General features: G+C 72.3%; 48 protein-coding genes (1 of these 48 running past the window's edge). 18 read left to right on the forward strand and 30 right to left on the reverse strand.

What is annotated here, in order from left to right; all coding sequences use genetic code 11:
* Window positions 1–69 precede the first annotated feature (69 nt).
* The 5 genes from nudC to ABT170_RS25660 form a co-directional block, all read right to left on the reverse strand.
* Window positions 70–1026, reverse strand: coding sequence for an NAD(+) diphosphatase (gene nudC, locus ABT170_RS25640; protein ID WP_329946196.1), 957 nt, complete (start codon window positions 1024–1026; stop codon window positions 70–72).
* A 44-nt stretch (window positions 1027–1070) separates the two neighbouring features.
* Window positions 1071–2477, reverse strand: coding sequence for a dipeptidase (locus ABT170_RS25645; RefSeq protein WP_329946197.1), 1407 nt, complete (start codon window positions 2475–2477; stop codon window positions 1071–1073).
* Between the two features lie 10 nt (window positions 2478–2487).
* Complete coding sequence (locus ABT170_RS25650; RefSeq protein ID WP_351871082.1) at window positions 2488–5955, reverse strand: ATP-dependent helicase; 3468 nt, start codon at window positions 5953–5955, stop codon at window positions 2488–2490.
* A 152-nt stretch (window positions 5956–6107) separates the two neighbouring features.
* Window positions 6108–9605, reverse strand: a complete 3498-nt coding sequence (locus ABT170_RS25655; RefSeq protein ID WP_351871085.1) for an ATP-dependent helicase — start codon at window positions 9603–9605, stop codon at window positions 6108–6110.
* 249 nt (window positions 9606–9854) lie between these two features.
* Window positions 9855–10361, reverse strand: a complete 507-nt coding sequence (locus ABT170_RS25660; RefSeq protein WP_329946200.1) for an MGMT family protein — start codon at window positions 10359–10361, stop codon at window positions 9855–9857.
* A gap of 221 nt (window positions 10362–10582) precedes the next feature.
* Here ABT170_RS25660 and ABT170_RS25665 point away from each other — a divergent pair, with 221 nt between their 5' ends.
* The 3 genes from ABT170_RS25665 (at window position 10583) to ABT170_RS25675 (ending at window position 16915) form a co-directional block, all read left to right on the forward strand.
* Entirely contained in the window at window positions 10583–13390 is a 2808-nt protein-coding gene (locus tag ABT170_RS25665; protein WP_329946201.1) for a lysylphosphatidylglycerol synthase domain-containing protein, read from the forward strand.
* A 235-nt stretch (window positions 13391–13625) separates the two neighbouring features.
* Window positions 13626–15224 carry an alpha/beta hydrolase gene (locus ABT170_RS25670; RefSeq protein ID WP_351871090.1) on the forward strand — a complete coding sequence of 533 codons (1599 nt, stop codon included), beginning with the start codon at window positions 13626–13628 and terminating at the stop codon, window positions 15222–15224.
* A 101-nt stretch (window positions 15225–15325) separates the two neighbouring features.
* Window positions 15326–16915, forward strand: coding sequence for an alpha/beta hydrolase (locus ABT170_RS25675; protein ID WP_351871093.1), 1590 nt, complete (start codon window positions 15326–15328; stop codon window positions 16913–16915).
* Window positions 16916–16989: 74 nt separating this feature from the next.
* On the opposite strand, the gene moeZ is transcribed toward ABT170_RS25675, so the two are convergent.
* The 12 genes from moeZ to ABT170_RS25735 form a co-directional block, all read right to left on the reverse strand.
* Window positions 16990–18168 carry an adenylyltransferase/sulfurtransferase MoeZ gene (gene moeZ, locus ABT170_RS25680; protein WP_329946204.1) on the reverse strand — a complete coding sequence of 393 codons (1179 nt, stop codon included), beginning with the start codon at window positions 18166–18168 and terminating at the stop codon, window positions 16990–16992.
* An 85-nt stretch (window positions 18169–18253) separates the two neighbouring features.
* Entirely contained in the window at window positions 18254–19078 is an 825-nt protein-coding gene (locus ABT170_RS25685; protein WP_329946205.1) for a spherulation-specific family 4 protein, read from the reverse strand.
* Entirely contained in the window at window positions 19066–20031 is a 966-nt protein-coding gene (locus ABT170_RS25690; RefSeq protein ID WP_266923582.1) for an NAD-dependent epimerase/dehydratase family protein, read from the reverse strand. Before ABT170_RS25690 ends, ABT170_RS25685 begins: the two co-directional genes overlap by 13 nt.
* Window positions 20032–20175: 144 nt before the next feature.
* Window positions 20176–21549: a hypothetical protein gene (locus ABT170_RS25695; protein ID WP_351871098.1), complete on the reverse strand. Its 1374-nt coding sequence runs from the start codon at window positions 21547–21549 to the stop codon at window positions 20176–20178.
* Window positions 21550–21583: 34 nt separating this feature from the next.
* A complete protein-coding gene (locus tag ABT170_RS25700) occupies window positions 21584–23494 on the reverse strand; it encodes a glycosyltransferase (protein ID WP_351871166.1) in 1911 nt (636 codons plus the stop codon).
* A 190-nt stretch (window positions 23495–23684) separates the two neighbouring features.
* Entirely contained in the window at window positions 23685–25391 is a 1707-nt protein-coding gene (locus ABT170_RS25705; RefSeq protein WP_351871101.1) for a dipeptide ABC transporter ATP-binding protein, read from the reverse strand.
* Window positions 25388–26377, reverse strand: a complete 990-nt coding sequence (locus ABT170_RS25710) for an ABC transporter permease (protein WP_329946208.1) — start codon at window positions 26375–26377, stop codon at window positions 25388–25390. The genes ABT170_RS25705 and ABT170_RS25710 overlap by 4 nt, the downstream gene beginning before the upstream one ends.
* Window positions 26374–27471: an ABC transporter permease gene (locus ABT170_RS25715; RefSeq protein WP_351871105.1), complete on the reverse strand. Its 1098-nt coding sequence runs from the start codon at window positions 27469–27471 to the stop codon at window positions 26374–26376. Before ABT170_RS25715 ends, ABT170_RS25710 begins: the two co-directional genes overlap by 4 nt.
* Before the next feature lie 2 nt (window positions 27472–27473).
* Entirely contained in the window at window positions 27474–29198 is a 1725-nt protein-coding gene (locus tag ABT170_RS25720; RefSeq protein WP_351871108.1) for an ABC transporter substrate-binding protein, read from the reverse strand.
* A gap of 248 nt (window positions 29199–29446) precedes the next feature.
* Window positions 29447–29542, reverse strand: a complete 96-nt coding sequence (locus tag ABT170_RS25725) for an Ms4533A family Cys-rich leader peptide (RefSeq protein WP_323179525.1) — start codon at window positions 29540–29542, stop codon at window positions 29447–29449.
* A 78-nt stretch (window positions 29543–29620) separates the two neighbouring features.
* Window positions 29621–31063 carry a DUF3152 domain-containing protein gene (locus ABT170_RS25730; protein WP_502970568.1) on the reverse strand — a complete coding sequence of 481 codons (1443 nt, stop codon included), beginning with the start codon at window positions 31061–31063 and terminating at the stop codon, window positions 29621–29623.
* An 8-nt stretch (window positions 31064–31071) separates the two neighbouring features.
* Window positions 31072–32037, reverse strand: coding sequence for an alpha/beta fold hydrolase (locus ABT170_RS25735; RefSeq protein ID WP_329946212.1), 966 nt, complete (start codon window positions 32035–32037; stop codon window positions 31072–31074).
* Between the two features lie 111 nt (window positions 32038–32148).
* Between ABT170_RS25735 and ABT170_RS25740 the strand changes: the two genes are divergently transcribed.
* The 4 genes from ABT170_RS25740 (at window position 32149) to ABT170_RS25755 (ending at window position 34062) form a co-directional block, all read left to right on the forward strand.
* Window positions 32149–32364, forward strand: a complete 216-nt coding sequence (locus ABT170_RS25740; RefSeq protein ID WP_329946213.1) for a hypothetical protein — start codon at window positions 32149–32151, stop codon at window positions 32362–32364.
* Between the two features lie 169 nt (window positions 32365–32533).
* A complete protein-coding gene (locus tag ABT170_RS25745) occupies window positions 32534–33175 on the forward strand; it encodes a TetR/AcrR family transcriptional regulator (protein WP_329946214.1) in 642 nt (213 codons plus the stop codon).
* 132 nt (window positions 33176–33307) lie between these two features.
* Window positions 33308–33535 carry a DUF3107 domain-containing protein gene (locus ABT170_RS25750; RefSeq protein ID WP_073717986.1) on the forward strand — a complete coding sequence of 76 codons (228 nt, stop codon included), beginning with the start codon at window positions 33308–33310 and terminating at the stop codon, window positions 33533–33535.
* 254 nt (window positions 33536–33789) lie between these two features.
* Window positions 33790–34062 (forward strand): hypothetical protein, encoded by a 273-nt coding sequence (locus ABT170_RS25755; RefSeq protein ID WP_329946215.1) that lies wholly within the window; start codon window positions 33790–33792, stop codon window positions 34060–34062.
* A gap of 65 nt (window positions 34063–34127) precedes the next feature.
* Here ABT170_RS25755 and ABT170_RS25760 read toward each other — a convergent pair whose 3' ends face one another.
* Window positions 34128–34883, reverse strand: a complete 756-nt coding sequence (locus ABT170_RS25760; protein WP_266923563.1) for a ferritin-like fold-containing protein — start codon at window positions 34881–34883, stop codon at window positions 34128–34130.
* Window positions 34884–35333: 450 nt separating this feature from the next.
* Between ABT170_RS25760 and ABT170_RS25765 the strand changes: the two genes are divergently transcribed.
* Together ABT170_RS25765 and ABT170_RS25770 are read left to right on the forward strand one after the other, a co-directional pair.
* Complete coding sequence (locus ABT170_RS25765) at window positions 35334–37493, forward strand: DEAD/DEAH box helicase (protein ID WP_351871122.1); 2160 nt, start codon at window positions 35334–35336, stop codon at window positions 37491–37493.
* 150 nt (window positions 37494–37643) lie between these two features.
* A complete protein-coding gene (locus ABT170_RS25770; protein WP_329946217.1) occupies window positions 37644–38507 on the forward strand; it encodes an alpha/beta fold hydrolase in 864 nt (287 codons plus the stop codon).
* Between the two features lie 59 nt (window positions 38508–38566).
* Here the strand turns inward: ABT170_RS25770 and ABT170_RS25775 are convergent, their stop codons facing one another.
* Entirely contained in the window at window positions 38567–39478 is a 912-nt protein-coding gene (locus ABT170_RS25775) for an NYN domain-containing protein (protein ID WP_329946218.1), read from the reverse strand.
* 212 nt (window positions 39479–39690) lie between these two features.
* Between ABT170_RS25775 and ABT170_RS25780 the strand changes: the two genes are divergently transcribed.
* Window positions 39691–39843 (forward strand): DUF8834 family protein, encoded by a 153-nt coding sequence (locus tag ABT170_RS25780; protein ID WP_219572777.1) that lies wholly within the window; start codon window positions 39691–39693, stop codon window positions 39841–39843.
* Between the two features lie 119 nt (window positions 39844–39962).
* Here ABT170_RS25780 and ABT170_RS25785 read toward each other — a convergent pair whose 3' ends face one another.
* From ABT170_RS25785 to ABT170_RS25795, 3 genes are all read right to left on the reverse strand, one after another.
* Window positions 39963–40568: a MarC family protein gene (locus tag ABT170_RS25785; RefSeq protein WP_266923553.1), complete on the reverse strand. Its 606-nt coding sequence runs from the start codon at window positions 40566–40568 to the stop codon at window positions 39963–39965.
* Between the two features lie 175 nt (window positions 40569–40743).
* Window positions 40744–41610 (reverse strand): PHP domain-containing protein, encoded by an 867-nt coding sequence (locus tag ABT170_RS25790; RefSeq protein WP_329946220.1) that lies wholly within the window; start codon window positions 41608–41610, stop codon window positions 40744–40746.
* Between the two features lie 87 nt (window positions 41611–41697).
* A complete protein-coding gene (locus ABT170_RS25795; RefSeq protein ID WP_351871127.1) occupies window positions 41698–42375 on the reverse strand; it encodes a DUF6758 family protein in 678 nt (225 codons plus the stop codon).
* Between the two features lie 157 nt (window positions 42376–42532).
* Between ABT170_RS25795 and ABT170_RS25800 the strand changes: the two genes are divergently transcribed.
* The gene (locus ABT170_RS25800; protein ID WP_351871130.1) at window positions 42533–43765 is read left to right on the forward strand and encodes an MFS transporter; all 1233 of its coding nucleotides are present in this window, start codon (window positions 42533–42535) and stop codon (window positions 43763–43765) included.
* Window positions 43766–43825: 60 nt separating this feature from the next.
* Here ABT170_RS25800 and ABT170_RS25805 read toward each other — a convergent pair whose 3' ends face one another.
* The gene (locus ABT170_RS25805) at window positions 43826–44410 is read right to left on the reverse strand and encodes a suppressor of fused domain protein (protein WP_329946223.1); all 585 of its coding nucleotides are present in this window, start codon (window positions 44408–44410) and stop codon (window positions 43826–43828) included.
* A gap of 412 nt (window positions 44411–44822) precedes the next feature.
* Here ABT170_RS25805 and ABT170_RS25810 point away from each other — a divergent pair, with 412 nt between their 5' ends.
* Together ABT170_RS25810 and ABT170_RS25815 are read left to right on the forward strand one after the other, a co-directional pair.
* Window positions 44823–45953: a magnesium and cobalt transport protein CorA gene (locus tag ABT170_RS25810; RefSeq protein ID WP_266923519.1), complete on the forward strand. Its 1131-nt coding sequence runs from the start codon at window positions 44823–44825 to the stop codon at window positions 45951–45953.
* A gap of 31 nt (window positions 45954–45984) precedes the next feature.
* Complete coding sequence (locus ABT170_RS25815; RefSeq protein WP_329946224.1) at window positions 45985–46506, forward strand: hypothetical protein; 522 nt, start codon at window positions 45985–45987, stop codon at window positions 46504–46506.
* A gap of 24 nt (window positions 46507–46530) precedes the next feature.
* Here the strand turns inward: ABT170_RS25815 and ABT170_RS25820 are convergent, their stop codons facing one another.
* Window positions 46531–47292: a hypothetical protein gene (locus ABT170_RS25820; protein WP_329946225.1), complete on the reverse strand. Its 762-nt coding sequence runs from the start codon at window positions 47290–47292 to the stop codon at window positions 46531–46533.
* Window positions 47293–47518: 226 nt separating this feature from the next.
* Here ABT170_RS25820 and ABT170_RS25825 point away from each other — a divergent pair, with 226 nt between their 5' ends.
* From ABT170_RS25825 to ABT170_RS25835, 3 genes are read left to right on the forward strand one after another with little or no spacing between them, the layout of a single operon-like run.
* Window positions 47519–48793 (forward strand): magnesium transporter MgtE N-terminal domain-containing protein, encoded by a 1275-nt coding sequence (locus ABT170_RS25825; protein ID WP_329946226.1) that lies wholly within the window; start codon window positions 47519–47521, stop codon window positions 48791–48793.
* The gene (locus ABT170_RS25830) at window positions 48783–49343 is read left to right on the forward strand and encodes a DUF1003 domain-containing protein (protein WP_351871135.1); all 561 of its coding nucleotides are present in this window, start codon (window positions 48783–48785) and stop codon (window positions 49341–49343) included. Before ABT170_RS25825 ends, ABT170_RS25830 begins: the two co-directional genes overlap by 11 nt.
* Before the next feature lie 43 nt (window positions 49344–49386).
* A complete protein-coding gene (locus tag ABT170_RS25835) occupies window positions 49387–50520 on the forward strand; it encodes an Mrp/NBP35 family ATP-binding protein (RefSeq protein ID WP_329946228.1) in 1134 nt (377 codons plus the stop codon).
* A gap of 72 nt (window positions 50521–50592) precedes the next feature.
* On the opposite strand, the gene ABT170_RS25840 is transcribed toward ABT170_RS25835, so the two are convergent.
* The 5 genes from ABT170_RS25840 to sigE form a co-directional block, all read right to left on the reverse strand.
* On the reverse strand, window positions 50593–51252 hold the full coding sequence (locus ABT170_RS25840; RefSeq protein WP_329946229.1) for a hypothetical protein: 660 nt from the start codon (window positions 51250–51252) through the stop codon (window positions 50593–50595).
* Between the two features lie 124 nt (window positions 51253–51376).
* Window positions 51377–51865 (reverse strand): sec-independent translocase, encoded by a 489-nt coding sequence (locus ABT170_RS25845; protein WP_329946230.1) that lies wholly within the window; start codon window positions 51863–51865, stop codon window positions 51377–51379.
* Between the two features lie 118 nt (window positions 51866–51983).
* Entirely contained in the window at window positions 51984–53795 is a 1812-nt protein-coding gene (locus ABT170_RS25850) for a S1C family serine protease (RefSeq protein ID WP_351871139.1), read from the reverse strand.
* Between the two features lie 89 nt (window positions 53796–53884).
* Entirely contained in the window at window positions 53885–54874 is a 990-nt protein-coding gene (locus tag ABT170_RS25855; RefSeq protein ID WP_351871142.1) for an anti-sigma factor family protein, read from the reverse strand.
* Window positions 54871–55632 (reverse strand): RNA polymerase sigma factor SigE, encoded by a 762-nt coding sequence (sigE, locus tag ABT170_RS25860; protein ID WP_266923502.1) that lies wholly within the window; start codon window positions 55630–55632, stop codon window positions 54871–54873. Before sigE ends, ABT170_RS25855 begins: the two co-directional genes overlap by 4 nt.
* A gap of 179 nt (window positions 55633–55811) precedes the next feature.
* On the opposite strand from sigE, the gene ABT170_RS25865 reads away from it, so the two are divergent.
* Window positions 55812–56477, forward strand: a complete 666-nt coding sequence (locus ABT170_RS25865; protein WP_266923500.1) for an O-methyltransferase — start codon at window positions 55812–55814, stop codon at window positions 56475–56477.
* Window positions 56478–56571: 94 nt separating this feature from the next.
* Here ABT170_RS25865 and ABT170_RS25870 read toward each other — a convergent pair whose 3' ends face one another.
* Window positions 56572–56739, reverse strand: a complete 168-nt coding sequence (locus ABT170_RS25870; RefSeq protein ID WP_003966491.1) for a DUF3117 domain-containing protein — start codon at window positions 56737–56739, stop codon at window positions 56572–56574.
* A 315-nt stretch (window positions 56740–57054) separates the two neighbouring features.
* On the opposite strand from ABT170_RS25870, the gene chcB reads away from it, so the two are divergent.
* Window positions 57055–57671 carry the 5' portion of a 2-cyclohexenylcarbonyl CoA isomerase gene (chcB, locus tag ABT170_RS25875; protein ID WP_329946233.1) on the forward strand. The gene runs 196 nt beyond the window's last position, so the window shows 617 of its 813 coding nt (coding positions 1–617); it begins with the start codon at window positions 57055–57057; its stop codon lies off the right edge, out of view.

Raw genomic sequence — 57671 nt, forward strand, 5'->3', positions numbered from 1 at the left:
GGGGGCGGTCGGGTTCCGGGCGGGGCGTGCTCCGCCGCGTCGGCCGGGAGAGAACCGGCCCGGCCCGGCTCAGTCCTTCCGGGTCGCGGCTCCCGGCCTGGGCAGCGGCTTGCCGTACCAGAGCTCGATCAGGCGGGCCGCGATCGAGATGCCGAACGGGGGCAGGATCTCGCCCGACTCGAAGGCGGCCGTGAGGTCCTCGCGGGAGAACCAGCGGGCCTCCTCGATCTCCTCGCCGTCCACATTGATCTCCGACGAGGTCGCCCGCGCCATGAAACCGAGCATCAGGCTGGACGGGAAGGGCCAGGGCTGGCTGGCGATGTACTCGACCTCGCCGACCGTGACGCCCGCCTCCTCGTACACCTCGCGCGCCACGGACTGCTCGATCGACTCCCCCGGCTCCACAAAACCGGCGAGCGTCGAGAAGCGGCCCTCCGGCCAGTGCACCTGGCGGCCGAGCAGGGCACGGTCCTGGTCGTCCGTGACCAGCATGATCACGGCCGGGTCGGTACGCGGGTAGTGCTCCGCGCCGCAGGCCTGGCAGCGGCGGATGTGCCCGGCCGCCGCGATCACGGTGCGCTCTCCGCAGCGGGAGCAGAAGCGGTGCAGACGCTGCCAGTTCTCCAGGGCGACCGCGTGCACCATCAGGCCCGCGTCGCGGGGGCCGAGGAGCAGTCCCGCCTCGCGCAGACCCGCCGGGCGCGCCGACTGGTCCATGCGGCCGGGCAGGGAGTCCTTCTGCAGCGCGAAGTAGCTGACGCCGTCCTCGTCGGTGCCGAGGAAGTAGCGGTGGGTCTCGGTGACCGGGGCCTCGAAGGCCGGAGTCATGACGATCTCGGTGCCGCCGTCGGCGGTGTCGTCGATCAGCACCTGCCCGCCCGAGACGACGAAGACCCTCGTCGTCGGGTGGCTCCAGGCGACGGACAGCCAGGCCTCGTCGAGGCGGTGATGTGCCGCGCGGTCGATGCCGCTGGGCGCGGTGAGACCGATCGGGCGGTCTGCGGTGGCGTTGTCGAAGGTGCTCACAGGTGCTTCCTACTCCCCCGGGATGGATCGGGTGTTCAGAGGATTCAGCGGAGTGCCGCGGGCAGCGAGCCCCTCAGCTCGTCCCACAGATGGGCGGTCGTCTCCACACCCTTGAGCAGAAGATCCAGTTCGACCTTCTCGTTGGGGGCGTGCCAGCCGTCGGACGGCACGGAGATGCCGAGGAAGAGGACGGGAGCGCCGAGGACGTCCTGGAGGTCCGCGGCCGGGCCCGAGCCTCCTTCACGGGTGAAGAGGATCTTCTTGTCGAAGGCCTTGCCCATCGCGCGGGCCACGGCCTGGAGGGCCGGGTGGTCCAGCGGGGTCAGACAGGGACGGGTCGCGGGCGAGAACGTGATGCGGTGCCGGACGCCCTCCGGGATCCGCGCCTCCGCCCAGGCCCGCACCGCCTGCTGGACGTGCTCCGGCTCCTGGCCCGCGACCAGCCGGAAGCTGATCTTCACCATGGCCGAGGAAGGGATGATCGTCTTGCTGCCCGCGCCCTGGTAGCCGCCGCCGATGCCGTTGACCTCGGCGGTGGGGCGGGCCCAGACGCGCTCCAGGGTGGAGTAGCCGGCCTCGCCGTGCGCGGCCCGCGACCCTGCCGTGCGCAGCCAGGTGGCCTCGTCGAACGGCAGCTCGGCGAAGAGGGCCCGCTCGGTGTCGGTGAGCTCCGCCACACCGTCGTAGAAGCCGGGGACGGCGACGCGTCCCTGATCGTCGTGGAGGGCCGCCACGAGGCGGGCGACGGCGGTCGCCGGGTTGGGGACGGCACCGCCGAACGAACCGGAGTGGATGTCCTGCGCGGGGCCGTGCAGCTCGATCTCGCACTCGGCCAGGCCGCGCATCCCGGTGCAGACGGTCGGGGTCGTCTCGTCCCACATGCCGGTGTCGGAGACGATCACCGCGTCGGCGGCGAGGCGGGCGGCCCGCTGTTCGGCCAGGGCGCGGAAGTGCGGCGACCCCGACTCCTCCTCGCCCTCGATCAGGAACTTGAGGTGGACGGCGGGGCTGGTCCGGCCGGTGACGGCGAGGTGGGCCCGGACACCCAGGGTGTGGAAGAACACCTGGCCCTTGTCGTCGGCCGCGCCGCGCCCGTACATCCGGCCGTCGCGGATCACCGGCTCGAACGGGTCGGTGTCCCAGCCGTCCTCGCGGGCCGCGGGCTGCACATCGTGATGGCCGTAGACGAGGACGGTCGGCGCGTCCGGGTCGTCGGAGGGCCATTCGGCGAAGACCGCCGGGGCGCCGGGGGTCTCCCAGATCTCGGCGACCGGGAAGCCGGTCTCCTTGAACGTGGCGGCCAGCCACTCGGCGCTGCGCCGTACGTCCCCGTCGTGCTCCGGCTGCGCGGATACGGACGGGATGCGCAGCCACGCGGCGAGGTCGTCGAGGAAGGCTGTGCGGTGCTGCTCGATGTACGTACGGACGGCGCTGTCCGGGGTGTCGCTCATGCTGTTGAGCCTATCGGCCCTGCGGGGGTGGCTCGTCCAGGAGGAGCCGCTCCAGCTCGGCCCGGCCCGGCAGCCCGGTGGGGCGGACCTTCTCCCCGCTGCGTACGTAGAGGAACGTCGCGGTGACCGAGTCGAGCGGCAGACCGTGCAGCTCCGCCCAGGCGAGGCGGTAGACGGCGAGCTGGAGCGGGTCGGCCGTGCGGTGGCGGCCGGTCTTCCAGTCGACGATCTCGTACGTGTCATCCGTGCGGTAGACCGCGTCGATACGGCCCCGGATCACCCGGCCCGCCAGCGTGATCTGGAACGGGGTCTCCACTCGGTACGGGGTGCGGCGGGCGTACTCCGTGCGACCGAACGCCTCCTTGAGCGCGGCGAGGTCCCGTTCGTCGGCGATCTCCGTGTCGCGCCCGTCACCGCCGGGCAGTTCGTCCGGGCCGAGCATGGGCAGCGGCAGCTCCTCGAACCGGGACTCGACCCAGGCGTGGAAGCGGGTGCCGCGGCGGGCCGCGGGCTGCGGCGGGCGCGGCATCGGCCGGGCCAGCTCCTGGGCGAAGGCGTCGGGGTCCTCGGCCAGGCGCAGCAGCTGGGTGGCGGAGAGCGACGCCGGTACGAGGACATCGCGCACGGTGGCGCGGGCGCGGCGCAGTTCGCCCGCCAGGGCGTCCAGGTCCCGGTCCCAGGAGGCGAGGGTTCGCGACTCCTCCGGGGTGAGCGTGGCCGGGCGGACCGGGTCCCCGTCGTCACCGTGGCGCGCGGCGGGGACGTGCGGGGCTTGAGGGCGCTCGGCCGGAAGGTCGTCCCAGTCCAGGTCCACGTCCCAGTCCACGTCCACGTCCACGTCCACGTCCGCGTCCACAGCCGCGTTCTCCCCTGCGAACGGGTCGTCGTACGGGTCCGGGAACGGGTCGTCGAAGGACGGCTCGGAGGGGATGTCGTCGGCCGGGGGTACGGAGCCGCCGGCAGCGGTCAGGGACTCCAGGTGGGCCAGCACCGTGTCCCGGGCGGCGCGGCGGCGGGCCAGCGCGACGCCGTCCAGCGGGAGCGGCCAGGCCTGATCGGTGTCCCGCTCCGCCAGCGCCGGGTTCTCCTCGTCGTCGGCCGGTTCGTCCGCCCAGGCCTCGATCTCGCCGTATCCGGCGGCGCAGTGCTCGTACAGGGCGTGGAGGAAGGCGGACGGGCCGCGCGTCCTCTTCTGGGTCGGCCCCCACCAGTGGCCGGAGCCGAGAAGCAGTTTGCGGGGGCGGGTGAAGGTGACATAGCCGAGGCGGAGCTCCTCGGTGTGCTGGTGCTCCTTCATCTCCTCCTTGAACGCCTTGAGGCCCTTGGCGTCGAAGGAGGGAATCTCCGGAAGGGTGGCCGCGTCTCCGCGCAGGGCGTGCGGCAGGACCTTGGACTGCGAGGTCCAGGCGTCCCGCGACTGGGTGCTGGGGAACTGTCCGGTGACCAGTCCGGGCACGGCGACGACATCCCACTCCAGGCCCTTGGACTTGTGGGCGGTGAGGACCTTGACGGTGTTCTCACCGCCGGGCAGGGCGTTGTCCAGGCCCTTCTCGTACTGCGCGGCGGTGCGCAGGAAGCCGAGGAAGGCCAGCAGGGTGGCCTCGCCGTCGAGGGCCGCGAAGCCCGCCGCCGTGTCGAGGAAGTTGGCGAGGGTCTCGCGGCGGCGGGCGGCGAGGGCCTGCGGGGAGGCGGAGAGCTCGACTTCGAGGCCCGTGGCGGCGAGGACCCGGTGCAGTACGTCCATGAGGGGATCCGCCAGCGAACGCCGCAGATCGCGCAGCTCCCGGGCGAGGTGGGCGAAGCGGACGCGGGCCTCCGCGGAGAACGGCAGTCCGTCGTCCTGGCCGTCGCCCGTGACCAGGAAGGTGTCCAGGGCGTCGGCGAGCGAGATCACCTCGGCCGGGTCGACGCCTTCGACGGCCTCCGCGAGGCGGCGGTCGGGGTCGAAGTCCTCGTCGTCGGCGTGGGCGGCGTGGTGGACGAGCAGGCGGGCCCGACGGCCGAGCAGCGCGAGGTCACGGGGCCCGATCCGCCAGCGCGGTCCGGTGAGCAGCCGGACCAGGGCGGCGTTGGCCCCCGGGTCCTGGAGGACTTCGCAGACGGCGACGAGGTCCGCGACCTCCGGCAGGTGCAGGAGTCCGGAGAGGCCGACGACCTCGACCGGGATGTCGCGGGCGACGAGCGCGGCCTGGATCTGCGGGAAGTCCCCGGCGGTGCGGCACAGGACGGCGATCTCGCCGGGTGGTGTGCCCGTCCTGACGAGATGGGCGAGCGAGTCGGCGAGCCAGTCGATCTCTTCGGTGTGGGTGGGCAGCAGGGCGCAGCGCACCGTGCCGTCGCGCTCGGCCCCGGGGGCGGGGCGCAGTGCCTCGACGCCTTCGTGCATGGCCCGCAGCGGGTCGGCGAGGCCGTTGGCGAGGTGCAGGAGACGGCCGCCGCTGCGGCGGTTCTCGCTGAGGCTGTATCGGGTGGCGGGGGTGCCGTCGCGGTGCGGGAAGTGGAGGGGGAAGTCGTCGAGGTTGGCGACGGAGGCGCCTCGCCAGCCGTAGATCGCCTGGCAGGGGTCGCCGACCGCCGTCACCGCGTGGCCGGTCGCCCCTTCGGGGCCGTTGCCGAAGAGCGCGGAGAGCAGCAGGCGCTGGGCGACGGAGGTGTCCTGGTACTCGTCGAGCAGGACGACCCGGAACTCCTCGCGGAGGAGGGCGCCGGTCTCGGGCCGGGTGAGGGCCAGCTCGGCGGAGAGGGCGATCTGGTCGCCGAAGTCGAGGAGGTCGCGGCCTCGCTTGGCGGTGCGGTACCGCTCGGTCAGTCCGAGGAGCTCGCGGCGGGCCTCGGCCGTCTCGGGGATCTTGCGCAGCTCGGCGTTGGTGAGCCTGGCCGTCTCCAGCGTACGGAGGAGGCCGGTGTCGTAGTGCGCGAGCTCCTCGGGGCGTACGAGGTGTTCGGCCAGCTCGGCATCGAGGGCCAGCAGGTCGCTGACCAGGGTGGGGAACGACCTGGTCAGCGCCGGATACGGGCCGGGGGCCTCGCGCAGCACCCGGGCGGCGAGCTGGTAGCGGGTGGCGTCGGCCAGGAGGCGGGTGGTGGGTTCGAGCCCGATGCGCAGACCGTGTTCGGTCAGGAGACGGCCGGCGAAGGCGTGATACGTGGAGATGCTGGGCTCGCCCGGCGGATGGTCGGGGTCGATGGTCTCCGGGTCGGTGACCCCGGCGGCGACCAGGGCCTTGCGGACCCGTTCGGACAGCTCGCCCGCCGCCTTGTTGGTGAAGGTCAGGCCGAGGACGTGCTCGGGGGCGACCTGCCCGGTCCCGACCAGCCAGACCACGCGGGCCGCCATCACCGTGGTCTTCCCCGACCCTGCTCCGGCCACGATCACCTGCGGGGCGGGCGGCGCCGTGACGCAGGCCATCTGCTCCGGGGTGAAGGGAATCCCCAGCAGCTCCTTGAGCTGCTCGGGATCGGTGAGACGTGAGGACACCCCAGAACCGTAACCGGACACACTGACAACGTCCGGACACAACTGACGACCTGCGGGTCCTCCCGCGCGCCCGATCCCCTGCTCCCGCTGATCCCGCTGCTCCCCTGCGCCCCCGCTCCCCTGCCCCCTGCTCCCTGCTCCCTGCTCCGCGACTACTCCACGACCTGGCGGCCCTCCGGCTGCGCGCCGCACGAGGCCCGGAAGGCGCAGTGGGCGCAGTGCGTGCCGGTCGTGGGCGTGAACCGTTCGTCCAGGACCCGGCCCGCGGCCGTCGCCAGCAGGTCGGAGACCCACTCGCCCGACAGCGGTTCCTGGGCCTGGACCTTGGGCTGGGCGTCGCCGCCCTCCTTCTTGGGGGCGGGCTGGCGCAGCTGGACGAGTTCGGCGCCGCCGGAGTCCGGCCGCCGCCCGTCGAAGACATCGTCGAGGGCGCCTTCCCGGACGGCCAGCTGATACACGGCCAGCTGGGGGTGGGCGGCCACCTCGTCCTTCGTGGGTGACTGTTTGCCGGTCTTGAAGTCGACGACGTACGCCCGGCCCTCGGCATCCTGCTCGACCAGGTCCATGGAGCCCCGGATGCGGACCGCGTACTCACCCGCTTCGAGCGTCACGTCGAAGCCGTGTTCGCTGGCCGCGGGGGTGCGGCCGGCCCGGTCCAGGACGTGCCAGCGCAGGAAGCGTTCGAGGGCGGCGCGGGCCTGGCCCTTCTCCTGCTCGGACTTCCACGGCGCGTCGAAGACCAGCCCGTTCCAGACGGAGTCGAGGCGTTCCATGAGGACGTCCAGGTCGGCGGGGGTACGGCCGGAGGCCACTTCGTCCGCGAGTACGTGGACGACGTTGCCGAAGCCCTGCGCGGCGGTCGCCGGGGCGTCCGCCTTCACCTCGCGCCCCAGGAACCACTGGAGGGAACAGGTGTTGGCGAGCTGGTCGAGCGCGCTGCCGGAGAGCGCGACGGGCTGGTCGCGGTCGCGCAGCGGGACGGCGGAGCGGGTCGGCTCGTACAGGCCCCACCACCGGTACGGATGGGCCGCGGGGACGAGCGGCTGGCCCTCGTCGTCCGTGAGCGCGGCGAGCCGCGCGAGCCGGTGGGCGGCGGCGTCGCGCAGGGCCTCGGAGGCATCGGGGTCGACCGTCGTGGCGCGGAGTTCGGCGACGAGCGCGGCGACGGCGAGAGGGCGGCGGGGCCGGCCGGTGACATCGCGGGGCTCGACCCCCAGCTCGGTGAGGAAGCGGGACGGCTGGTCGCCGTCGTCGGCGGGCGCCTTGACGGCGGTGACGACGAGGCGCTCGCGGGCACGGGTCGCCGCGACGTAGAAGAGGCGGCGTTCCTCGGCGAGAAGGGCACCGGGCGTGAGGGGTTCGGCGAGGCCGTCGCGGCCGATCCGGTCCGCCTCCAGCAGGGAACCCCGGCGGCGCAGGTCGGGCCAGAGCCCCTCCTGCACCCCGGCGATGACGACCAGCCGCCATTCCAGGCCCTTGGAGCGGTGCGCGGTCATCAGGCGTACGGCGTCGGGGCGCACCGTACGCCCCGACAGGGTGTCCGCGGCGATGTCCTGGGCGTCGACCTCCTCCAGGAAGTTGAGCGCCCCCCGTCCGCCGGTGCGCTCCTCGGCGCGCGCCGCGGTGTCGAAGAGGCCGCAGACGGCATCGAGGTCACGGTCGGCGTTGCGGCCGGCCGCGCCGCCGCGCAGCGCGGCCCGCTCCAGCCTGCCCGGCCAGGGGGTGCCGTTCCACAGGGTCCACAGGGCCTCCTCCGCGGTGCCGCCGCCTTCGAGGAGCTCCCGGGCCTTGCGCAGGAGCGCGCCGAGGCGCTGGGCTCCGCGGGCGTACGCGGGGTCGTGCGTGACGAGGCGTTCGGGCTCGGCGAGTGCGCGGGCGAGCAGTTCCCCGGAGGGCGCGGGCACCCGGTTCCCGGCGGCCCGTTCCTCGTCGCGCAGGGCCCGGCCGAGCCGGCGCAGATCGGCGGCGTCCATGGAGCCGAGGGGGGAGGTGAGGAGGGTGAGGGCCGTCTCGGTGTCCAGCCAGGGCGCCCGTCCCCGGGGGGCGGCGGCACCGACGGCCCGCGCGTCACCCAGGCCGGGAGCCACGTGGGTGCCGGTGCCCGTGCCGGTGTGGGTGTCGGTCGCGGTGTCGGCGTCGGTCGCGGCGTCGCCACCGGCATCCCCGCCACCGGCCTCCCGGCCACCGGTCTCCTCCGCCTCCGTGCCCCCGTCCTCGGCCGGGCTCTGGAGCGCGGCCGTGGCCACGGCGCGCAGCGCGGTCAGGAGCGGGGCGAGCGCGGGTTCATGGCGCAGCGCCACGTCGTCGCCGTCCACCTCCAGGGGCACCCCGGCGGAGGTGAGGGCGCGGCGGACGGCGGGGATCGAGCGGCCTCCGGCCCGTACCAGCACGGCCATCTCGTGCCACGGCACCCCGTCCTCCAGGTGCGCGCGGCGCAGCAGGTCCGCGATGTTGTCGAGCTCCGTGGACGCGGTCGGGTAGGTGTACGTCTCGACGCGTCCGCCCTCGCGGACGGCGGCGAGCTCACGGTGGGCGCGCACCTTCCCCGACGGGAGCCGGGTCAGCGGCATCCGGCGGGTGAGCAGCCGGGTCGCGGCGAGGAGTCCGGCACCCGAGCGCCGCGACGTGGTGAGGACGCCGACGGGGGCGGGCTCCCCGTCCGCGCGCCGGAAGGCTTCGGGGAAGTCGAGGATGCCGTTCACATCGGCGCCCCGGAAGGTGTAGATCGACTGGTCCGGATCGCCGAAGGCGACCAGGGTCCGGCCGCCGCCCCGGCCGGGACCGCGGCCCCGGTTGCCGGCCAGCGCGTGCAGCAGCCGTACCTGCGCCGGGTCCGTGTCCTGGTACTCGTCGACGAACACCGCGTCGTATTGCCCCGCCAGCAGCGCCGACACCTCGGGGCGCTCGGCGAGCAGCACCGCGCGGTGCACCAGCTCCGCGTAGTCCAGGACGCCCTGGGCGTCGAGCACGTCCAGGTACTCCGCGAGGAACTGCGCCGCCGCGCTCCAGTCCGGGCGGCCGGTACGGCGCGCGAAGGCGGCCAGCGCGTCCGGGCCGAGGCCCAGCTCGCGGCTGCGGGCCAGCACCGCGCGCACCTCGTCGGCGAACCCGCGGGTGGTCAGACAGGCCCGCAGCTCGTCCGGCCAGCGGACGTGGGCGAGGCCCGCCTTCTCCAGGTCGAGCTGACCGGCCAGCAGCTCGCGGACGGTGACGTCCTGTTCCGGGCCGGACAGCAGACGCAGCGGATCGGCGAAGAGATCGGCGTCCTGATGGGCCCGTACCAGGGCGTAGCAGTACGAGTGGAACGTGGTGGCCTGCGGGCCCCGGGCGGCGCCGAGCCGGGCCGCCATCCGGTCGCGCAGTTCCACGGCCGCCTTGCGGCTGAAGGTGAGGACCAGGATGCGGGCCGGGTCGGCGCCCGCGGTCACCCGCGCCGCCACCGCCTCGACGAGCGTGGTGGTCTTGCCCGTCCCCGGTCCGGCGAGGACCAGCAGCGGGCCGCCCCGGTGGTCAACCACCGCGCGTTGACTCGCGTCCAGGAGGGGGGGAGCCACGGAGCCCGGCGGGGTACGCACCAGTCGGTACGCGCCCGGGGTCCGCTGCCGTGGTTCACGGTGCGGACTGTGCCGGGTGGAGAAGGAGGAGCTCACGTGGGTCGCCGGTCCTGGTGGGTGTACTGGTGAGGAGAGGGGCGGAGCGTGCCGCGCGTTGACGACGCTACGCCAGCGGTGGCGCGGGAGGCAGCGAGTCCGCTGCGTCTCTCGTCACGTATCGGACGGGCCGTGTCCGAACGGCCGGTGGAGCCGTCCGGGTCCACGGGACCGGCCGGCTCCGTGACGGCGACGCGTTTCCCGTACGGGCCCGGCACCGCCGCTGAGGGGGCCGGATGGCGGAAGCTGTCAGGTGTGAGCTTCTTCGCCCCTGCCCGCACCGCGGGCCTCGTCGCCCCTGCCGGTGACGTCGCCCGTACCGGTGACGCCGGCCGCACCGGTCACGCCGTCCCATCGCGCGTGTCCCATGTCGAGGCGCGGCACATGCCCGGCGGCGCCTCGCGACGCCTCGCGGAGCGGGGTCCCCTCCTCGCGGTAGTGGTCCAGCGCCCGCAGCTCGTGGCCGGGGAGCAGCGCCCCGTCGGCCCGCACCACACGCCACCACGGCACCGCGGAGCCGTACAGCGCCATGACCCGGCCGACCTGCCGCGGGCCGCCGTCACCCAGCCACTCCGCGATATCGCCGTACGTCATGACGCGGCCGGGCGGGATCAGGTCGGCGACGTCGAGGACCCGCTCCGCGTACTCCGGCAGCTCGGCACCGGCCGGTGCGGCGCCGGAGGCGCGCCCGCCCTCCCGGTCCCCGGCCGTCCCGTCCTCGCCCGCCCCGTCTTCGCTCATCCGGTTCTGGCTCATCCGCTCCATCCTGCCGTACGCCACCGACAGTGCCGCCGGATCCGTGTCCGGCCGGACACGGAGCGTGCGAGCAGGCACAAAGGGGCGTATCTTGCGCATCTCACACCTGTGCGATGCACCCTGATGCCCCCCTCTGTCTGCGTGCCGTGCCACCATCATGCGGGCGGTGACCGGTGATACGAGAACACGAAGATCATTCAGAGGCGACGAAGGAGCAGGGCGTGCAGCCACCGAAGGCGGCGGACGCCTCTGATGCCGAGCCGCGCCCCGACGCCCCGGGAACCACCGGGGAAACTCCCCGTGACACCGCCCCGGACGCGACTGCGGCACCGTCACCGGCATCCGACCCCGCGCGCGGGCCGGAGCGGGAGCACCTCGCCGGTTCGACCCTCGCCGGCGCCGGGACGGAGCTGACCGACCGGGTCTCCGGCGACGAGCCGCTGCTGCCCGCCCGGGTGCACCGCCCCTCCGACCTCCTGCGGCTCCTCGTCGGGATCCTCGCGATCGTCGTCCTGTTCACCGTCTCCGCCTTCGCCCAGGGCACCACCACCGGCCTTGAGGACGACATCTCCAAGGGCACGGAGCAGGCCCCCGATCTGCTGATCAAGATCGCCGGGCTGGTGTCCAGCATCGCCGTGCTGCTCGTCCCGGTCGCCTTCGCCATCGAACGCCTGGTCAAACGTGACGGCCTGCGCATCGCGGACGGGGTGCTCGCCGCCGTGCTCGCCCACGGCGTCACCCTCGCCACCGACCTCTGGGTCTCCGGTTCGGCCCCCGGCACCATCCAGGACGCGCTGACCCAGCCACAGCCGGGCGACGGCCTCACCGATCCCGTGCACGGCTACCTCGCCCCCGTCATCGCCTATATGACCGCGGTCGGAATGGCGAGACGGCCGCGCTGGCGGGTCGTGCTGTGGGTGGTGCTGCTCCTGGACGCGTTCGCGATGCTGGTCGGCGGCTACACCACCCCGTTCTCGATCATCCTCACCGTGCTGATCGGCTGGACCGTCGCGTACGGCACGCTGTACGCGGTCGGCTCGCCCAATGTGCGGCCGACCGGGCAGCACCTGATGGCGGGTCTGCGCCACGTCGGCTTCCGGCCGGTCGCCGCGATGCGCGCCGAGGACACCCCCGACAACGCCGACCAGAACGACCGGGGGCGGCGCTATCTGGTCACCCTGGAGGACGGGCCGCCGCTCGATGTGACGGTCGTCGACCGTGAGCAGCAGGCCCAGGGATTCTTCTACCGGGTGTGGCGCAGGCTCACACTGCGCGGCATCACCCAGCGCCGGTCCATCCAGTCGCTGCGTCAGGCCCTGGAGCAGGAGGCGCTGCTCGCCTACGCGGCGATCGCCGCCGGGGCCAACGCGCCCAAGCTGATCGCCACCTCCGAGCTGGGGCCCGACGCGGTGATGCTCGTGTACGAGCACATCGGCGGCCGTTCCCTGGACGCGATGGAGGACGAGGAGATCACCGACGACCTGGTGCGCAGCGCCTGGCGTCAGGTGGAGGCCCTCCAGTCCCGCCGGATCGCCCACCGCAGGCTCACCGGCGACGCGATCCTGGTGGACCGTCACGGCAAGGCGTTCGTCACCGATCTGCGCGGCGGTGAGATCGCGGCCGGGGACCTCGTCCTGCGCATGGACGTCGCCCAGCTGCTCACCACCCTCGGGCTGCGGGTGGGCGCCGAGCGGTCCGTCGCCGGGGCACTCGCCGTGCTCGGGCCGGACGCCGTCGCCGACTCGCTGCCCCTGCTCCAGCCGATCGCCCTGAGCCGCTCCACCCGGGCGGCGCTGCGCAGGATCGCCCGGGAGCGTTCGCAGCGCGAGCGCGACGCGGTGCTGGAGGCCTCCCACGCGGCCAGGCAGCTGCGTACGGGCGACGCCCCGGCCGCCGCGGCGGACGGCGGGGCGGCGGCGTCCGGCGGTGAGCGCAAGGCGGACCGCAAGTCGCTGCGCAACGAGAAGCAGGCCGAGAAGCGGGCCATCGACGATGCGCTGGAGGAGGCCCGAGAGGAGGATCTGCTCACCCAGATCCGCCGTGAGGTGCTGCTGATCCGGCCGCAGGCACCGGTCGAACCGGTCCGCCTCGAACGCATCAAGCCCCGTACGCTCCTCAGCTTCATCGCCGGTTCCATCGCCGCGTACTTCCTGATCTCCCAGGTCACCCAGGCCGACTTCGGCACGGTCGTCGAGGAGGCGGAGTGGGGCTGGGTGGCGGCCGCTCTGGGCTTCTCGGCCCTCAGCTATGTCGCGGCGGCGATGAGCCTGCTGGGCTTCGTGCCGGAACGGGTGCCGTTCGGCAAGACCGTGCTGGCGCAGGTGGCCGGCTCGTTCGTGAAGATCGTCGCTCCGGCGGCGGTCGGCGGTGTGGCACTGAACACCCGCTTCCTGCAACGGTCCGGGGTGCGTCCCGGACTGGCCGTCGCGAGTGTCGGCGCCTCCCAGTTGTTCGGCCTCGGCTGCCACATCCTGCTGCTGGCGCTGTTCGGCTATCTGACCGGTACAGAGAAGACCCCGGACTCGCTCACGCCGTCCCGTACGGTCATCGCCGGACTGCTCACCGTCGCGGTGCTGGTGCTGGTGGTGACCGCGATCCCGTTCCTGCGGAAGTTCGTGGTGACGCGGGTGCGGTCGCTGTTCGCCGGAGTCGTCCCGCGCATGCTGGATGTCGTGCAGCGCCCGCAGAAGCTGCTCACCGGCATCGGCGGCATGCTGCTGCTGACCGGCCTGTTCGTGCTCTGCCTGGACGCTTCGATCCGGGCCTTCAGCGGCCCCGACGTGCCCCAGCTCAGTTACGCGAGCATCGCGGTGGTCTTCCTCGCCGGAAACGCCCTGGGGTCGGCGGCGCCCACCCCGGGAGGCATGGGCGCGGTCGAGGGTGCGCTGACGCTGGGCCTGATCGCGGTCGGCCTGCCGAAGGAGGTCGCGGCGCCCGCGGTGCTGCTGTACCGCGTGATGACGCTGTGGCTGCCGGTGCTGCCCGGCTGGATCTGCTTCAACCAGCTGACCCGCAAGGGCGAGCTCTAGACACACCCCGCCCCGCGCGGCCCGCGCGCCACCCGTCGGCCCGCACCACGCGCCGGAGCACGACCGGCCCGTGCCATCCGCGCCCACGCCATCCTCAGCGCACCACCCGCGCACCACCCGCCGGAGCACGACCGGCCCGCGCCCCGCACACCACCCGCCGGAGCACGACCGGCCCGCACCACCCGCATGGACCGCGCCCCGCGCGCTCCCCCGTGCCCCGCCGCACGATGGGCTCATGAGGACTTCCCCCGCCCTGCGTGCCGCCGCCCTCGCTGCCACCGCCACCGTGCTGCTGCCCCTGGCCGCCTGCTCGGACAGCGACGACAGCGGCGGTACGGACCGGTCCGGGCCCTCGACGGCATCGACCGCCTCACCGTCCTCGACGGCGGAGAAGCTGTCGTCCCAGCAGCTCGACTGGCAGCCCTGCCCGCCCCCGAACGAGGCTCAGGGCGGCGGTGGCTCGCCCTCCCCGCTGCCCGGCGGCGCCCTGTGGGAGTGCGCGTTCATGGACGCGCCGCGCGACTACGCGAAGCCCGACGGCGAGACGCTGGAGCTGGCGCTGGTCCGGGGCAGGGCCAGGAACCAGGAGCGACGGATCGGCTCCCTTCTGTTCAACTTCGGCGGCCCCGGCGCCTCCGGCGTCGCCACGCTCCCCTCCTTCGGCACCGAGTACGAGAAGCTCCGCACCCGCTACGACCTGGTGAGCTTCGACCCGCGCGGGGTCGGCCGCAGCGAGGGCGTCGAATGCGCGGACAACGCGACGCTCGACGCCAGCAACCAGAAGGACGCCACCCCCGACGACGCCGCCGAGGAGAAGGCGCTGCTCGACGACCAGAAGGCGTACATCGAGGACTGCGAGAAGAACTCGGGCGCCGAACTCCCCTTCGTCGGTACGACGAACGCCGCCCGTGACATGGATCTGATGCGCCAGGTGCTCGGCGACGACAGGCTGTACTACTTCGGCATCTCCTACGGCACCGAGCTGGGCGGCGTCTACGCCCATCTTTTCCCCGACCGCGTCGGCCGGGCGGTCCTGGACGCGGTGGTCGACCCCACCCAGGACTCCGCGCAGTCCTCCCTCGCCCAGGCCAAGGGCTTCCAGCTCGCCTTCGACAGCTTCACGGCGGACTGCGCCGGCCGCGACGACTGCGCGCTCCCCGGTTCCACCGGCAAGGAGGTCGAGCAGTGGATCGCCGATCTGCTCGGCCAGTTGGAGAAGGAGCCGGCCGACGGCCTCGGCGACCGGCAGCTGACCCAGACCCAGGCCACCACCGCCATCGCCTCCGCCCTCTACTCCCAGGAGACCTGGCCCCTGCTCGAACAGGGCCTCGACGAGGCGGACGGCGGTGACGGCGCGCTGCTCCTCGCGCTGGCCGACTCGTACAACGGCCGCTCCCAGGAAGGCCATTACGACAACTCGGGCGCCGCCAACATCGCCATCAGCTGCGCGGACTCCAAGCAGCGGTTCTCCCTGGAGCAGACGAAGGCCGCGCTCCCCGAATACCGCAAGGTCTCCCCCGTGTTCGGCGACTATCTGGGCTGGGGGCTGCTGGGCTGCACGGGCTGGCCGGTCGCGGGCGTCTGGGACACCCCGGACGTCAGCGCCCCGGGCGCGCGGCCCGTCCTGGTCATCGGCAACACCGGCGACCCGGCGACCCCGTACAAGGGGGCGAAGGCGATGGCCGAGGAACTGGGCAAGGGCGTCGGCATCCAGATGACGTACGAGGGCGAGGGGCACGGCGCCTACAACAGCGGTGACGTCTGCGTGCAGAGGGCGGTCGACGGATACCTGCTGAACGGCAGGGTCCCGGCGGCGGGGACGGTGTGCGGCTGAGGCCCGAACCGCCGTGCCGACGGGGCGATTAGCATGGCCGCACATCTGTTCCGCCCGGCGCGTCCCCCACGCCTTCGGGCCTCGGGGAGGGATTCCAGCACATGCGCGTACATGGACGGACTCATCGGGCGGTGGCCCTGACCGGGGCGGCCCTGCTGGCGGCGGGAGCCCTCGCCGGCTGCTCCGCGAGCCCGGAGCCGGCCGGTTCCGCCAAGCCGTCCGAACGGCCCGGATCACCGTCCGCCACCGCCGCCGCTCCCCCGGCGCAGACGCCCAAGTCGCCCCCGCTGCCCGCCTCCCTCACCTCCCAGCGCCCGGACTGGAAGCGCTGCAAGGCACCCGCGGGAGGCACCGCCCCCGGCTCCGGCTGGCGGTGCGCGACGGTGGACGTACCGCTGGACTACGCACAGCCGGCCGGTGAGACGATCGGCATCGCGCTGATCCGCAAGCAGGCCCGGAACGAGAGCCGGCGGCTCGGCTCGATGCTCTTCAACTTCGGCGGCCCCGGCGGTTCCGGCGTCGACATACTCCCGCGCGCCGCGGGTGCGTACGACAACCTCAACTCCCGCTACGACCTGGTGAGTTTCGACCCGCGCGGGGTCGCGGCCAGCGCCGGGGTGAACTGCCGCACCGACAAGGAGCAGGAACAGGCCTACCGGAGCGTCGACATGACCCCGGACACGGCGGCGGAGGAAGCGGCGTTCATCAAGGACGGCGCGGACTTCGGCGCGGGCTGCGAGCGCCGCTCCGCCAAGGTGCTGCCCCATGTGGGGACGACGAACGCCGCCCGCGACCTGGACGTGATCCGGCAGGTGCTCGGCGACAAGAAGCTCTCCTACTTCGGCATGTCGTACGGCACGGAGCTCGGCGGGACGTACGCGCACCTCTTCCCCCAGCAGGTGGGACGCACCGTGCTGGACGCGGTCGTCGACCCGACGGCCGACGGGGTCGGACATGCCCGCAACCAGGCGACGGGCTTCCAGCGGGCCCTGGAGAACTATCTGAAGGACCGGGGCCAGGACCCGAAGGCTGGCACCGAGCGCATCGCCCGGCTGCTGGAGCGGATCGACAAGAACCCGCTGCCGACCAGCACGGGCCGCATGCTCAACGAGTCGCTCGCCATCACCGGCATCGTGACCCCGCTCTACTCCCGCAGCAGCTGGCCGAATCTGACGGAGGCGCTCGACGAGGCCGAGAACGGCCGTACGGGCAACGGGCTGCTCCAGCTGGCCGACTCGTACAACGGCCGTGACGAGAACGGGCACTACGACACCCAGAACCATTCGCAGCGGGCCATCTCCTGTGCCGACTCCAAGGCACGGCCCACGGCGGACGAGGCTCGGGCACTGCTGCCCGAGTTCAGCGAACTGTCCCCCGTCTTCGGCCCGTTCCTCGCCTGGGACACCGCCGGCTGGTGCGCCTCGTGGCCGGTCGAGGGTGAGCACGAGACCCCGGAGGCGAGTGCCCCGGGCGCGGGTCCGGTCCTGGTGATCGGCACGACGGGTGACCCGGCGACGCCGTACGAGGGTGCGCGGAAGATGGCCGACGAGCTGGGTGCCGGCGTCGGCATCATGATCACCAACAAGGGCGAGGGGCACGGCGCGTACGGCGAGAGCGAGTGCGTGACCTCCGTCGTGGACAGGTACTTCCTGGAGGGGAAGGTCCCGGCGGACGGCAAGACCTGCTCCTGACGGCGTGCAGACGGCCGAAGGGGCCCGGTCCGCATCGTGCGGACCGGGCCCCTTCGGCAGTTCGGAGCCGTGTTCTAGTAGACCGGCTTCTCGGGCTCGACCTGGTGGACCCAGCCGATCACGCCGCCGCCCACGTGCACCGCGTCGGCGAAGCCCGCCGACTTGAGGACCGCGAGGACCTCCGCGCTGCGGACACCGGTCTTGCAGTGCAGGACGATGCGCCTGTCCTGCGGGAGGCCGGTCAGGGCGCTGCCCATCAGGAACTCGTTCTTCGGGATCAGCTTGGCGCCCGGGATCGAGACGATCTCGTACTCGTTCGGCTCGCGGACGTCGATGATCTCGATCTTCTCGTCGGCGTCGATCCACTCCTTGAGCTGCTGGGGAGTGATCGTGGAGCCGAGCGCCGCCTCCTGGGCCTCCTCGGACACGACGCCGCAGAAGGCCTCGTAGTCGATGAGTTCGGTGACGGTGGGGTTCTCGCCGCAGACCGCGCAGTCGGGGTCCTTGCGGACCTTCACCTGGCGGTACTGCATCTCCAGGGCGTCGTAGATCATCAGGCGGCCGACCAGCGGGTCGCCGATGCCGGCGAGGAGCTTGATGGCCTCGTTGACCTGGATGGAGCCGATGGACGCGCAGAGCACGCCCAGCACGCCGCCCTCGGCGCAGGAGGGGACCATGCCGGGGGGCGGGGGCTCCGGGTAGAGGCAGCGGTAGCAGGGGCCGTGCTCGGACCAGAACACGGACGCCTGGCCGTCGAAGCGGTAGATCGAGCCCCACACGTACGGCTTGTTCAGCAGCACGGCCGCGTCGTTGACGAGATAGCGGGTGGCGAAGTTGTCCGTGCCGTCCACGATCAGGTCGTACTGGGCGAAGATCTCCATCACGTTCTCGGCTTCGAGCCGCTCCTCGTGAAGGACGACGTTCACATACGGGTTGATCCCCAGCACCGAGTCCTTGGCGGACTGCGCCTTGGACCGGCCGATGTCGGCCTGGCTGTGGATGATCTGGCGCTGCAGGTTCGACTCGTCGACCTCGTCGAACTCCACGATGCCGAGCGTCCCGACGCCCGCCGCGGCCAGATACATCAGGGCCGGTGAGCCGAGACCGCCGGCGCCCACACAGAGCACCTTCGCGTTCTTCAGGCGCTTCTGTCCGTCCATCCCGACATCCGGGATGATCAGGTGGCGGGAGTACCTGCGGACCTCGTCGACGGTGAGCTCAGCAGCTGGCTCGACCAGGGGTGGCAGCGACACAGGAACCTCAACAATGCAGGTGGTCGGATTCTACGTACTTCATCTACGTACGGTTGTTCTCTCCGTAACACTGCCACGCCCCCTCTCATTCCGAGATACCGGGTCCGATCCGCGAGACGATTTCGTCCCAGTAACTGGGCAGCGCCGCAAATGGATCGCTTTGTCCGGTCCGGCCGTCCCGATCGGTGAAAAAGATCGTCCCGGCCCCCTGCCAGCGGGCGATGCGCATGGCCTCCTCCAGATGGGTGCGCGGAACGCCGTGGACGAAGTGCGCGAAACGGTCCGGCGGGTAGTCGGCGGTCCACTGGGCCACCTGCGACCAGCGGTAGTCGGCCCACCGGCCGCGGAAGGTGACGAGCTGGTCGGCGGTCTCGGCGTACCCGGGATACGGGTGGGTGCCATGCCCCAGGACGAGGTGTCCGCCCTCGTCCACGCTGTCGCTCTCCTCCAGCAGCGCGTGCAGGGTGCTGGTGAGCCGCCGGACCGCCGGGAGGCCGGCGCGCTCGGCCGGACACCGGTCGAGATAGAAGCCGCCGACCCGGTACCAGTCGAGGAAGGACCGCGCGTCGGCGATCAGCTCGTCGAACGGGCGGTCGCCGAAGGCCAGGTCGAGGTGGCCGAGCAGCCTGCCGCCCGAAGCCCGGACGTAGTCCTCCGGGGCCTCGCCGTGCAGCGCCCGCTCCCTGGCGTTGCGGAGCCGGCCCGCGGCCTCCAGACAGTGCGGGTCCGGCCGGGCGCCGGGTCCGTCGGCGATGTTGAGGACCGCCCAGTGCAGCGGGGTGCCCGGCCGGACCAGCTCGGCCCATTCGGTGGGCGCGAGCAGCGGATGGGCGTATCCGGGGACACCGAAGCCGAGCTGTTCGCCGCCGCACGTCCGCCGGGCCGCGCCGGTGCTGGTCAGATGCGGCATGCCGCCTCCATCCAGATGTCGGCGAGGGACTCCTCCAGATTGATCCGCGGCCGCCAGCCGAGCCGGTCCCGGGCGGTGCGGACATCGGCCTGCTGCCAGGCTCCGCAGCCGTCCGGGTAGGGGGACGGGGTGGCCGAGAGATGCTCGACGACGGATTCGGTGGAGGCGCGGGGGGCGCCGATGGGGATGCGGGCCGGGGGCGTGTCCAGCTCGTGGAGCGCGCCGGCGTACCCGGCGACCCTGGCGAGCACGGCCGCCGCGTCGCGCAGCCGGACGGCCCGCCCGGTGCCGATGTTGACGACGCCCTGGGCGGCGGAGAGCGAGGCGGCGTGCACGGCGCGCGCCACGTCCCGTACGTCGACGAAGTCGCGCTGCACACCGAGGCCGCTGAGCTTGAGCTCACCGTCGCCGGACTGCATGGCCCGGCGCATGGCCTCGGCGAGCCGGCCGAGCGGGGAGCCCGCCGGGGTGCCGGGGCCGACCGGTGAGAACACTCTGAGTACCACGGCGTCCAGACCGGAACCGAGGACGAGTTCGGTGGCGGCGAGTTTGCTGACGCCGTACGGGCCGCCGGGGCGCGGGATGGCGTCCTCGGCCGTGGAGGAGCCGGGCTGCGAGGGCCCGTACTCGGAGGCGCAGCCGACCTGGACGAGCCTGGCCCCGCAGCCGCTGCGGCGCAGGGCCTCGCAGACGGTGGCGACGGCGACGGTGTTGTGCCTGGTCAGGTCGCGGGCGCCGCCGCGGGTGGCGCCCGCGCAGTTGACGACGACCCCGGGGTGGACGGCGTCCAGGAAGCGGGTGAGCGCTCCCGGGCTGCCTCCCGCGAGGTCGAACCGGACGTCCGCGTCGTCGCCCCGGCCGAGTGCCGTGAGGTGGACGGCGGGGTCGGCGAGCAGGCGGTCGGCGACGAATCGGCCGAGGAATCCGTTGGCTCCGAGCAGCAGCACCCTCATCATGCACCCCTTCGGTGCCGACGGCTGGCTGCCGGTGCGGGGTATTGGGCGGTCATGTCCGGTGTCTCCTTGGGGCAGTTGCATGCGATGCGGGGTGGGCCCGCGGCGTCGGCTCCGCGGGAAGGTGCGGTGGTGCGGTGGGGGTCAGGCCCTCGCGTGGGCGGACGCCCCGGAGAGGGCGACCACGGCGTGGATCAGCAGCCCCAGGGCGGCGGCTCCACAGGCGAGGGCGGGTACGGCTCCGGTTCCGGCGGCCGTGACCAGGGCGTTCACGGGCCGGGCGAGGAGGTCGAGGCCGGGCAGCCGCCCGGCGAGGATCAGGGCGGGGGCCGCCGCTTCGACGGCGCAGGCGGCGGCGAGCCCGGTGGTGGCGGATTCCGGGCAGCCGTGCGCGCTGAGGAGCCGGGCCAGGAAGAACAGCAGGCCGAGCGCGGTCACGGCGACGGGGGTGCCACCGCCCCCGTACCCGAGATCGGCGAGGAGCAGCAGGGGCACGAGCGCGCACAGGAAGAGCGCGACGGCACCGAGGAGCAGGGGGCGCACCCCCGCGCGGAACTCCTCCAGTACGCGGCTGCCGGTCAGTTCGCGGTGCGCGTGTACGGAGAAGAGGTGCGCGCACCACGCGGCGGGGGCCACCGCGAGCGCGAGCCCGAGCAGCGGGGCGGGGCTTCCGGTCCGGAGACCGTCGGGTCCACCGCTGATGACCTGGGCGAGCAACTCCTCGCCGTACACGGCGTAGCCGAGCAGCCAGCAGCCGTACAGCGCGCTGCGGCCGGTGCCCTCGGGGGCGCGCAACGGTCCGTGCCGCAGACACGTCCGCAGGGCCAGCAGTGCGAGGAGCACGCCGAGGGCGGTCACCGCGCCTCGCGCTCCCCCGCCGAGGACGCCTTCCGTGGCCCGCAGCACGCCCGCGGTGGCCAGGCAGGCGGCGCCCGGCAGCAGTGCGAGCAGTGTCCAGGCAGCCCGCGCCTCGGTGTCCGGTCCCCTCCGCGGGCCGGACGGGGCGACGGGTTCCACCGGTATGCCCGGGACCCGGGCGTACAGCTCCTCGGCGAGCGCGAAGACATCGCGGTGCCGGTAGCGGGCGGCGGTACGGTCGGTGAGCCCGTCGGCCTCCAGACCGGCGGCGATCTCCAGGGCGTCGACAGCGCGTTCGCACAGATCGCGGTGCCGGCGCATGAGCGGCTTCACCGGGTCGGCGGGTCCCCGGCGGACGTCGGCAGGATCGGCGGGTCCCCGGCGGACGTCCGCGGGGCGGCGGGGGGAGGGGCGGTGCGGGGCGGGCCCGGGGCCTTCGGCCGCTCCGGACCCCTTCGCCGCAGGGTCCTTGGACAGGGACGGGCCCGACGGGGGGACCTGCGGTGCGGGCTGCCCCCCGTCCGGCGGGTTCGTGGCGGCCGACAGGCCCCATGGGGGTTCGGAGACATCGGAGAGTGCGGTGACCGAGGTCGCCGAAGTGACGGAGCCGGTCGCTGCCGTCGAGGCACGGACGCCGTGCCCTTCGATCGGTCGGCCCATCGGGAAACCTCCGTGGTCATGGCCCGTCAGGTGGTCACGCATCGCCGTCCCCCCGTCCTGCGGCACCCGCACCCGCGGCGCAGGCCGCCTTCGCCACCCCCGTGCACACGCCCCCGGGGCCGGGCTCAGCCTCGGGACCGGCTTCGGCGGCCCGCAGCGACACCCCCGGGACGGGCTGTGTCCAGCGGCCGGGCACCTGGGCCTCCGGGGGTGTGGCGAAGGGGCGGGGTCCGCCGTCCGCGCCCAACTCGTCCGCCTCCCTGAGAACCGGGGAGCGCGAGACCAGCTCCAGATAGATGCCGCGAAATGCCGCGAGATTCTGTTCGACGGTGAAGAGTTCGAGCGCTCTCGCCCGTGCGGCCGCGCCCAGGCGTGCCCGGCGTACGGGGTCGCGCAGCAGGGTGACGCAGGCATCGGCGAGCGCCCGCGGATTGCGCGGGGGCACCAGGAGTCCCGTACCGCCGATGACCTCGGCGACCGCGCCCACGTCCGTGGAGACGGTGGCCCGGCCGCAGAACATCGCCTCGACCAGGCCGGACGGGAAGTCCTCGACCGCACTGGACAGCACGACGACGCCGCCCGCCGCGTACGCCTCGGCGGCACCGGGGGCCTCGGGGCCGCCGGTCTCCTCGAAGGAGACCGGGTGGTCGCCCTCGGCGGGGGCACCGGTGGCGCCGGGGAAGAGCCGGGCGGCCAGGGCCCGGCAGTGCGCGAGGTACGTGATGCTCCTGGTGTCCTCGGCCGGGGTCCCGAAGATCCGCAGCCGGGCGCCCGGTTCGGCGCGGCGGACCTCGGCGAACGCGTGGAGCAGGGAGATCAGGTCCTTGGCGGGCTCGATCCGGCCGACCCAGACCAGCGTGTGCGGGCCGCCGCGGTCGTCGCTCCCGCCGACGTCCGTGAAGCGGTCGGCCGCCGTTCCGGGGTGGACCGTGCGCAGCTTGGCGCTGTCGGCTCCGCACCGCTCCTGCCAGCGGCGTACATCGGTGCTGCCCGGGGTGATGATCTCGGCCTGCCGGTAGACCTCGGCGGCCAGCCGCCGGTGGAAGTTCGCGAGCAGGGCGTGTACCGGCGCGCTGAAGGGCGCGTCGGGAGCGGCCAGATAGTGCGCCCGTAGCGGCACGCTGTACTCCGTCACCAGCAGCGGCACTCCGAAGAAGCGTTTGCCCAGGAGCCCCGGCAGAGCGACCTCACCGCCCGAGGCAGCGTGGCAGACATCGACCGCGCCGAGGCTCTCCCGGCCGTACCGGTCGAGGGAGAGCGGGCGCAGGATCCGCTCCAGCTCGGCCGCGAAGGCGAGGTGGTCGCGGACGGTGGCGCTCTGGACGGTCCGGCCGGTGCCGGGGGCCCGGCACGCCGATTCCAGGATGCGTACGGTCGTCTCCGAACGCAGGGCGCGGGTCAGCCCGCCGTGTTCCCTCGCCAGTTCGGCCAGACCGTAGAGGCCGTGCGCGAAGAGCGCGGCGGTGGTGGGCGCGGCCGGCTCCTCCCGGCACGCGCCGGACACCGCCGTGCCCGTACCGGAGCCGCCGCTGCCGGACGTGCCGGAGCCGCTCGTGCCGGAGCCCGACGTGCCGGGACCGGACGCGCCCGTAGCGGAGCCGGACGCGCAGACCGCCGTGGCGAGCGCCGTCAGGCACGCCGTGAAGCGCCGTCGCTCGCGCCTGCCGTACGAGCCCCGGCCCCCCGTCACGAGCCGGGCCAGGAGCCCGCGTTCGCCGCCGCCGCGCGGGCTGCCGTCCTCGGGCGCCCGCAGCGGCACGGTGCGCACCCGGCCCACCCCGTGCGGGAGCCGGACCGGGCCCCGCTCCTCCTGGTGGGCGGAGCGGCTCGGCGCGAAGAGGTCGAACTCGTGCTGGGGCAGACCGCGCACCAACCGGTCGCACCAGAGCCCGGACTCACCCGTCGCATACGGATGACCACCGTCGGTGAGCAGTCCGATCCGCACGAGCACACCCCCGATCTCCCTTGTGGGCGGCCGCCGTTGGAATGGCGACTCGCAGCGGGACGACCGTAAGCGGATACGCCGGTGGCGCGACGGACGGTTGTCCGTCGCGCCACCGAAAGGGGTGAACCGTCGTAACTTTCCCGGCCCGGCCGCGTTCGGTCGCGCTATGGGGCCGCTTCACTACACAGGGTCAGGCGGCGGCCAACTCCCTGCGGGCCGCCCGGCGCACCGCCGCGAGCCCCGGATCGAGGGCCGGCACGGCCGCCAGCAGCTGCTTCGTGTACGGGTGCCGGGGCGAGCCGTAGACCTCGTCGACGGATCCCTGTTCGACGACGGCCCCCCGGCGCATCACCGCGACCTCGTCGCTGACCTGCCGGACGACCGCGAGGTCGTGCGCGATGAAGACCATGCCGATGCCCAGCTCGCGCTGGAGCTCGGCCAGGAGCGCGATGACCTGCGCCTGGGTGGTGACATCGAGCGCGGAGACCGGTTCGTCGCAGACGATCAGCCGGGGTTCGGCGGCCAGCGCGCGGGCGATCCCGACACGCTGGCGCTGTCCGCCGCTGAACTCGTGCGGATAGCGTTCGTACCGGCCGGGGTCCAGGCCCACGCGCTCCAGCAGCTCGCCCACCCGGTCCCGGATGCGGGCCTCGTCACGCTCCCCCGCCGCCCGCAGCGGGTCGGCGACGGATTCACCGATCGAGCGGCGCGGATTGAGCGAGGCGACGGGGTCCTGGAAGACCATCTGGAGCTCGCGGCGCAGCGGTCGCAGGCCCTTCTCCGGGAGCGAGCCTATCTCCGTACCCCCGTAACGGAGCCGGCCCGCCGTCGGATCGAGCAGCCGCACCAGCATCCGCCCCAGCGTCGTCTTGCCGCTGCCGCTCTCACCGACGATGCCGAGCGTGCGCCCGGCGTGCACGGTGAGCGAGACCCCGTCCACGGCGGTGACCCGGGCGCGCCCGCGGCCGAACTCGCGCCGCAGATCCACCGCTTCGAGCAGCGGCGGCGCGTCGGCGACGGCGTCGGCCGCCCCGTCGCGCGGCACGGGCACGGCGACGGGCACGGTCGCCGCGGAACCGGGCACGGGCACCGCGGCGGACACCGCCCGCCTCACGTCGATCCTCGGGACCGCCGCGAGCAGTTCCCTGGTGTACGGCTCGCGCGGGGCGCCCAGCACCTCGGCGACCGGGCCGCGTTCGACCTCGCGGCCCGCCCGCATGACGAGCACCTCCTCGACGCTCTCCGCCGCCACCCCCACGTCATGGGTGACCAGCAGCAGGCCCATGCCCGTCTCGTGCCGCAGCCCGTGCAGCAGGTCCAGGATCTGGGCCTGCACGGTCACGTCCAGGGCGGTGGTCGGCTCGTCCGCGATCAGCAGCCGCGGTTCGCAGGCCAGCGCCATCGCGATGAGCGCCCGCTGCCGCATACCGCCGGAGAACTCGTGCGGCCGGGAGCGGGCCCGGCGTGCCGCGTCCGGGATGCCGACCCGGTCCAGCACCTCGACGGCGCGGGCGCGGGCGGCGCGCCCGGAGACGGAGTTGTGCACCCGGTACACCTCGGCGATCTGGTCACCGACCGTGTAGTACGGGTCGAGCGAGGACAGCGGGTCCTGGAAGACCATGGCGGCCTTCGCGCCCCGCAGCGCCCGCAGCGCGGCATCGTCCGCGGCACCCACGTCCGTACCGGCGACACGGATCGAACCGCCGACCCGCGCGCCCGTGCCCCGGTGCAGTCCGAGCAGGGCGTACGCGGACGCGCTCTTGCCGGAGCCGGATTCGCCGACGACGCCCAGCGCGCCGCCCGCCTCCAGACCGAACGAGAGCCCGTCCACCGCCCGGACGTCACCGAAGTCGATGGTGAGGTCCCTGACCTCGACCAGCGGGGAGGAAGATGTCATGACAGGACCACCCGTCGGTCGGCCAGCGCGTACAGGACGTCCGCGACGGCATTGGCGAGCACCACGAAGAAGCCGGTCACCAGCACCATCCCGACGACGACGGGCAGGTCGACGACCTTGACGGCGTGCACCATCTCGCGCCCGATGCCGGGGATGCCGAACAGCGACTCGGTCAGCACCGCACCGCCGAACATCGACCCGAAGTCGAGCGCGCTGAGCGCGATCACGGGTGCGAGCGCACCGCGCAGCGCGTGCCGCCCGATGATGGCGCGCTCACCGACGCCGTACGCGCGGAACGTGCGCACATGGTCCTCGGCGAGCGTCTCCAGCATGGAGCTCCTGGTCAGCCGGGCGTATTTGGCGGACTCGATCAGAGCCAGCGACACCCAGGGCAGCAGGAGTCCCCAGGCCCACTGTTCGGGGTCCTCCGTGAACGGTACGTACGTCGGCGACGGCAGCCACTGGAGCGTGGAGCAGAAGACGATGATGAGCAGCAGTCCGATGACGAAGACGGGCGTGGCGGTGCCGGCCAGGGTCAGCCAGGTCAGCACCCGCTCGGTGATCCGGCCCCGCCGCCAGGCGGACAGCACCCCGGTGCCGACGCCGAGCAGGACCCAGCCCGCGAAGGCGCCGATCACGACGGAGGCGGTGACGGGCAGCTTGGCCAGGATCAGCTGGGTGACCTGCTGGTCGCTCTGGTACGAGACCCCGAGGCAGGGCGCGGAGCAGTGCTCGACGCCGGTGCCGGTGGAGAAGTCGCGTCCGGCGACGATGCCCTGGAGGAAGTGCCAGTACTGCACGTACACCGGGTCGTCCAGCCGCAGCTGCTCGGTGACCTGGGCGACCTGGGCGGGTGAGCAGCGCGGCCCGCAGGCGATCTGGGCGACATCGCCGGGGGCGACGTAGAAGATCGCGTACAGGATGACGGTGAGCGAGAGAAGGACGAAGACGGCTCCCCCGAGCCGCCGCAGCAGAAATCCGGTCATCCCCGGTCCTCCTCGGGCCGTCCGTCGGCGTGCGCGACGGGCTCGGCGGGCTTCTCCGCGTGTCCCGCCTTCGCCGGCCGCGTCGCCGTGCCGCGCTTCGCCGCCCCGGCCTTCCTCGCTTCCCCGCGTCCGGTGCCGATCCGCAGCCGGGACGCGGCGCGCGGGTCGAGCGCCGTACGGACGCCCTCGCCGAGAACGGTCAGCGCGAGCACGGTGACGAAGAGCAGTCCGGCGGGGAGCAGGAGATAGGTCGGCGCCGCCTGGTACCAGGTGTCGGCCTCGGTGAGCATCTGTCCCCAGGAGGGTGTGGGCGGTTTGATGCCGACGCCGAGGAAGGACAGGGCCGCCTCGACGACGATGTTGGTGGGGAACATCAGCGCGGCGTAGGTGATGACGGGCGCGGCCAGCGCGGGCAGCAGCTCGCGCCGGGCGATGCTCCACTTGCCCCTGCCGCTGAGCCGGGCCGCCGAGACGAAGTCGAGGGACTTCAGGGCGAGGGCCTGGGCCCGCACGATCTTCGACGTACCGGCCCAGTTGATCCCGCCGATGACCAGGGCGATCAGTACGGGGCGGGGGAAGGTCTCCGGGACGATCGCGAGGAGCGCCAGGGCGATGACCATGATCGGCAGGGCGACGTTGATGTCGGTGATGCGGCTGAGGACCTGGTCGACCCAGCGGCTGCCGAGGGCCGCGGCGAGGCCGACGACCAGGCCGATCACGATCTGGAGGACCGTGGCGACGACGGCGACGCCGAGCGAGACCCGGGCTCCGTGGACGATACGGGCGAACAGGTCGCGGCCGGTCTGGGGTTCGACACCGAGCCAGTGCTCCGTGCTGATGCCGCCGAACGGGCCGATGGGGACTCCGCCGGCCGCCGAGTCGACGAGGTCGGGGTGGTAGGTGTTGGGGTCCTGGCCCGCCAGCGCGGTGAGCAGCGGCGCGGCGAGTGCGACCAGGACGAGCAGGAGGACCACGACCGCCGCGGCGGTGGCCGCGCGCTGGGCGCGCAGCCTCCGCCAGAACAGCCGGGCCCCCGAGGCGGGGGCGGCGGCGACCGCCGCTCCCGCCTCCTGGACCAGAAGTGCTTCCGACATGGCTACTTGACCGCGACCTGGGAGATGTCGAGGACGCCGGTCCAGTCGCTGATGACGACGTTCTTGATGTCCTGTCCGACGAGGCGCTTGTAGACCGGGTGGAAGAGCGGCACGGTCAGGGCCTGCTCACCGATCTTCTTGTCGAGTGCGCCCCAGCGCTCGGCGGCGGCGCTCAGGTCGGTGAGCTTGTTGATCTCGTCGATCTCCTTGTTGACCGCCGGGTCGTTGAGGAAGCCGGAGTTGAAGTTGGCGCCGTCCTCGACGATCTGCCGGCCGTCGAAGATCGGGGCGAGGAACGGGCCGCCGGAGGGCCAGTCGGCTCCCCAGTGGGCGAGGAAGAAGCCGGGCTCCTTGGTGGCGCTCTGGGTCGTGTCGGAGTAGTCGTTGCTCTCCAGGCCCTGGAGCTCGACCGTGATGCCCGCCTTCTTCAGCGCGGCCTGGAGGGCGGTGGCGATCTCCGGGCTGGTCTCGAAGTCCTTGTCGTTGGAGTGGGTCAGGGTGACGGTGAGCCCCTTGGCGTAACCGGCCTCCTTCAGCAGCTCCCGGGCCTTCTCGGCGTTGCCCGTCTTCCCCGCCGGGAAGTGGTCGTAGGGCGTGTGGCCGAAGGACTTCTGGTTCGGCAGGTAGGTGGTGGCGGGCTCGGCGAGCGAGGAGCCGCCCGCCGCGTTGACCACGGAGGAGCGGTCGACGGCGTACGAGATCGCCTGGCGCACCTTCGGGTTGTCGAACGGCTTCACCTTCGGGTTGAAGGCGATGTAGTTGGTGTAGCCGAAGTGTCCGGTGCCGACGCGGTCGGCGAGCTTCTTGTCGCCGGTGACCTTGGCGAGTTCGGCCGGGCCGAGGTTGGTGTCGGTGGTGACGGCCGCGGCGTCGGCGCCCTGGGAGGCGGAGAGCCGCTGGTTGATGACGGCGGAGTCGAGCCCGGAGCGTACGTCGATCCGGTCGGGGTAGGCCTTGCGCTCCTCGTCGGTGTCGGCCGACCAGTGCGGGTTGCGCTCCAGGATGAGCCGCTCGCCGTCGTTCTCGTTGCTGACGACCTTGTACGGCCCCGAGGAGACGGGGTGCTCCTCGTACTTGGTGCCCTTGTCCTTGGCCTCGGGCACCGGGGTCGTCTGGGTCTGCGTGGCGAGGTAGGGGAACTCGCCCTCGGGCTTGTTCAGGTGGAAGACGATGGTCTTCGCGTCGGGCACCTCGATGGAGTCGAGGCCCTTCTTGTCCTTGTACGGGCCCTGGTAGTCGGCCCCGCCGATGAGCCAGTCCCGCAGGTACGGGGCGCCGCCGGAGAGTTCGGCGGCGAAGGAGCGTTCGATGCCGTACTTGATGTCCGCGGAGGTGATCGCGGTGCCGTCCTCGTACTTCAGGCCGTCCTTGAGGGTGTACGTCCAGACAGTGGCGTTCTTGCTGGGCGTGCCCAGGTCGGTGGCCAGGTCGGGGACGACCTTCGCGCCCTCCGCGCCGTCCTCGCGGTTGCGGGTGGTGAGCGTGCGGAAGACGAGCGAGGGGACGTTGCCGCCGCCGGAGGTGTAGAGCCGCGCGGGGTCGAAGTCCTGCTGGGGGTTGCTGTTGAGGACGGTGAGGGTGCCGCCCTTCTGCGGCTTGCCCTCGGCGCCGGAGCCGCCCTCGCCGCCCTTGCTGTCCTCGGGCCCGCAGGCCGCGGCACCCGCAGCCAGTACGAGACCCACGGTTGCCGCTGCCACGCGGCGCGATATGACGGACGGTTGACGCATCGGAAGATGACCTCTCGGGTGTCCTGCAAACAGGATGAACATGAAGAAAGCAGAAAAATGACCCGTGCAGGCGACAGCGAGAGGGGATACCGGGGCACCGGGGTGCCGAAGAATGCCGAAAAGCCGCGCCTACGGGCGGAAGGTGCCGGGCGCGGCGGTCAGGGGCGATCCATGGAGCCCGCGGGCGGGCTCGGCGGAGCCCGGGACGGGCTCACGGAGGAAGGTGTCGACGCGCGCTCGGGCGGGCGTCAGCGACAGAGAACGTCGGCTACGCAATGCCCGGCCACGCCGATGAGCGCCAGCTCGATGGCGGCGCGCTCGGAGGTGACCAGGTTGCGTGACATGCCGAGAAATATGAACGACCGGCCCCGGCGATGTCAACGCGGAATGAGACACCTATCTCAGGATGTGGACTTTGCGAATCAACTGCCGGGGTACACCCACGGGTTGGCCCTGCATTTGATCCCGCCCACATTCAGGGACTTCGTCTGCTGCTGCATCACGGGAGCCAGTGAGCCCGGTGTGTCACAGCTCTCGTGGTCATGACCCAGACGATGACCGACCTCGTGATTGATCAGCATCTGACGGTAGGCCAGCAATGCGTCCGGGCCGTAGGTGGACGAGCCCTGCGCCCACCGATAGGCGTTGATCATGACCCGGGGGGTCACGGCGGAGTCGCAGGAGACATTGTCGACGGTGATATCGAGTTCGGATTTCGCGCACCATTCGGCGGTGGTCCCGGGACTCGCCAGAGTTATCACGAAATCCGGTTCACCGGAGGAAATCCGCTCGAATGTCATCGCACCGCCGTGCGCCCAACTCCGGTCGTCATTCAGCGTTTTCTGAACGACCTCGGCAAAGAAACCGCCGTCGAGGGCGAGCCCCTTTTCCACGTCGATGCGATAGCGGTACTTGTGCCCCTTGCCCGGCGCCTTCGCCAGCCCCGGAACGGCGTCGAACTTCCCGGTCGCCTTCAGTTTCGGATCGAGCGGATAGGGCTTGGCCAGCTTTTCCGCGTACGAAAGGGGCTTCACCGCCGCCTCTTCCGCCTTGGGGGCGGGCCGGGCGTCGGAGCGCGAGGTGTCCCCGGTGTCGTCCCGGTCCACACCCGCCGTCCGCGGGGTGCTCGACCGCTCCTCGGCGTCCTGGGCCACCTGTCCGGCCACCACGACGGCGAGCACGGTGGTCACCGCCGCGGCGGCGATACCGGTGACGGTCCGGCCCAGGCCGCCCCGGCCGGCCCGTGAACCACCGCGGTCACCGGCGCCCCGGACGCCGGACGGACCCCGGGGGCCGTCCGGCCCGTCGGTGTCCGGGAGGCGCGGGCCGGCGGGAGGAGCGGCTGCCCCCGGCGTCCCGGAGAGCGGGGCGGCGGAGGGCTCCACGGCGTCGAAGGCGTCGACGAACTCCCTGCGCGGGCCCGGTATCAGCGGGGCGCCACCGGGTGCGGGCCGCGCCGACGTGCGCCCGTCGGCCGCGCGCTGCGCCGCCCGCTGGGCCGAGACCTGGCGCGCCACGGCCTCCTGACGGGCAGTGGGCCCGGGAGGACCGGCGTACCCGCGGTGCGGTCCGCCCTGGCCCGGAACGGCCGGCCGGCCGGGCACCTGCCCGTCCTCGGGCCACGGGTGCTGCGGTCCGGTTCCCCAGCCGCCGCCCTGTTCGCGCTGTTCGGGGTGGCCGCCGCGGACCTGCGGGGCCTCGTGGAACGGGGTGTGCCCCTCTCCCCCGGGCGGCCCGGGGGCCGTCCGCCTGCGCCGCCCGCTGCCCGGTGCCGAGCGGGGCGTCGCGCGTTCGCCGCCCGGGTCCGGCGCGGCCGGGGCCTCCGGACGGGTGGCCTCGGGGCCCTTTCGGCTGTGTCGTCCCACGCCCCGGATCAGCTCCCGCCACATTCGTCGAGCAGTTCCCGGAACGCCTGGGCGACCGCCTCCGGGTACTCCATCATCGCCACGTGCCCGGCGTCGGGCAGTGCCAGCAGCCGCGAATCGCGGAAGGCCGCGGACGCCCTGCGTGCCATCCGGTACGAGACGAGCCGGTCCCGTCCGCCGTACACCAGTTGGGTCGGTGCGAGCACCCGCTCGGCCTGGCGCCACAGTCCGTGCTGCCCGCCCAACGTATAGGCATCGACGATGCCCCGAGCGGAGCGCGACATGGCGTCCCAGAAGTACGGCAGTTCCAGCCGTCGCTCCATTTCGGCCACCGCGTGACGGAAGCCCTCCTCGGAGATCCGCGCCGGATCGCCGTAACAGAGTGCCATGACCCCGCGCGTGCGCTGCTCCGCCGTCCAGTCCTTGGTGAGCCGGGAGAACAGACCCGCGACCCCGGGGATCGCCAGCAGCCCGGTCGGTACGGCGGGCCGCTGGACCCGGATCTCGGGCAGCGCGGGCGAGACGAGGGTCAGGGTGCGCACCAGGTCGGGGCGGACGGCGGCGACCCGGGTGGCGACCGCGCCCCCCAGGGAGTTGCCGAAGAGATGGACGGGGCCGCGCCCTCCCGCGTCGAGCAGCCGGATCACCGCACGGGCGTGTCCGGTCACCGAGTAGTTGCCGTCGTCCGGCGGCGGCGAGTCCCCGAATCCGGGCAGGTCGACGGCCTCGCCGTCGACCACGTCCGCCAGCAGCGGCATCAGCGCCGACCAGTTCTGCGAGGAGCCTCCGAGGCCGTGCACATAGAGCGCCGGAGCCAGTCCGGCCCGCTCCGCCGGCCGGGCACGGACGGTCAGACTGAGTCCCGGCAGCGAGACGGAGCGCAGCTTCTCGCCCTCCGCGACCCTGACGGCACTGACCGTGGGGGCCACCGCTGCGGCGGCGGCGCGGGTACCCGGCAGCTCGGTCGAAGACATGCGGGCAATGTTACGAGACGATCACGCGCTGATTCATGTGTTCGCGGTCACAGGACACATCGCGGCGGGGAGGGGTTGCTCCTACGCTTCAAGGGAAGGAAGGGAGCCACCATGACGGTCGACCCGAGCGACCCGGAGACCTTCGAGGACATTCAGCCGGACGCACCGGACCCGGAGACCCCCGAAGCCGACGCCGCCGAACAGCGGACCGATCTCCAGCAGCGGACCGACGAACCGCTGACGGACATCGACCGGGACACCGTCAATGAGGCGGATGCCGCGGAACAGAGCCGGACAGTCGCACAGGACGAAGACGATTACCGCTAATTCGCCCCGCTTTGCTCCCTGACTCGATGATTCTGTGGCTACCGCAGTCGTCCGGTCCGTGAAATTCTGCGTCCGCGCCGCGCGCACCCGGGTTACCGAAAAGTACGATGGCTGTACGGCGCAGCGTGTACGGAAACGGCTGTGCTTGATCACAAATTTGGGAGGCGGCGTGACAGCCATCGAGCAGACAGAGGCAGCGCGCCCGCGGGGCACCCGGCTGCCCCGCCGCGCCCGACGCAATCAGCTGCTGGGGGCCGCGCAGGAGGTCTTTGTCGCGCAGGGCTACCACTCCGCGGCCATGGACGACATCGCCGAGCGTGCCGGGGTCAGCAAGCCGGTGCTCTATCAGCACTTCCCGGGCAAGCTGGAGCTCTATCTGGCCCTGCTCGACCAGCACTGCGAGTCGCTGCTCCATGCCGTGCGCACGGCGCTGGCCTCCACGACGGACAACAAGCTCCGTGTCGAGGCGACGATGGACGCCTACTTCGCGTACGTGGAGGACGAGGGCGGCGCCTTCCGGCTGGTCTTCGAGTCCGACCTGACCAATGAGCCCGCGGTCCGCGAACGGGTCGACCGGGTCTCCCTCCAGTGCGCGGAGGCCATCTCCGACGTCATCGCCGGTGACACGGGACTGTCCAAGGACGAGTCCATGCTGCTCGCGGTCGGCCTGGGCGGTGTCTCCCAGGTGGTGGCCCGCTACTGGCTCTCCAGCGGCTCCAGCATCCCGCGCGACACGGCGGTCCAGCTCCTGACCTCGCTCGCCTGGCGCGGCATCGCGGGTTTCCCGCTGCACGGCATCGATCAGCACTGACCGACGACGGCGGCCGGCCGTGTTCGCTGCGGGCGTTGCCGGTCGGGCCATGACCTCCGGCACCTGCGGGCTAGTGTGGCTGCGTACGGCGCGGCTCACCGCGCAGGGACTGACCGTCGGAGGGACATAGCCGTGGAGGTCAAGATCGGGGTGCAGCACACGCCCCGCGAGATCGTGCTGGAGAGCGGACTTTCCGCCGAGGACGTCGAGAGCGCGGTCGCCGAAGCTCTCAACGGCAAGGCGCAGCTGCTCAGCCTCACGGACGACAAGGGCCGCAAGGTCCTGGTGCCGGCCGACCGGATCGCGTACGTGGAGATCGGCGAGCCCAGCACCCGGCGTGTGGGGTTCGGCGCGCTGTAGCCGACACGACGCAGTGAACGGGGAAGCGGTCCGGCGGGAATCCCGCCGGACCGCTTCTTCGTGTTCCCGGACCGCTGTCCCCCCGCTCCCCGGACCGCTGTCCCCGCTCCCGGGACCGCCTCCCCGGGCCCCGCGAAGCCGGGTGCGCTCGGCCGGGTTTCCGCAGCTCGCGGGAGGGTTGCGCCCGGTGACCCACGGGTAGTACCGCCTCGACCGACTTACCCGCCCCGCACACCCCCGCGAGGTGATCCTCTGTGATCTGGGAAACCTTCGGCTCCGTCGTGCTCGGACTCGCCCTGTCCTGGGCGGCGCTCCGCTCACTGCCCGGCCGTCTGCCGTCCGGCCGTCCCGTGTTCCTCACCGGCGCGCTGGGCGCCCTGTTCGGCGCCTATCTGACCCACACGGCACTGGGTTCCGGCCATGTCCTGGCGACCCTGACCGGCGCGGTGCTCGTCGGGGCGGTGACCCTGTCCCTGCTGATCCGGCCGCGGGGCCGCCGCCTCGGCCGGTCGGCGGCGGCCCAGTAGCCCGGCCACCCGCCGGCCGCGGCCGTAACCCGACGGGCCGGGGCGGGCCCGCCGGGTCCGGCGGGTTACGCGGCCAGGCCCAGCGCGGCCATGCGCTTGGTGTGGGCCTCGGTGATCCTGGAGAACATCCGTCCGACCTCGGCCAGGTCGAAACCGTCCGCCACACCGCCCACGAGCATCGTCGACAGGGCGTCCCGGTCGGCGACCACCCGCTGGGCCTGGGAGAGCGCCTCGCCCATCAGCCGGCGGGCCCACAGCGCGAGCCGGCCGCCCACCCGCGGCTCGGCCTCGATCGCGGCGCGCACCTTCTCGACCGCGAAGTTCCCGTGACCCGTGTCGTCGAGCACCGCGAGGACGAGCGAGCGGGTGTCGGTGTCGAGCCGGGCCGCGACCTCGCGGTAGAAGTCGCTGGCGATCGAGTCACCGACGTACGCCTTGACCAGGCCCTCCAGCCAGTCCGACGGCGCGGTCTGCCGGTGGAAGTCGTCGAGTGCCTTGGCGAACGGCTCCATCGCGGCGGTCGGGTCCGTCTCGATCGCGGTGAGCCGGTCCGTCAGCTGCTCGAAATGATGGAATTCGGCGGAGGCCATCTTCGCCAGTTCCGCCTTGTCACCGAGAGTCGGTGCGAGTTTGGCGTCCTCGGCCAGCCGCTCGAAGGCCGCCAGCTCGCCGTAGGCGAGTGCGCCGAGCAGATCCACGACCGCGGCGCGGTACTGCGGCTCGGCGGACGCGGTGGCCCAGTCCTGGGCGGCGATTCCGGTGGGTGCGGGGGATTCGGGCGCTTCGTTGGCGGGTTCAGCGGCGTTGTCAGGCGTCTCCATGGAGCGCACAATAGCCCGCTCGGCGGAGCGCCGAGAGGCCCGGCCGACGACGGACATCACACCGTTCCGATGAATTCGCCCAACACACATGCGCGAATCCGGGGTACAGTGGTATTGCGTCTACTGAGCATTTTCGTGTGCCAGGGACGCGACCTTGAATGAGGATGCCCGGTCGGTGGCCCGATCGGCTCCGACCCGACAGCCCTCCACGCGAGGCGTACGACACGTACGACCGCAGATGAGGGGCCCCCTCAGCGGCACGAGCGCTCGAGCGACGGCAGTGGTCCCGCGCCACCCGGCCCATCCACGGCCGGATGACCAACCCCGGCACGGTACGACCCCCAGCGTTCGCCTCGGACCGCGTCTCACAGAAGAGGCAGCACCCTGACTACGTTCCGCGACCTCGGGATCCTTTCCGAGACGGCCGAAGCCCTTGAGGCAGTCGGCATCATGTCCCCCTTCCCCATCCAGGAGATGACGCTCCCCGTAGCGCTCTCCGGCACCGATGTCATCGGCCAGGCCAAGACCGGCACCGGCAAGACGCTCGGTTTCGGACTGCCGCTCCTGGAGCGCGTCACCGTCCCCGCCGACGTCGAGGCCGGGCGCGCGGCGCCCGAGAAGCTGACCGACGCCCCGCAGGCCCTGGTCGTCGTTCCCACCCGTGAGCTGTGCCAGCAGGTCACCAACGACCTGCTGACCGCCGGCAAGGTCCGTAACGTCCGCGTCCTCGCGATCTACGGCGGCCGTGCGTACGAGCCCCAGGTCGAGGCCCTCAAGAAGGGCGTCGACGTGATCGTCGGCACCCCTGGCCGGCTGCTCGACCTGGCGGGCCAGCGCAAGCTCGACCTGTCCCACATCCGCGCGCTCGTCCTCGACGAGGCCGACGAGATGCTGGACCTCGGCTTCCTGCCCGACGTCGAGCGCATCATCACGATGCTGCCGCCGAAGCGCCAGACCATGCTGTTCTCGGCGACCATGCCCGGCGCCGTCATCAGCCTCGCGCGCCGCTACATGTCGCAGCCCACCCACATCAACGCCACGTCGCCCGACGACGAGGGCTCGACCGTCAAGAACACGGCGCAGTTCGTCTACCGCGCCCACTCGATGGACAAGCCCGAGATGGTCTCGCGCATCCTGCAGGCCGAGGGCCGCGGGCTCGCGATGATCTTCTGCCGTACGAAGCGGACGGCCGCCGACATCGCCGAGCAGCTGGAGAAGCGCGGTTTCGCCTCCGGCGCGGTCCACGGAGACCTGGGCCAGGGCGCGCGCGAGCAGGCGCTGCGCGCGTTCCGCAACGGCAAGGTGGACGTTCTCGTCTGCACCGACGTCGCGGCCCGCGGTATCGATGTCGAGGGTGTGACCCACGTCATCAACTACCAGTCGCCGGAGGACGAGAAGACCTACCTCCACCGCATCGGCCGGACCGGCCGCGCGGGCGCCAAGGGCATCGCGATCACCCTGGTCGACTGGGACGACATCCCGCGCTGGCAGCTCATCAACAAGGCGCTGGACCTGAAGTTCCCCGACCCGCGGGAGACGTACTCCACGTCGCCGCACCTCTTCGAGGAACTCAGCATCCCCGCGGGCACCAAGGGCGTACTGCCCCGTGCCGAGCGCACCCGTGCGGGTCTGCGCGCGGAAGAGGTCGAGGACCTCGGCGAGACGGGCGGCCGGGGCCGCAAGTCCGCCGCGAGCGCACCGGCCCCCGCCCGCGAGGAGCGCGAGCCGCGTACGCGCACGCCGCGTCAGCGCCGTCGCACCCGCAGCGGAGCCGCGCTGGAGGAGGGCACCGCCACGGTGCCCGCACCGGCCGGCGAGGCCACCGTCACCCCTGAGGCCGCCGAGGCCCCGGCGGAGCCGCGTACACCGCGTCGCCGCCGCCGTACCCGGGTGGGTGCCCCCGAGGCCGCCGCCGAGGCCGCTGTGGCCGTGGCGGAGGCCCCCGCGGCACCGGTCGCCGATGTGGTGACCGAGGCGGAGCCCGTGGCGGAGAGCAAGCCGCGCCGCCGCCGCACCCGTACCGCCGCCGCGAAGCCGGTGGAGGACGCGGTCACGCAGGCACCCGCGGCCAGGACCCCCGCGGCCGAGGCACCGGCCGTCGTGGCACCGGCAGAGTTCCAGACCGTGGCCGTCGCCGTCGGCTTCGCCGAGCCGGTGGCCGAGCCGGCCGTCAAGCCGCGCCGCCGCGCCCGGGTCGTGAAGCCGGCTGTCGACGAGGTCGACTTCCAGATCGCCCCGGCGCCCGAGCCCGAGCCGGAGACGAAGCCGCGCCGCCGGACCCGCGCCGCCACCGCCAGGCCGAAGACCGAGCCGAAGGCCGCATCGACGCCGAAGGCGGACGCCACGGCGAAGAAGACCGCGGCCAAGAAGGCCACGCGGACGAAGGCCGTCGCGGAGACGGTGACCGAGGTTCCGGCCGACGAGGCCGAGGCCAAGCCGCGCCGCCGCCGGGCCACCCGCGCCGCCACCGCCGGAACGCAGGCCGCCGTGGTCGCCGAGGCCGAGGCCGTGGTGGGCGAGGCCGCCGACGCGGAGGCCCCGGCCAAGCCGCGCCGCCGCCGGGCCACCCGCACTACGGCCAAGGCCGAGGCGGCCACGACCGAGGGCTGAGCGCAGCGCATCACTCCCGTACGGCCCCGTACCCGCAGCTCGCGGGTACGGGGCCGTACGGCTGTCCTGCTGGGCGGCTGGGTGGCTGTCCCGCTGTCCGGCTGCCCGGCTGCCCGGCGCGGTGGGTACATCCGGGGATAGCCTCGTCGTATGAGCCGGCCGCCCACCTTCACCCCGCCCCCCTGCGCCCGTGCCCGCGTGCTGCGAACCGCACGCGGGGACTTCGCCGCGCTGGACGCCGCACCGCGTACCGGGGCACCCCATTCCACCGCCCTGCTGCTGCCCGGATACACCGGCAGCAAGGAGGACTTCATCGCCCTGCTCGAACCGCTCTCCGACGCCGGGTACCGCGTGGTCACCGTCGACGGCCGCGGGCAGTACGAGAGTGCGGGGACGGACCGTCAGGAGTCGTACGCCCAGGAGGAGTTGGCCCGCGACGTACTCGCGCAGGCGGGTGCGCTCAGCGAGGGGGGCGACGGCGCTCCGGGCCGGATCCACCTGCTCGGCCACTCGCTCGGCGGCCACATCGCCCGCGCCGCCGTCCTGCTCGACGCCGCCCCCTTCCGCTCCCTGACGCTCATGTCCTCGGGCCCCGCCGAGGTCGTCGCCGCCCAGCGGGACAAGGTGAAGATGCTCAGCGACGCGCTGTCGGTGCTGAGCATGGCCGAGGTGTGGGAGGCGATGCGGGCCCTCGACCCGCCGCAGGACGCGGACACCGGTGACGGCGAGGCGCTGCGCCGCCGCTGGCTGCTGCACAGCCCGGCGCAGCTGGTCGCCACCGGCGCCCAGCTGGCCGGCGAACCGGACCGGGTGGCGGAACTGGCCGCCCTCGCGCTGCCCGTCCATGTGATCTCCGGCGAGCGCGACGACGTCTGGCCGGTGGAGCGGTTCGACGCGATGGCGCGGCGGCTGGGGGCCCGCCGCACCACGGTCGAGGGCGCCGAGCACTCCCCCAACACGGCCCGGCCGCTGGAGACGGCCGCTGCCCTGGCCGCGTTCTGGGACAGCCTCTGACACCCCCTTCAGGGCATCGGGTGGCCGTATCGTCCGTGCGGCCCGGCCGCGTCAGTGCCTCAGTACTGCGCCTGGAGGTGCTGCCAGAACCCGTCCCGCAGCGCGCGCCGCAGATGCGCGTGGCCGCGCAGGGAGTGCTGGAGCAGCCGTTCCGCCTCGACCAGCAGGTCCTGGTCGACCGAGCCCGGCAGATAGGGATGTCCGGGCAGCAGGTCGGCGAGGGACTCGCGGCCGCGGGCGGAGAGCCAGGTGGCGGCGATCTGCGCACCGACGAAGCGGACGTCCTCGCGCGAGGGTGCCGGGGTGTCGTCCTCGTACGTGGTGACGGGCCGCCGGGTGACATAGGGGCGGCAGAAGTCGAGGTCGAAGGTGCGCTGGCTGTCGACCTCCCAGAGCAGCGGCTCGGCCTGGTTGCGGCCTTCGGCGGCCTCGATGCCCCAGAGGTGGACGCGGGCGCCGTAGCCCTGGGCCGCCTCGACCGCCGACACCAGGTCCTCGTCGCCGCCGACGAGGGCCGCGTCGCTGATGGCGCGGTGCCTGGCGAGTGATTCGAGGTCGGTGCGGATGAGGGAGTCGACGCCCTTCTGCTGGTTGTTGGCGTTGAGGTTGCCGAGCCGCACCTTGACGTCGGGAAGTTCGGCGATGGACTGCTGTTCCACGGTGTGGATACGGCGCCGGGCCCCGTCGTACCAGTAGACGCGCAGCAGTCTGCTGTCCGCGAAGATCGTGCGGGCCTTGTCGATGAAGGCCTCGATCAGCCCCTCCGCGTCGAGGTCGAAGGAGCGGCGGTCCTCGGTGCCGGTGACGAGCAGGCCGGCCGCCGCGTACACATAGCCCGCGTCCACGAAGATCGCGTGCGTCGAGGGGGTCTTCGACACCTCGGCGAGCACGCGCTGGAGCAGCTGGTTGGTGCGGTCCAGACGCTCCTCGATCTCGGCCCGGCCCCATGGTTCTGCGTCCGCCTCGTTCATACGGACCTCATCGTCTGCGCATGCGCAGCTACTGGCGGGTACTTAGACATCCAAAAAATTTCCTTAGCGTAGGGAATGATTTCCGGGGGCAAGCCGTTGTACCCCCTGTGGAGCGCGAGACGCCGACGCCTTGCGCTCTTCATCCTTGCGGACGGGGTCGCCCCGTCCTCCCAGCAGTTCTCCAGCAGGAGGATCAGACGAAGGGAAGCCTTGTGCGCTTCGAGATCATGCGACTCGACGATGTCGACGGTACCGCCGTGGACAGCACCGTCGTGGACGCCGCCTCCGTCAACCGGATCGTGCAGCAGGCCGCGGCAGTGGGCCAGCGCATCTACATCCGCCCGGCCGACAGTTCGGCTTCGTAACGCCTTGTCACGCATTGCGCCGTAAAGACGAAGCGCCCCCGCACGGATGGTCCGTGCGGGGGCGCTGTGGTGTGCGCGGGCCGTGACGCGCGGGGGCGCCGGGGTGCGCGGGCCCGGGATCAGGCGTTCTGGATGACCTGGGTGACGCCGTTGATGATCTGCTGCACGGCGATGGCCGAGAGCATCATTCCGGCGAGCCGGGTCACCAGCACCACACCGCCGTCCTTGATCACCCGGATGATCAGCAGCGAATAGCGCATGGTCAGCCAGAGCACCACGTGCATGGCGACGATCGCCGACCAGACCGAGACCTGGCCGCCCACCCCGTCCGCGTGCTGCACCGCCAGGATGACGGAGACGATCGCGCCGGGCCCGGCCAGCAGCGGCATGCCCAGCGGTACGAGCGCGACGTTGACGTCCTTGGTCTGGGTCGGCTCATCGGTCTTGCCGGTGAGCAGGTCCAGCGCGATGAGCAGCAGGAGCAGCCCGCCCGCGATCATCAGCGCGGGCACGGAGACATGCAGATAGTCCAGGATCTGCTGACCGAGCAGACCGAAGACGGCGATCACCCCGAAGGCGACCATGACGGCCTGGAGCGCCATTTTGCGCTGCACCTTGGCGGGGCGGCCCGCGGTGAGGGCGAGGAAGATCGGAGTGATTCCGGGCGGATCCATAATCACAAATAGCGTGAGAAAAAGGGATCCGAAGACAGCGACGTCGAACACAGTGAGCCTTGCGGGGAGAGAAACGGGCGGTACGGGGAGTGTGCGTGGCCGCGGGCCGGGGCGGCGTCCGCCGTCCCGCGGCGGCCGGGGGCTGCCGCAGGACGGCGGCCGGGCGCGCGGGAGCGGTGTGCGGTGGTGCGGTTACGGGATCGCGCGCGAGCGCGCGAACGGGGTGCTACGAGCGGCCGGTTCCGCCGGCGCCCGGCACCGGGAAGGCTCCCGTGGCGCGCCGGGTGATCTCGCCGTAGATCTCGGGGTCGGTCGTGTACTCGCCGAGCCGGACGGTCTTGCGGGTGCCGTGGTAGTCGCTGGACCCGGTCGTCAGCAGTCCCAGTTCACGGGCGAGCCCGCGCAGCCGGGCCCTGGTGGGCTCGTCGTGGTCCATGTGGTCGACCTCTATGCCGTCGAGTCCCGCGGCGGCGAGCCGGGCGATGGCGGACTCGGGCACCACGGCGCCGCGCTTCACGGCGGCCGGGTGGGCGAAGACGGTGACGCCGCCCGCCGCCCGGACCAGCCGGATCGCGTCGAACGGGTCGAGTTCGTGTTTCTCGGCGTACGCCCGCCCGCCGTCCGCGAGCCAGTCGGGCGTGAAGGCGTCGGAGACGCTCCCGACGACACCGAGTTCGACGAGCGCGGTGGCCACGTGCGGCCGGCCGACGGAGCCGTCCCCGGCGATGCGGGCGACCTGCTCCCAGGTCACCGGGACACCGAGCGCCTGGAGTTTGCGGACCATCTCCTGGGCGCGCGGCACCCGGTCGTCCCGTACCAGCTCGCGTTCGCGGGCCAGTTCGGGCTCCTCGGGATCGAAGAGGTACGCCAGCATGTGCAGGCCCACGCCGTCGAGCTTGCAGGAGAGCTCCGCGCCGGTGACGAGGGTGAGCCCCTCGGGCAGGGCGCCGATGGCCTCACGGTGTCCGCCGACGGTGTCGTGGTCGGTGAGCGCGATGACGTCGAGCCCCGCGGCGGCGGCGGCAGCCACCAGTTCGGCGGGGGTGTCCGTCCCGTCCGACGCGGCGGAGTGGGTGTGCAGATCGATGCGCACGACGCGTACTCCAGAACTCGCGGGGACGGGCGGGAAAGTGACAGGTGGGGCCGGACGGGTCGCTCAAGGATAACCGCCCCGAACCCCCTATATCCCGGCGGTCCCCTGCCGGGGCGGACCGTCGGGGGCGTTGAGCAGCCGGGGCGTGAGCGCCCCGCACGGGACGAGGTCCGACTCCCCCCCGGCATCACGCAGATCGGTCAGCACCAGCTCGTCGTGGAGCAGCAGCCCCGCCTGCTCGGGCCAGACGATCGCCCAGAGCCACAGCCCGCGCGCCTCGCCGGCGAAGACCGCCCGGTCCTCCGGGGCGCCCCTGACGTGCCAGAGGGGGGTGGGGCGTCCGGCGGCCAGGACCTTGGCGTCGGGTTTTCCGTCGACGCACAGCCGCGGTCCGGGGTCGGGCCCCTCGATCCCCGCGTAGCGCGCGCCGAGTCCGACGCCCAGTTCCTCGGCGACGAGCAGCAGCTCGCCCATGCCGCCGAGCGGTCCCGGGCCGGAGCAGGCGACGACGGTCGCGCGGCCTCCGCTGCGGTCGTCCCCCGCGGACGCGACCCCGGTGAACAGCCACCCCACCGGGAGCGGCCAGGGCATCCAGACCGGCACCTGCGCGCGGTGCACGACCACCCCGAGCGCCTCGACGCTGGGCGGGATCACCGGCTGCAGCGGATGGATCTGACCATGCACAGGGCACTGCCAGGAGTCGGCGAAGAGACCGGGCGCCCTGACCCGGCCACCGCACTTCGGGCAACTGGGTTCGCCCCTCATAACCGCCAACGGTCCTCCGCGGCGGTCGCCGCGTCAAGGACGATCACCCGTCCGCAGCGTGGCTCTCGCCCACAGAAGTAGATGTACCTTGCATTTATTAGACGGGCTAACTTATTCTGTGTATAACACAACGATCTAGTGGAGAGTGAGAGAACCCATGCAGGGAGAGGATCCGTTCGACAAGGGAGCGTCAAGCATCCTGCGCCAGCCCAAGGCCGTGTGGGCGACCGCGGGCGCGTCCGTCGTCGCGTTCATGGGAATCGGCCTGGTGGACCCGATTCTGCCGTCCATCGCCGAGGGACTCGACGCGACGCCCAGTCAGGTGTCGCTGCTGTTCACCTCGTACTTCCTGATCACCGCGGTCGCGATGCTCGTCACCGGCTTCGTCTCCAGCCGGATCGGCGGCCGCAAGACGCTGCTGACCGGTCTCGCCCTGGTCGTCGTGTTCGCCGCGCTCTCCGGGACCTCGTCCTCCGTCGCCGAACTGGTCGGCTTCCGGGCGGGCTGGGGCCTGGGCAACGCGCTCTTCGTCTCCACCGCGCTCGCGGTGATCGTCGGCGCGGCGGCCGGCGGCAGCGCCGCCGCGATCCTGCTGTACGAGTCGGCGCTCGGCCTCGGCATGGCGTGCGGGCCGCTGCTCGGCGCGCTGCTCGGGGACGCCAGCTGGCGCTACCCCTTCTTCGGCACCGCGGCCCTGATGGCGATCGGCTTCCTGTGCATCGCCGCGTTCCTCCGCGAACAGCCCAGGCCCGCGCGGAAGACCTCCCTGCTGGACCCGATCAAGGCGCTCGGCCACGGCGGTCTCGCCTCGGTCGCGGCCTCGGCGTTCTTCTACAACTACGCGTTCTTCACGATCCTGGCCTTCACCCCGTTCGTGCTGAACATGACCCCGTACAGGTCGGGGGCGGTGTTCTTCGCCTGGGGTCTGCTGCTCGCGGTCTTCTCGGTGCTCGTCGCCCCGCGGCTGCAGAAGCGCTTCGGCTCGCTGAAGGTGGTCGGCGCCTCGCTGGTCCTGCTCGCCGCCGACCTGCTGGTCCTCGGATACGGCAACCACACCACGGCCATCGTCTGCACGGTCGTCTCCGGTGCCTTCATCGGCATGAACAACACCGTCTACACGGAGCTGGCCCTCGGCGTCTCCGACGCACCGCGTCCGGTGGCGAGCGCCGGGTACAACTTCGTCCGCTGGTTCGCCGCGGCCGCGGCCCCCTTCCTCGCACCGAGGATCGAGGAGTGGAGCGACATCCACATCCCGTTCGTCGTCGCCGCGCTCGCCGCGCTCGCCGGAGCGGCCGTCGTAGGGTTCCGGCGCACGGCGCTGACGCACGAGGCCGAGGAGCTGGAGCCGAAGCACGCCACCGAGGACGGCGTCACGGTCTTCGCCGACTGACCGGAGCGGGCGGATCCGGCCCCCGGGGACAGGCGAGCGGCGCCCCGGGGGCCGCGCGGTTCAGTCCAGCGCCACGGACGTACGCAGCGGATCACGCAGGTCCGTCCCGTGCGACAGCCAGCGCTCCTGGAGCTCCTGCGCCCCCCGGACCCGCTTCCAGGCGGCCTCGTTGTGCGTCATCGGCAGCAACGGCAGGAAGCGCACCGGCTCACGCGGCTCGTCCAGTTCCAGATCCTCGACCAGTCCGCCCGGCTCGGCCACCAGCACCGAGCTGAACGGCGCCCCCGTCCACAGCGGCTGCCCGAGGTCCAGCGAGGCGCCCGGGGCCACGATCAGCCCCTCCACCTGCGGGGAGGCGGCCAGCACGGCGAGCGGACGCAGCACCTGATCGGTGTCGGCGAGCCCCGCCCGTACCGACAGGACGAGTTCGGCCCGGGGCCCCTTGACCGGATCGGCGAGCGGCGAGGTGGGATCGGCCATCGGCTGGGCGGACATGCCGAGGGTGGCGTAGCGCACCACGTCACCGTCGATGAAGCGGAGCACCTCGATGCGTTCGGTACCGAGGAACGTCACACCGGCGCGTGCGTCGGGCTCGCCCAGGGCCGTCCGCAGCCGTGCCTCGACCAGCGCAAGAATTTCTCCCATGCGGCGAGCATAGAGCGCGTATCGAATGGGCAAAGTAAGGGATTGGGCCCTGGGCGGCTGATAGCCTGGCCGCCGGTCGGGACAGCGCGCAGAAGCGTCGCTCTCTCAGTCCCGACGACACGTCGTCCCTCACGGGGGACCGGCCGGAGGAGGTGGGGACTGCCATGGATCCAAGTCGACCGTGCAGTACCGACCGCTCTTCCGCACGACGCCTTCCCTCGGTGATCTGACCCCTTCCCGGTCACGGCCCCACGGCAGTTCGCACCACGGAAGAGCCTTTCGTTTTTGCCTGTCTGTAGCGAATGCCGTCATCGCGCCCGCGCGGTGCCGCCCGCTTTGCGGACGTGAGCACACGTCCCCATTCCGGGCTGTTCCACGCCCCGCCGACGGCCCTCCGTGAAGGAGTCAGCCCATGTCGATGATCCGCGACCTGCGCGCCGCCGTGCGCCCGTCCCTGCGCCCGTCCCTCCGCAAGAACAGCGCTCCGTACAGCGGTGGTTACGACACCACCCGCGACCCCTCCGCCTCCAGCGCGGTCGTCGACTGCGCGGTCTACCGCGACGGACGGCGCATCGAGGCCTCCGCCTGCCCGACCCCGCACGAGGCGATGCTCCGGGTGCGGGAGAGCGGCGGTTTCGCGTGGATCGGCCTGCACGAGCCGACGGAGGAGGAATTCGCCGTCATCGCACGGGAGTTCGGCCTCCACCCGCTCGCCGTGGAGGACGCCGTCCACGCCCACCAGCGCCCCAAGCTGGAGCGCTACGACGACACCCTGTTCACCGTCTTCAAGACCATCCACTACGTCGAGCACGCCGAGCTGACCGCGACCAGCGAGGTCGTCGAGACCGGCGAGGTGATGTGCTTCACCGGCCGGGACTTCGTCATCACCGTCCGGCACGGCGGACACGGCTCGCTGCGCGCCCTGCGCCGCCGTCTCCAGGACGACCCGGAGCTGCTCGCCAAGGGCCCCTCCGCCGTACTGCACTCGATCGCCGACCATGTCGTCGACGGCTACATCGCCGTGGCCGAAGCCGTGCAGGACGACATAGACGAGGTGGAGATCGACGTCTTCTCCACTCCGGCGAAGGGCAGCCGGCGCGGTTCCGACGCGGGCCGGATCTACCAGCTCAAGCGCGAGGTGATGGAGTTCAGGCGGGCCGTCTCGCCGCTGCTGCGCCCGATGCAGCTGCTGAGCGAGCGCCCGATGCGGCTGATCGACCCGGACATCCAGAAGTACTTCCGTGATGTGGCCGACCACCTCGCCCGGGTCCATGAGGAGGTCATCGGCTTCGACGAGCTGCTGAACTCGATCCTCCAGGCCAATCTGGCGCAGGCGACCGTCACCCAGAACGAGGACATGCGCAAGATCACGTCCTGGGCGGCCATCATCGCGGTACCGACGATGATCTGCGGCGTCTACGGCATGAACTTCGACCACATGCCCGAGCTGCAGTGGAAGTACGGCTACGCCATGGTGATGGGTGTCATCGGGGTGGTCTGCTTCTCCATCCACCGCATCCTCAAGCGCAACGGCTGGCTCTGAGCACAACGGCCCGGTCCCATAGAGTGCGGCCATGACTGCTGCTGCTGACGTGCTGCTGGACCGGGCCCTCGTCGAGGAGGCCACGAAGAAGTCCGGTCTGATCTGGGTACGGGGCACCGGGCCCGCCCGTGCGCTGTGGCACGTCTGGCACGAGGGCGCTGCCCATCTCGTCGGCGACGGCCCCGGTGAACAGCCCTTCCCGCCCGGGATCACCGACGGGGCCTCGGCCGAGGTCACCGTACGGAGCAAGGACAAGGGCGGCCGTCTCGTCGTCTGGAACGCGGCGGTCGCCGTGCTCGCACCGCACGGCGAGGAGTGGGAGGCCGCGGTCGCCGAGCTCAAGGGCAAGCGGCTGAACGCGCCGGACGCCGAGCGGATGACCGAACGCTGGGCGCGCGAGTGCGTGGTGGTGCGGCTGACTCCCGGCGACATCCGCACCGCGCTGCCGGACACCTCGCTCGCCGCGCCCCCGCTGCCGACCGGGGCGACCACCCGCCGGCCGGTGCCGGACGCCCTCCCCCGGCTGCTGCTGAAGCGCCGCCGCAGGAGCTGAGGCGGCGCCCCGCCGGGGTACGGCTCAGCCCGAGGACTTGGGGAGCTGGCCGCCGTAGTCGACGGTGTCGTCCTCGGCCGGCGCCTCCAGCACGAAGGGCTTGTTCCAGTCCCGGAGACGTACGGTGCCCCCGCCGCCGCCGCGGGCGAAGCGCACCGGGTACGGCTTGCCCTCCAGGGCGACATCGAGCGCGCCCCCCTCGCCCTTTCCGCCGTAGATCTGGATCGTACGGACCCCGGAGACGGTGTCCCGGTCGCCCTTGCTGATCTTGCCGTGCAGCGAGAGCAGGCCGTCGAGCAGGATCTCCTTGTCCGTGAAGCCACGCAGCTGCTTGTACGTGGGGTCGCCCTCGGGGACCTTGACGTACTTGCCGTCGAGCTTCTCGGCGGCCTCCCGGTCGGCGGCCGAGCCCTGGTCGCTCTCCTCGTGGTTCCAGAAGGCGGAGTCGGCCTTGAGGAAGAGTTCGTCACCGACCCGGAGCAGCACGAAGGTGCTCTTCCCCGAGGTGACGGAGCCCGTGCCGCCCTCCTCGTTGAGCTGCATGTCGAGGGTGTACGTGCCGCCCTTGCTGACGAGCTTGCCCGCGAGCCGCACCGCGTCCGCCGCGTCCGCCGCCGTTCTGGTCCTCGCCTCGATCTCGGCGGCCGGGAGTCTGCCGACGCCGTTCGTCCCCTTGTCCGGGTCCTCGCCCGCGCATGCTGTGAGGGCTGCGGTGAGCCCGGCACAGAGCACGACGGCGAGAGCGGTCCGGCGACGGTTCCGGACGGCTGGGGCAACGGAGGTCACGGGCGCACTGCCTCTCATCTGCATGTCGGGGGTGGCAGACGGCAGCGTACCCGGGACATCCGGGTCCTTCGGCAGGGAGCCGGGCCGCCGGGTCCGCCGGGGCGGAGTGGCTCGGTACGGGCTAGCCTGATCCCGGCATAACGGCGCAATCGAACCGGCCGGCACACGTGGTGGCGCCGGTGCGCGCCTCACGGACGGACACCGGCGGGCGAAGGAGGCGCATCGGATGGCGGCAGGCGCCCCCAGGGTCTTCGTCTCGCATCTCTCCGGTGTGCCGGTCTTCGACCCCAACGGCGACCAGGTCGGCAAGGTCCGCGATCTGGTGGCGATGCTGCGGGTCGGCGGACGCCCGCCGAGGCTGCTGGGCCTGGTCGTCGAGGTGCTCAGCCGGCGGCGGATCTTCCTGCCGATGACCCGGGTGACGGGGGTCGAGTCGGGCCAGGTCATCACCACGGGCGTGGTCAACATGCGGCGCTTCGAGCAACGGCCCACCGAACGTCTGATCCTCGGTGAGTTCCTGGACCGGCGGGTCCGGCTGGTGGAGAGCGGCGAGGAGGTCACCGTCCTCGATGTGGCGATCCAGCAGCTGCCGGCCCGCCGCGACTGGGAGATCGACAAGTACTTCGTCCGCAAGGGGCGCGGCGGGGCGCTGCGCCGCAAGGGCGAGACACTGACGGTGGAGTGGTCGGCGGTCAGCGGTTTCTCGCTGGACGAGCACGGTCAGGGCGCCGAGAGCCTGGTCGCCACGTTCGAACGGCTGCGGCCCACCGATGTGGCCAACGCCCTGCACCACCTCTCGCCCAAGCGCCGTGCCGAGGTCGCCGCCGCGCTGGACGACGACCGGCTCGCCGACGTCCTGGAGGAGCTGCCCGAGGACGACCAGGTGGAGATCATCGGCAAGCTCCAGGAGGAGCGGGCCGCCGACGTCCTGGAGGCGATGGACCCGGACGACGCGGCCGACCTGCTCTCCGAGCTGCCCGAGGACGACAAGGAACGGCTGCTCGCGCTGATGCGGCCGGACGACGCGGCCGATGTGCGCCGTCTGATGTCGTACGAGGAGCGCACCGCGGGCGGGCTGATGACGACCGAGCCGATCGTGCTGCGCCCGGACGCGACGGTGGCCGACGCGCTCGCCCGGGTCAGGCAGTCGGACCTGTCGCCGGCGCTGGCCGCGCAGGTGTACGTCTGCCGGTCGCCGGACGATACCCCGACCGGCCGGTACCTGGGCACGGTGCACTTCCAGCGGCTGCTGCGCGATCCGCCGTTCACCCTGGTCAGCTCGATCGTCGACAGCGACCTCGTACCGCTGTCCCCGGACACCCCGCTGCCGACCGTGACCAGCTATCTGGCGGCGTACAACCTGGTCTCGGTGCCCGTCGTGGACGAGAGCGGCTCGCTGCTCGGCGCGGTGACCGTCGACGACGTACTGGACCACCTGCTGCCCGAGGACTGGCGCGAGACGGACTTCCGCGGCGAGGAGGGGATCAGCCATGGCGGGTGAGGAGCGTTCGAAGGCGGCGTCGACGGGCTCCTCGGGCATCGTGCGCCCCCCGCGGAACCGGATCGACCAGCCGAAGGACCCGCGGCGCAAGCTGCTCCCGGAGTACGACCCGGAGGCGTTCGGCCGGTTCTCGGAGCGGATCGCCCGCTTCCTGGGCACCGGGCGGTTCATCGTCTGGATGACGCTGATCATCATCGTCTGGGTGCTGTGGAACATCTTCGCGCCGCGCACCCTGCGGTTCGACGAGTACCCGTTCATCTTCCTGACGCTGATGCTCTCCCTCCAGGCCTCGTACGCCGCACCGCTGATCCTGCTGGCGCAGAACCGGCAGGACGACCGGGACCGGGTCACCCACGAGCAGGACCGCAAGCAGAACGAGCGCTCCATCGCCGACACCGAATACCTCACCCGGGAGATCGCCGCACTGCGGATGGGCCTGGGCGAGGTCGCCACCCGGGACTGGATCAGGTCGGAACTCCAGGACATGGTGAAGGACATGGAGGACCGGCAGGTGCTCGTCCGGGCGGAGAGTGACGAAGGCGACCGCTGAGGGGTTACCCGCGCGTACGGCCCTGCGCCGTACCATCGTCCCTATGGCTACGGAAGACGCGGTGCGTGAAGCACTGTCGACAGTGAACGACCCGGAGATCCACCGTCCGATCACCGAACTGGGCATGGTGAAATCGGTCGAGATCGATGCTGACGGTGCAGTCGCTGTCACGGTGTATCTCACGGTCTCCGGCTGCCCGATGCGCGAGACGATCACCAAGAACGTGACCGACGCGGTCGCCCGGGTCGAGGGTGTCTCGCGCGTCGACGTCACGCTCGACGTGATGAGCGACGAGCAGCGCAAGGAACTGGCGTCCTCGCTGCGCGGCGGCACGGCCGAGCGCGAGGTGCCGTTCGCCCAGCCCGGCTCGCTGACCCGGGTGTACGCGGTCGCCTCCGGCAAGGGCGGCGTCGGCAAGTCCTCGGTGACGGTGAACCTCGCGGCGGCGATGGCGGCCGACGGGCTCAAGGTGGGCGTCGTGGACGCGGACATCTACGGGCACAGCGTGCCCCGGATGCTCGGCGCGGACGGCCGGCCCACCCAGGTCGAGAACATGATCATGCCGCCGTCCGCGCACGGCGTGAAGGTCATCTCCATCGGGATGTTCACCCCGGGCAACGCCCCCGTGGTCTGGCGCGGGCCGATGCTGCACCGCGCGCTCCAGCAGTTCCTCGCCGATGTGTACTGGGGCGACCTGGACGTCCTGCTGCTCGACCTGCCGCCGGGCACCGGTGACATCGCGATCTCCGTCGCCCAGCTCGTGCCGAACGCGGAGATCCTGGTCGTCACGACCCCGCAGCAGGCGGCGGCCGAGGTCGCCGAGCGGGCCGGCTCCATCGCCGTACAGACCCATCAGAAGATCGTCGGCGTCGTCGAGAACATGTCGGGCATGCCGTGCCCGCACTGCGACGAGATGGTCGATGTGTTCGGCTCCGGCGGCGGTGCGCGGGTCGCGGAGGGCCTGACGAGGACGGTCGGCGCCGAGGTGCCGGTGCTGGGCTCCATCCCGATCGACGTACGGCTGCGCGAGGGCGGCGACGAGGGCAAGCCGGTGGTCCTGTCCGACCCCGACTCCCCGGCCGGCAGCGCGCTGCGCTCCATCGCGGGCAAGCTGAGCGGCCGTCAGCGCGGCCTGTCCGGCATGTCGCTGGGCATCACCCCCCGCAACAAGTTCTGACAGCACGGCGGCCGGGGTACGACGGGTGGTCGTCCCGTCGTACCCCGGCCGCCGTGTGCCGGTGGACTGCCGTCAGGCGTACGTGGTGATGTCGCCGACCACCGCGAAGCCCAGGCCGTACGCGCTCATCCCCCGCCCGTACGCCCCGAGGTGCACGCCGTCGTGCGCCGATCCGGCCAGCACCCAGCCGAACTCGGACTCCCGGTAGTGGAACTCCACCGGTACGCCGTCCACCGGGAGCGAGAGCTTCGACCAGGGCGGGCCGCCGAGGTCGTCGGCCAGCTCGAACGCCGTCTCGGTCTGCTGGTCCAGCCAGTCGTCCCGCAGCGCGTGGTCCAGCTGGGGCGGCCAGGTGTACGCCAGCAGGCCGGAGCCCGCCAGCCAGGCCGCCGAGGAGACCGTGGTGGCGTCCAGCACGCCCGTACCGTCACCGCTGCGCCGCACGGGGCTGCTGGCCACCGTCACGACGACCGCGAAGCGTTCCCTCTCCGTGCGTGCGTCGGACCGCAGCAGGGGCTCGTCGCCGTGTCCGGTGGACCCGTGCTGCACGGTGCCGTCCGCGGCGGTGCCGACCTGCATCAGCCAGCGCGGCCCGGTGAAGGCCTCGTCCAGCCCGTACCAGGGGAATGGCGCCCGCAGATAGCCGTCGACCGTACGCCGGGCCGCCGGCACCCCCTCTGCGGTGACTGTGCTGGGCGCACCTTCCGCGCCTACCCGACTTGTCGTCTCCATCTGCCCGGCCGCCTCCTCGATCTGTCGCGGTCCGGAGCGGCCCGCCCCCCGCGGGCTCGGGCGTCTCGCAACCGGACAGATGGAGAATAGCCATACCGTACGGACGAGTCGGGATTGACTGGTCTCAGGTGGCGTCGGCGTCGAAGGGCGGGCGCTCGTCCTTGACGGGCTGCGCGGTCTTCTTGAGCAGGTCAGGGGTGGTGGAGACACCGTTCGCCGTACCGCCGGACGACTCCTTCGCCGATCCGTTCGCCGTACTGGTGGCGGAGGAGGCCGACGCGCTCTCGCGCCCGTTCACCGCGTCGGTGACCTCGGCCATCTCCTTGCGCAGGTCGAAGCTCTCGCGGATCTCCTTCAGCCCCAGGTCGTCGTTGCCGTCCATCAGCTGCTTGCGGACGAACGTCTTGGGGTTGAGGTCCTCGAACTCGAAGTCCTTGAACTGCGGGCCGAGCTCCGAGCGGATGTCTTCCTTGGCGCTGTCCGAGAACTCGCGGATCTTGCGGATGGTGCGCGTGACGTCCTGGATGACCTTCGGAAGCTTGTCGGGACCGAAGACCAGCACGGCGAGAACGATGAGCGTCAGCAGCTCCAGTGCGCCTATGTCATTGAACACCTAGCTGCTCCTCGTGTTCTCCGCGTGTTCTCCGTGTGTTCCCTGCCAGGCCGGATGAGGGCCCGGACCGCTCAAAGGTACCTGGCGAAGCTGTCCGGGCGGTACCTTCCGGTGACCGTTACGTGCCGCTCGCGGAGCCGAGCGTCAAAGTCATGGACAGGTCTTTACCACCGCGGGTCAGCCGGAGGTTCAGCTTGTCCCCCGGCCGGTGGGCGCGGATCTTCACGATCAGCTCCTCGCCGCTGTGCACCCGCTGGCCCTCCACCTCGTGGATGACGTCGCCGGGCTTGATGCCCGCACGGGCACCGGGGCCGTCGGCGGTGACCGCGGGGCCGCCGTCCGCGCCCTTCGCGCCGACCTTCGCCCCGTCACCGGTGTACTTCATGTCCAGGGTGACGCCGATCACGGGGTGGGTCGCCCTGCCCGTGTTGATCAGCTCCTCGGCGACCCGCTTGCCCTGGTTGATCGGTATGGCGAAGCCGAGGCCGATGGAGCCGGACTGGCCGCCCTCGGGTCCGGCGCCGGTGTCGGCCGCGCGGATGGCGCTGTTGATGCCGATGACATGGGCCTGGGCGTCGACCAGCGGGCCGCCGGAGTTGCCGGGGTTGATCGGGGCGTCCGTCTGGAGCGCGTCGACATAGCTGATGTCGGTGCCGTCGCCCTTCTCGCCGCCCGCGGTGATCGGCCGCTGCTTGGCGCTGATGATGCCGGAGGTGACCGTGTTCGACAGGTCGAAGGGGGCGCCGATGGCCACCACCGGGTCGCCCACCTGCACATTGTCGGAGTTGCCGAGGGGCAGCGGCTTGAGCCCGGAGACTCCGGTGACCTTGACGACGGCCAGGTCGTAGCCGCTGTCCTTGCCGACGATCTCGGCCGCCGCCGTCTCGCCGCCGCTGAACGTCACGGTGATGTCGCCGCTGGAGCCGGCCGGGGAGACGACGTGGTTGTTGGTGAGGATGTGGCCCTCGTTGTCGAGGACGAATCCCGTGCCGGTACCGGACTCGGCGGAACCGCTGACGTGCAGGGTGACCACGCTGGGCAGGGCGCTGGCGGCGATCCCCGCGACGCTGTCGGGGGCCCGGCCACCGTTGTCCCGGCCCGCCTGCGGCAGCTCGACGCTGGTCAGGCCGCCGTTGCGCTCGATGTACGCGCCGATCCCGCCGCCGATCCCGCCCGCGACCACCGCCAGCAGAAGGGCCCCGATCAGGACCGCGCCGCGGCGGCTCCTCCGGCGCCCGACGGGCTCGGTCCCGAGCGGGGGGCCCTGCTGGGTCAGCGGCTGCTGCCGCGCGCCCCAGGGGTCGTACTGGAGCCACTGGGAGGGGGCCTGCTGCCCGGTCTGCTGGTGCGGGACCTGCTGCGGGGCCGGCTGCGTGAGCTGCTGCGGTCCGTGCGGTGCGGAGTGGTGGGGCTGCTGATGGGGCGGGAGGTGCTGCGGCGGGGTCCGGGTCTGCACACCGCCCGGTGCCGGACCGGGCGGCGGACCCGGGTCGACGGTGGGGGGCGCCGCGTGCGCCCCGGCGTACTGCGGGGGTACGGGGGTGCCGTGCGCCGGGGTCGGCACCGGCCGCTGCACCGGCGGCGCGGGAGCCCACGGGCCGGGTCCGCCGTACGGCGGGGTGCTGTACTCGTCGGGTTCGTGCAGGGGCTTCATCGCGGGGGCCGGCCGCGGCGGCTCCTCGGCGGGGCGGTCCGGCGGTCCGGCGGGGGCGGAGCGCTCATCGGCCGTCGCCGGGCGCTCCACCGCCGCGGCGTCCGCCGAATCCGCGGCACCCGTGACGTCCGCGGCACTCGTCACGCCGGTGGCGTTCGCGGCGTCCATGACGTCCTCGACGGGTGATACGCCTTCCGGTTCCGTGCGGTCGTCGCGCCCCGGCGTGGGGCGGCTCCACCACTTCGCCTTCGGCCCGGTGGGCTTCCCGTCGTCCATGCTCTCCCCGCAACTGGCCTCTGTACGCCCCCACAGAGGCGTCCCTCCCGGAATTCAACCAGGTTTGCGAATCCTCGCGCAGGGTCCCGTCAGCGCCGGGAGGAATGCGGCAGTGCGTGATCGTTGGTCGGCGTGCCCGGGGCCGGCGCCGGGGGCAGGCCCGGCTTGGGTGCCGGCGTGCTGCCGAGCGCGGAGGCGAGCAGCGGGGTGGTGCCGGTCGGGCGTATCAGCGGCGACAGGGACACATTCAGGACGGGGAGGGCGAACGAGTGCCCGGTGAGCGGGGCGGCACCGAGCAACGAGGGCACCGCCACGAGGACCGGTGGTGCGGGCGTGGCCGCGGGGGCGACGGGCGGGGCCACCGCGGCGCCGGTGGCCGGGCCGTCCCCGTTCAGGGCGAGCGCGCCACCGCCGCTGCCCCGGCGGCTGGCCGCGGAATTGCTGGCGTCGGCGCGGGCGTCGGCGTCGATCGGGGTCACACTGCTGCCCGCGCCCTCGGCGCGGAGCGCGCTGTCGGGCGCGGAGTCCAGCGGCAGGGTGCCGCCGAGCGCGATGGCGGCCAGCGAGACCGCGCTGGCGGCGGCGAAGGCGAATCTCCGGCCGCGCCAGGGGGACCGGTCGGCGTCACGGGCCACGTCGTGGATGCGGAAGGCGCCGCGGGGGCCGCCGCCCGGCAGGACCGCGGTGGAGCCGTGCGCGGTGGGCAGGAAGCCGAAGGTGTCCAGCGGCGAGGTGCCCCTGGCCGCGTCCGCGCGGCTGCTGCCGGAGGGGCGCATCGGAGGGAAGAACTCCTCGGCGAAGCGTCCGCCGCCGCCGAACGGTCCGCCGTCACCGCCGCTGGGACCCCCGGGAAGGCCCTGGAGGCGGGCCAGGAACCCCTCGGAGGGCGAGGGTGAGGCCGACATGGCGAAGGCGCTCTTCAGCCGCCGCTGGGCGTCGGCCTCGGCCTTGCACTTGGGACACGTGGCCAGATGGGCCAGGACCCGCTCACGGGCGTCATGTTTCAGCTCGCCGTCGACCAGCGCGGCAAGCCGGTCCCCCAGATGCTGCTCCGCGGGTGTCGGGCCTGTGCCACTCACGCCGTTCCGCCCTCCCCTGCCAGGACCGCGCCCGCCAGGGAGCGCTGCTCGGCGCGGGCCTCGGGCGAACGGTGCTTGAGCGCCTTGCGCAGGTGCGAGCGGCCGCGGTGGATACGGCTGCGCACGGTGCCGAGCTTCACGCCGAGGGTCGCGGCGATCTCCTCGTAGCTGAGCCCCTCGATGTCGCAGAGCACCACCGCCGCCCGGAATTCGGGCGCGAGGGTGTCCAGGGCCTGCTGCACGTCGGCGTCGAAATGGGTGTCGTTGAAAACCTGCTGCGGGGACGGCTCACGGCTCGGCAGCCGCTCGGCGGCGTCATCGCCCAGGGAGTCGAAACGGATCCGCTGCTTGCGGCGGACCATGTCCAGGAAGAGATTGGTCGTGATGCGGTGCAGCCAGCCCTCGAACGTGCCGGGGGTGTAGGTCGACAGTGAACGGAACACCCGGACGAAGACTTCCTGGGTGAGGTCCTCGGCGTCGTGCTGGTTGCCCGTCAGCCGGTAGGCAAGGCGGTACACACGTCCGCTGTGCGTGCTGACGATCTCTTCCCATGAGGGCGGGGTCCACGCCTGGGAGTCCGCATCTGAGGCGAAGGTCGCGGTCGTCGCGGAGTCGTTGGAAGAACGGTCAGCAATGTTGGTCACGGATTTCGGCTCACCCGCCGGCCCGAGGAAGCGCCGCAGCACCCCTCTCCGGTCCACAGGCGCAGCCGCACCTCCCCTATCGGCTCTGGTGGTGTCCAGTGGAGCCCCTACCATAGCCACCTCGCCCGTTAGCTCCGGATAAGCCTTTTTCCTGCTGGGGCCGGGCGTCGCCCGGGAACTTCCGGCGCACGGCCGCGGGTCCGATCGGCGGGCCCGTACCTGCGCTTTCCCCTGCCCTTCCCTAACGCCCGGTCCCATCTGCGGGTTCCCGGGTGCAGCGGATACAGTCACCGTTGCGCCAACTACGGGGACAGGAGAGGGTCATTACCGCCAACCGGCAGACGAGCTGGGCGTTCGCCGACGCCTTTGTCGCCGAGGACGAAGCACTGCACTGGGCCCGGGAGCGGGCCCACGAGGCAGGGCTCCGCTCGGTGTCCCCAGGCACCGGTGCCGCGCTGCGCCTGCTGGCTGCCGCCGTGGACGCCAAAGCGGTGGCGGAAATCGGCACCGGAACCGGCGTATCCGGCATCCATCTGCTGCACGGAATGCGCCCGGACGGCGTACTGACCACGGTCGATCCGGAACCGGAGCGCCAGCAGTTCGCCCGCGAGGCGTTCCGCGCCGCGGGCTTCGCCGCCAACCGGGCCCGGTTCATCCCCGGGCGCGCCCTGGACGTCCTGCCCAGACTCGCGGACGGCGGCTACGACCTCGTCTTCTGCGACGGTGACCGGCTGGAGAGCCTCGACTGCCTCGCTGAATCGTTGCGCCTGCTGCGGCCGGGCGGACTGGTCTGTTTCGAGGGTGTCTTCGCGGACGGCCGCACCGTCGATTCGGCGGCCCAGCCCGCCGAGGTGCTGCGTCTGCGTGAGCTGCTCCGGGCCGTGCGGGAGAGCCAGGAGCTGATGTCGACCCTGCTGCCGGTCGGCGACGGACTGCTCTGCGCGGTCCGGCGCGGCTGACGCCGTTGCGGAGGTTCCGGACGCTTCCCGGACGCGCCACTGCCCCGGCACGGACATCCGTGCCGGGGCAGTGGTCAAGAGTGGGCGCTCCGCGTCAGCCGACGACCTTCTTCAGGGCATCGCCGAGGGCATCGGCCTCGTCCGGGGTCAGCTCGACAACAAGCCGACCGCCGCCTTCGAGCGGAACGCGCATGACGATGCCCCGCCCCTCCTTTGTCACCTCGAGCGGGCCGTCGCCCGTCCGCGGCTTCATGGCCGCCATGCTCGTTCCCCTTCCTGAAACCAGCTCATCGCAACCGGCGGCCCCATGACAGGCGCTGCCTCACCGGCATCGAACACATTGCTTCCCCACCATTATCCCGCATCAAAGACCCCGATGACCAACATCGGTCGGCATCGCTTGCGCAACGCACTCCCGCAAAACCACCCAATTCGGCGATCCGGCTGCGATACTTCGCCGCCTTCGCCCCTCAGGTGGGGGCGAATTGTTAGACGCAGGTCACATGTTCCGCCCGCCCGGAGTCGGACATGCTTGCCTCCAGTGGCAACGATGCCCGAGCCGTAAGGGGATACCGGAATGGCCGACGAGATGGCGAACACCGTGCTCCACACCGTGAGCGACGGACTCGCGACGATCACGATCAACCGTCCCGACGCGATGAACGCCATGAACACCGAGGCCAAGGTCGCGCTCCGGGACGCCCTGCGGTCCGCGGCGGACGACCCCGCCGTGCGGGCGGTCCTCCTCACGGCGACCGGTCGGGCCTTCTGCGTGGGCCAGGACCTCAAGGAGCATGTCGCGACGCTCGCGGCCACCCGGGAGGCGGGCGGCGGCAACGCGCTGAGCACCGTGCGGGAGCACTACAACCCCGTCGTACGGGCGATCACGGAGATGGCGAAGCCGGTCGTCGCCGGGGTCAACGGCGTCGCCGCCGGAGCGGGCTTCGGATTCGCGCTGGCGGCCGACTACCGGGTGGTCGCCGACACGGCCTCCTTCAACACGTCCTTCGCGGGCGTCGCGCTGACCGCCGACTCCGGGGTGTCCTGGACTCTGCCCCGGCTGATCGGCCGGAGCCGCGCCACCGACCTGTTGTTCTTCCCGCGTTCGATCTCCGCGCAGGACGCGTACGAGCTGGGCATCGCGAACCGGGTGGTGCCCGCCGCCGAGCTGGCCGCCGAGGCCGCCGCCGTGGC

The organism is Streptomyces sp. NPDC001787, assembly GCF_040297465.1.
Classification (GTDB): Bacteria; Actinomycetota; Actinomycetes; order Streptomycetales; family Streptomycetaceae; genus Streptomyces.

What these genes read in the sequence shown, in the direction of transcription:
- ABT170_RS25645 (WP_329946197.1), bottom strand. Translation starts at nt 2,477, where the DNA reads ATGAGCGACACCCCGGACAGCGCCGTCCGTACGTACATCGAGCAGCAC.
- ABT170_RS25660 (WP_329946200.1), bottom strand. Translation starts at nt 10,361, where the DNA reads ATGAGCCAGAACCGGATGAGCGAAGACGGGGCGGGCGAGGACGGGACG.
- ABT170_RS25670 (WP_351871090.1), top strand. Translation starts at nt 13,626, where the DNA reads ATGAGGACTTCCCCCGCCCTGCGTGCCGCCGCCCTCGCTGCCACCGCC.
- ABT170_RS25675 (WP_351871093.1), top strand. Translation starts at nt 15,326, where the DNA reads ATGCGCGTACATGGACGGACTCATCGGGCGGTGGCCCTGACCGGGGCG.
- ABT170_RS25685 (WP_329946205.1), bottom strand. Translation starts at nt 19,078, where the DNA reads ATGCCGCATCTGACCAGCACCGGCGCGGCCCGGCGGACGTGCGGCGGC.
- ABT170_RS25690 (WP_266923582.1), bottom strand. Translation starts at nt 20,031, where the DNA reads ATGAGGGTGCTGCTGCTCGGAGCCAACGGATTCCTCGGCCGATTCGTC.
- ABT170_RS25695 (WP_351871098.1), bottom strand. Translation starts at nt 21,549, where the DNA reads ATGGGCCGACCGATCGAAGGGCACGGCGTCCGTGCCTCGACGGCAGCG.
- ABT170_RS25705 (WP_351871101.1), bottom strand. Translation starts at nt 25,391, where the DNA reads ATGACATCTTCCTCCCCGCTGGTCGAGGTCAGGGACCTCACCATCGAC.
- ABT170_RS25710 (WP_329946208.1), bottom strand. Translation starts at nt 26,377, where the DNA reads ATGACCGGATTTCTGCTGCGGCGGCTCGGGGGAGCCGTCTTCGTCCTT.
- ABT170_RS25715 (WP_351871105.1), bottom strand. Translation starts at nt 27,471, where the DNA reads ATGTCGGAAGCACTTCTGGTCCAGGAGGCGGGAGCGGCGGTCGCCGCC.
- ABT170_RS25720 (WP_351871108.1), bottom strand. Translation starts at nt 29,198, where the DNA reads ATGCGTCAACCGTCCGTCATATCGCGCCGCGTGGCAGCGGCAACCGTG.
- ABT170_RS25725 (WP_323179525.1), bottom strand. Translation starts at nt 29,542, where the DNA reads ATGTCACGCAACCTGGTCACCTCCGAGCGCGCCGCCATCGAGCTGGCG.
- ABT170_RS25735 (WP_329946212.1), bottom strand. Translation starts at nt 32,037, where the DNA reads ATGTCTTCGACCGAGCTGCCGGGTACCCGCGCCGCCGCCGCAGCGGTG.
- ABT170_RS25740 (WP_329946213.1), top strand. Translation starts at nt 32,149, where the DNA reads ATGACGGTCGACCCGAGCGACCCGGAGACCTTCGAGGACATTCAGCCG.
- ABT170_RS25760 (WP_266923563.1), bottom strand. Translation starts at nt 34,883, where the DNA reads ATGGAGACGCCTGACAACGCCGCTGAACCCGCCAACGAAGCGCCCGAA.
- ABT170_RS25765 (WP_351871122.1), top strand. Translation starts at nt 35,334, where the DNA reads ATGTCCCCCTTCCCCATCCAGGAGATGACGCTCCCCGTAGCGCTCTCC.
- ABT170_RS25770 (WP_329946217.1), top strand. Translation starts at nt 37,644, where the DNA reads ATGAGCCGGCCGCCCACCTTCACCCCGCCCCCCTGCGCCCGTGCCCGC.
- ABT170_RS25775 (WP_329946218.1), bottom strand. Translation starts at nt 39,478, where the DNA reads ATGAACGAGGCGGACGCAGAACCATGGGGCCGGGCCGAGATCGAGGAG.
- ABT170_RS25795 (WP_351871127.1), bottom strand. Translation starts at nt 42,375, where the DNA reads ATGAGGGGCGAACCCAGTTGCCCGAAGTGCGGTGGCCGGGTCAGGGCG.
- ABT170_RS25800 (WP_351871130.1), top strand. Translation starts at nt 42,533, where the DNA reads ATGCAGGGAGAGGATCCGTTCGACAAGGGAGCGTCAAGCATCCTGCGC.
- ABT170_RS25805 (WP_329946223.1), bottom strand. Translation starts at nt 44,410, where the DNA reads ATGGGAGAAATTCTTGCGCTGGTCGAGGCACGGCTGCGGACGGCCCTG.
- ABT170_RS25810 (WP_266923519.1), top strand. Translation starts at nt 44,823, where the DNA reads ATGTCGATGATCCGCGACCTGCGCGCCGCCGTGCGCCCGTCCCTGCGC.
- ABT170_RS25815 (WP_329946224.1), top strand. Translation starts at nt 45,985, where the DNA reads ATGACTGCTGCTGCTGACGTGCTGCTGGACCGGGCCCTCGTCGAGGAG.
- ABT170_RS25825 (WP_329946226.1), top strand. Translation starts at nt 47,519, where the DNA reads ATGGCGGCAGGCGCCCCCAGGGTCTTCGTCTCGCATCTCTCCGGTGTG.
- ABT170_RS25830 (WP_351871135.1), top strand. Translation starts at nt 48,783, where the DNA reads ATGGCGGGTGAGGAGCGTTCGAAGGCGGCGTCGACGGGCTCCTCGGGC.
- ABT170_RS25835 (WP_329946228.1), top strand. Translation starts at nt 49,387, where the DNA reads ATGGCTACGGAAGACGCGGTGCGTGAAGCACTGTCGACAGTGAACGAC.
- ABT170_RS25840 (WP_329946229.1), bottom strand. Translation starts at nt 51,252, where the DNA reads ATGGAGACGACAAGTCGGGTAGGCGCGGAAGGTGCGCCCAGCACAGTC.
- ABT170_RS25850 (WP_351871139.1), bottom strand. Translation starts at nt 53,795, where the DNA reads ATGGACGACGGGAAGCCCACCGGGCCGAAGGCGAAGTGGTGGAGCCGC.
- sigE (WP_266923502.1), bottom strand. Translation starts at nt 55,632, where the DNA reads ATGGTAGGGGCTCCACTGGACACCACCAGAGCCGATAGGGGAGGTGCG.
- ABT170_RS25870 (WP_003966491.1), bottom strand. Translation starts at nt 56,739, where the DNA reads ATGGCGGCCATGAAGCCGCGGACGGGCGACGGCCCGCTCGAGGTGACA.